Origin of the sequence: Streptomyces sp. NPDC127119, from assembly GCF_042677425.1 — a bacterium.
Lineage (GTDB): Bacteria > Actinomycetota > Actinomycetes > Streptomycetales > Streptomycetaceae > Streptomyces.
Genome location: NZ_JBHXTO010000036.1, coordinates 1 through 57181, shown reverse-complemented (window position 1 = coordinate 57181; position 57181 = coordinate 1). Strand labels below are relative to the sequence as shown.

Here is a 57181-nt window from a genome sequence, read left to right as displayed (position 1 = left end):
CCTTGACGGTATTCCGTGCCGCTGTGTCGGCCGTTGAGCGGGCGGCGTACTGCGGTCCAGCGGGCCAACCGGCCAGTTCGCTCTGCATGTCGCGGCGCTGAGTATCGCGGAACCACCGCATTCCGCTGACACGCATGGCCTCGCCCGTGGCAAAGGTGACCGGAGCGCGGGCCAGGAGAGTCTCGTTCGAATCGGGTTGCCAGACGCTCATATCGGTGTGAATTCCCCTTCGCGGCAAGTCCGGGTCGGAGTGTACTAACGTGCCGCACTGTCGTACCACATTGAATACCCGGCTGTTCGAGGTTGATATTCCGAACTAGTCACCGGCCACATGTCCGTATATTTTGGGTGCGACCTTGATGCCGGCGTCTACGGCCATGGCGCCGACGCTGAACGGGTCGATCTTCACGCCGGGGATGAGGTTTGCCCCCTTGGATCCGATCAATTGTCCTTGGTGGTAACCCGCGACGGAGACGCCTCCCATACGCGACATCAAACCGCTGCTCCTGTGCGCGACTTCGTAGACGTGTTCGGACGTACCCCCGATCTTCACCAGGCCAGGCTTGCCGAGTCCCCCGACAATGCCCACGGAGTCCTCACCGAAGGACAGCAGTACTCGGGTGTTGCCCACTATTTTGGTCGATTGAAATCCCGCCCCGAGCTTGCCCACCACGTTCCCTGCTTTCATTGCTCCGACCACCTTGATCCCCTTGCCGAACATTCCGATGCCCGGCAGCAGACCCACCGCGTCGAGTCCGAGCTGCGCCCAGCTCACGTCTGCGCCGGACGCCTTGGCGACACTGTGCGCAGCCAGGGTGAGTCCGGCGCCGATGAGCGCGGCCGTGCCGAAGATGGCCGCGAGGGGCGGGAACGGAAGCGTGACGATGGCCAGCATGCCGAGCACCGCGGTGATGTCACCAAGCACATCACCGATCGCCTTGATCAGGTCGGCGTGCTCCTTGAGCCATTCGCCGGTGGCGTCCCAGCTGTCCGAGATTCCTTGGCCCAGCTTGTCCCAGAAGCCAGGCTCGTCCGGGGCGATGTCGCCCGCCTTGTCGAGTTCCTTGCTGATGGCGCCGGCGGCCCGCTTGTAGCGGTCCTCCAGGTCGTGGACCTTGCCCGTGACCTCGTCGACCGCGCCGGAGGCCTTGCCCAGTTCCTCGCTGCCCTTGCCGTCGCTCTTCGCGTCGGCCTTCTGCTGGGCCGTCTCGCGTGCTTCCAGCTTCTCGCCGGCCGACTTCTCCAGGCGGTTCGCCTCGTCCTGGAAGTCCTGGAGTTCGTTCGCCCACCGGTGCAGGGCGCGCGAGGCCTTGTCGAAGGAGTCGTGGCTCTTGCTGATGAGCGGGGTGACGTCCTGGCCGACGTACTCGGTGAAGGCGACCGCGGTCTTGCCCTTCCAGGCACCCGCCTCGATCCGCTCCAGCTCCCGCAGAGTCGTGCTCAGATCACTTGCCAGGCCCCCGAGCTTCTTCGCGAGGTCCCGGGTGTCGTCGACGTCTCCCGGCGTCGGATCCCAGCCTATGTGGGGGAAGGCGGGTCGCTTGCCGGCCACGTCTACTTGTCCTTCTTCTTCGTCTTGAGGGACTCGGCGAGGTCGTGGTCGAGCTTGCCGAACTCCTCGCCGATCTTGTTGATCATCTTCACGGCACCCTGCGTGTGCTTGCCGAGCTGCTTGATGCCGTAGCCCCAGTCGTCGGCGAACTCGTGTACGTCCTCGATGAGTCCGCCCTCGCCGACCGAGGAGCCGTCGGCCCCGCGGAGCGTGCGGCGCGCGCTGTCCATCCGGTCGCTGATCGTCGAGAAGGTCTTCTTCAGATCCTCGAAGACGGTGTCCTCAAGGCGCAGGTCACTCATGGGTACTCATAGCCAGTCGTAGCCACTCATGTGGGGGATGGGGGGAAAGGAGGGGCAGTCAGCGGTTCACCGACTGGATTTCCTCCACCGTGATGTTCTGCGTGGCCTCGATCGTGCCGTCGGGCATGCCGACCGCGCCCGCCTGGCCCGTGCCCGTCCAGCTGATCTCCCAGGTGAGGGCTGCCTTGAGGGGGAGTGTTTCGCCGCCGGAGGAGCGGCGGTAGATGATGCCGCAGGGCGGCGTCTCCCCGGCCTTGCCCTTGGCGTACGGCTCGCCGATCTTGCCGTCGACTATCGGGCAGCCGCCGTCGGCCGGGATCGTCGTCGCGTCCGCCGCACCCGGGCTCAGCGTCAGCGACTTCGGCTTCGCCGTCGTGGTCGCCTGGATGTTGAAGCCGGGGACGTTGATCGCGGCTGTCGCCTGGACCTCGTCGAACACGGCCTCGTCCAGCCACGCCCACGTCGGCAGGTTCACCTTGGTGATCGCCTCGGGGGCCAGCGTCACCTTGGTGCCGGGCAGTTCCATGTGCTGGTACGCGAGTGCCGCCAGCATCTCCGGAGTGATGGCCTGCTCGTACTGCGGCGGCGGGGCCTCGCCGTTGTCGACCCAGAAGGGGAGGTCGCTGCACGCGGTGCGCTTGAGGTAGTCCGGCTCGTTCGGGTTCTCAACTCCCGCCCAGAACATCCCCTCGCCGTCCTTGTCGACGTTGTAGTCCTTGTAGCCGGGGGTGTCGGTCCAGCCGTAGTCGTCCTCGTAGTGGCGTTGCATCTCACCGATGGCCGAGCCAGCGGTTCCTGTGATGTCGGGGTCGTTCTGCCACTTGTCGATGTCGCCGGACATCTTCTTCTTGAAGTCCTCGGCGCCCATGTAGGGGGCGTACCAGCAGGGCGGGGGCGTCCAGTTGACGTCGGCGGACGCGACGTTTCCGGCGCCGCCGCTCTTGGTGACGGCTCCGGAGTACTGGACGCTGGCGGCGGCGTAGATGCTTTTGCCGTCGCCGCCGCCCTCCTGTTCGGTGTTGGCGCCGGTGCCATCGCCCGTCCCGTCCCCCGCGTGAGCCGGTGCCGAGAGGAAAAAGGTGCCGAGGGTCAGCGTCAGGGCAACAGTGCTGATGAGGGGCGTACGCGATGCTGCGTTCACTGGCACTTCGCCGCCTTCTCCTCAACGAACACCTTGGATGCCTGCCACAGGCTGTCGCTGGTAGGAAACTGCACCATGATGATCCTGAAGTGGCTGAAGTCCTCGGGCGATGGTTCGGTCTTTAGGACCTTCCCCGTTTTAACCTCTTTGCCGTAGAACTTGCTCGCATCCGAGCAGAATGCGACCTCCACGGACTTGCCGTTTGCGCTGGACCGGGTGGATACGTCGTAGTAACGCCGGGTGCCGGTGGACGTCCGTCCGCCGTCGAGCCTGTCGTCGATCTGGACCTGCGCGTAGTGGAGTCCGTCACCGGTGGAATACGTGGTCACGGCAGCTTCCTTGGCTGTGCGTTTGTCCACACCCCGGAAGATCGCGCGGATGTAGTTCGCGGCATCATCCATAGCCGCCGCCTCGTTCTTAGCCTTCGGCTTCTCCCAGTCGAAGACCAGGTTCATGTCCTTGGGCAGGGACACGTCCACCCCGTCGGGGCTGTCCTCGGCCGCCCCCGCCGGCTCCGCCGACTTCGTAGGCTTCTTCGATTCCTGGTCGGCGCCCGCGATCTTGTCGTTGTCGCTGGACTTGTCGTCCCCGCCGCCGCACGCCGTGAGCAGCAGGGCTGCGGTCGCGGCGAGCGCGGCAGCAACGGGCAAAGATCGGCGCTTCACAGTGAACCCCCGTGAGATTTGGACACATTCAAGAGCCATGACGGTATCCGTGGGGTGCGCGCTTTCGCTACCGCGAACTTCCCTGCGCGGACGGTCGGACCTGGAGGAATCGGGGCAAGCCGATGGCGCAAGTGACCCGATCGTGTCTGAGTGCACAGCGGACCCGGACGTTCCCCCGGGTATGCCTTGGGCCCCGGACACTGGCGTGCGTCCGGGGCCCGAGGCCGCCTCAGTTCTGTTGCGCCGCGCCGCGCTCCGGCGTCCGGCAACGCGGGCACCCGCACGGTGGGTACGCCGATGTCTGCGGCAGTGGCGGGGGCAGCGGGCCGGAGCTTCCGCCGGTCCGGATCTCGACCCTGCTCCGCTCCCCGGTCACGGCGCCGCGCGCGTCGACCGTGTAGACCCGCAGGGTGAGGCGGGTGCCTGGGCGGCGGCGGGGTTGCGTGAGTTCCAGTACGTCCGTCATGGGCGGGTACTGGTCCGCGCACTCCGGGCACGCGTAGACGTTGAAGCCGGGACCCGTCGCCGCGTGCACCTCGTGGACCAGTACCGGCTGGGCGGTCACCCGGTGGCAGCGGGCGCACATCCGCACCGCGGGGCGCGTCATCGGGCGGCCACCGGGACGCCGTGAATACCGTGTTCCGCCGCGTGGCGGCTGCGGACCGAGCCGAAACGGGGCGGGGGGACCGGGATGAACCGGAGCGGCGGGAGTGACCCCAGGCGGTGACGGCCGCTCGGGCGCGGGGTGCACAGGTTCAGCACCCGGGCGAGGAGGCGGAGAGTAAGGTCCAGCACGTTGACGCTCCTTCGAAGCGTTGGCCATAGCCCCGGGACGGTTGGCGCCGTCGCCGGGGTATTTCGTGCCGTGAGCCTACATTGCTGCGCATGTCAGTGCATAGCAGTCTGCAGCTTTATGACCATCACTGCAGCTCAGTGCTGTTTTACGGTGGTAGGTATGGCAGGAGAAACAGGCGATTCACCGATCGACCCCAACAAGATCGCGTACGTCTATATGCAGGTGGCGGACCACATCGCCGCCCAGATCGCGTCCGGGGAGCTGCAGCCGGGAGCGCGGCTGGCCGGGGAGCGGGACCTGGGTGCGGAGTACGGGGTGGCCTACCTGACGGCCCGCCGAGCTGTCCGCGAACTCCGCGAACGCGGCCTCGTCCTCACCCTCCCCGCCAAGGGCACCTTCGTCGCGTACCCCGAGACGACAGGCGACGGCCAGGAGCCGTAAGGGAGCCGTAGGAGTTCGCGTTCACCGCACGGGGGAACAAAACAGGCATGCCATGCTGCCTCGCCGCCCCGCACGCCCTCCTTCGAACCCTCCTCCACTCCGCGGCCCGTCCCCCCGACGCCGTGTCCGCCGTCGATCTGGAACTGGTGACCCTCACCGAGGACCGGGCCGTCATCACCTGGTACACCGGTGTGGAGTCGGAGGGCGAGGTCGTCTACGGCACCCATCCCGCCCATCTGAACCGGACCGCCTCCGAGGGCCGTGACACCGCACACCACTACGTGGAGCTGACGGACCTCGAACCCGGCCAGACGTACTACTACCAGGCCCGTTCCCGCGGCTCCGCGGCCACGCCCACCCCACTGCACCTGGTGAGCGGCAACGCCGTCGGAACCTCCCTCCACGGCTTCGGCACCCATGCGGGCCCGTACTCCTTCACCACGCCCCAACCCCCGCCCGGCCGCCACCTGTTGTCGATCGCCCTCTGCAACGACCTCCATCTCGGCGAGACCACGGCCGGACTGGTGACGGGCATGCCGTTGATGCGCGGCATCTCCCAGCGGTTCGGCCTCGGCCCGTACCCGGAGATCATGGGCAGGGCGCTGGTGGAGGAGGCGCACCGGCGCGGCGCCCGCCATCTGCTGGCCGCGGGGGACATATCCGCAGGCGGCGCGCCGCGGGATCTGTCGGAGGCCCGGCGGCTGCTGGACGGATTCGGCACGCACGGGCAGGACTACTTCGTCGTACGCGGAAACCACGACCGGCGCGGTCGGCAGGGTCTGCAAGAAGGGCGCGGGGACAGCTTTCTGGACTCCTTCCCCGTTGACGGCGGGCCCGACGGGGAGGCCGCGTACTTCTCCCGCGACCTCGGCGGCCTGCGCGTCCTCGGGCTGGACACGTACGAGAAGAGAGGGAACGGGGCCGGTTCGGGCGGGCTCTCCGACGAGCAACTCGCCTGGTTCCGGGCCGATGTGCGGGCGCACAAGGACCAGCCCACGGTGGTCTTCGGGCACCACCCGCTGACCGTACGCAACTCGCCGTTCCCCGTGACCAGCGGCCAACGCCTCAACCGCCGCCAGGCCCGCGCGATCCTCGACACGTACGCCGCCGCCCCCGGCGTCTTCCTCCATCACGCGGGCCACACCCACCGCAACAAGCGCACGGTCCTCCCGCAGGCGCGGCACGTCACCTTGCAGGAGGTGGGCGCGGTGAAGGAGTACCCCGGAGGCTTCTGCCTGCTGCGGATCCACACGGGCGGCTACGCCCTCAACTACTACAAGGCGAGCAGCGCCCCGGCACGCGAATGGAGCGAACGCAGCCGCCGCGTGGCAGCGGGCCTGTGGCCGCAGTACGCACTCGGCCGCTCGGTCCGCGACCGCAACAGCGTCACGGCCCGAGACCTGTCGGGCATCACGCCGGCGGCGACGAGGATCTCCGCCGCGCAGGGCTGAAGTCGGACACCAGCTGAGCCCTGGGCTGCCCGTACGTCGAAAGAGACCCTGCGTCCGGAACGGCCCCGAAGGCGCCGCCGCCCCGGTCACCGCCGCCGAGGACGACTTGTGCGGTGTGCCCATCGCGGTACTGCTGCTCGCGGCCGTGGGGATGTCGACGTGCACGCGACCTCGTAGGCTCTCCCCGGGTTGCGAACGTCAGATCGCGTTGTGGCCCTCGCAGCCTTCTTGACCGTCATGCCCGACCGGGGGAGTACAGCCGACATGGCCCGCTACATGGAAACGCTCACCATCGAGCGCGGTGGTTTTCGGATCAAGGTGCCGGAGTCGTGGTGGGAGTTCGACGTGCGGCCCGAGTCGCGGGGCGACTCGATCCGGCGCATGGTCGACGAACGCGTGCGGCAGCAGCCGGAGGTGCGCAAGTACAAGGACACGTACACCGCCTTCCTGCAGAAGGCCGCGGCGGACGCCTGGAAGTCGGGCGCGCTGTACTGCGGCTGCATGGCCGAGAGCTTCGGCGGTGACGTCCCGATCACCGGGTCGATCACGGTCTCCCTCGTCGGCGGCCGTACGAAGGACGGTGAGCCCCTCTCCACCGACCCGCAGGTCATGGCGGCCCAGCTCGCCGTGCGCGAGGCCAAGAAGGAGGGCGACGCGTGGCGCAAGGTGACCACGGTCGACATCCCGGACGTCGGCCCGGCCGCGCGGACGTACGGCATCGAGGACATCCCCGTACCCGATGACGCCCTCAAGCGCACCATCCGCGCCGTGCTGATGCAAACGTTCATCCCCGTCCCGGGCCAGGAGGGCAAGGTCGCGCTCGTCGCCGGGAGCAGCCAGGTGCTCGACCTCGCCGACTCCTTCTTCGACATCTTCGACGCGATCACGTCGACGTTCCGCTTCGCGGAGTAGGGCGACCTCCGGCCGGCCTCGTGACCTTTTCACCGAACGCCCGTACCAAGTAACTTCACTTGTGCGTACGTGTGGTTGACGGGGTTGGCGTGACGGGGGTTGCGGCGTGGCGGGGTATCGGCCGACGGACTGGCATGTGCTGGATCTGGACAAGGATCCGACGCCTGGGGATCCGGTCCGGGTGAAGTCCCTTGCCAAGATCCTGCATGACTTCGCAGACGACGTGCAGGACGCTCTGCGGCTCGTCAAAGGCATGGCGGACGAGGATGCCGTCCTGGCGATGGTGGGCAAGACGGCCGATGTGTTCCGGGATGAGTTTTCCGGGGTGCCGAAGAATCTCAAGAAGCTGAAGAAGTCGTACGACCTGGCGGGGGATGCGCTGGCGGCGTACTGGCCCGAGTTGGAGCGGGCGCAGACGCTGGCCGACAAGGCGCTCGTCAAGGGGCGGGAGGCGCAGGCCGATCTCTCGTCTGCCAAGTCCAAGTTGTCGTCGGCTGATTCGTGGGTGACGCGGGCGAACAAGGAAGCCGACAAGTACAAGGATGATCCCGGTTCGGCGGGTAAGGACGTGCCGAAGCCGGATGAGGCGAAGGTGCGGGCCGCCACCCGGGATGCCCAGAGTGCCAAGGACGCCCACACCGCCGCCCAATCTGACGTGACTTCCGCGCAGAGTGCGTTGGACGCGGCGAAGAAGATGGCCGCGGATGCCCGTCAGATGCGTGAGGACGCGGCGGGGGAGGCGAAGCGCAAGCTGGACGATGCTTCGGACGCGGGGATTCAGAACCGTAAGTGGTACGAAGAAGTCGGGGACTGGTTCGTCGACAACTGGGACACCATCGTCGCCGTCTGCAAGGTCGTCGTGGCGGTTCTGGGCATTATCGCCATGATTATCGGTGGGCCGATCCTGGGGGCGATCGTGCTGATCGCCGCGCTGATCGTGCTTGCCGACACCCTCAATAAATATATGAAGGGGCAGGCATCTCTCTGGGATGTCGCCTTCGCCGCCCTTGACTGCATACCCGGGATGAAGGGGCTGACCACCCTCGGCGGACTCGCCAAGGGGCTCAAGGGGCTCGGGAAAATAGGCCTCAAGGGCATGGCTCAAGGGCTGCGTGGGCTCGGTAAAAGCGCCCGTTCGATGCTCGGAAGATCAAAAGATTCCTTCGCACGGTTCAAGACCAAGGTTCGCAATGGCCTGAGCGACCCCATTGACATGGCTACGGGAGTGATGTTCCTCCCGCAGACCGATGTCGAACTGCCCGGCGCCCTGCCGCTCGTCTTTCAGCGGCGGGTTCAGTCCGACTACCGCGCGGGATGGTGGTTCGGGCCGTCGTGGTCCTCGACCATGGACGAACACCTTGAGATCGATGAGCTGGGCGTCATCTTCGTCTGTGCGGACGGCCAGTTGTTGTCCTATCCGCATCCGGAGGGGCCGGAAGTCCCGGTGCTTCCGGAAGCGGGACCGCGCTGGCCGCTCGCCCGCCTGGAGAACGGCGGATACGAGGTGAGCGACCCGCTGACCGGAATCACGTCGATCTTCGACAGGCCGGCCGCCGACGGATGCTCCCAACTGCGCAGGACGAGCGACCGCAACGGGCAGACCCTGCATTTCGAGTACGACGATCACGGTCTGCCGACCGGCATCAGGTCATCCGGCGGCTACCACCTGAAACTGACCACGGAAGACGGTCGTATCACCGTCCTCACGCTCGCAGGGGGTGCGGAGGACGGATCGGACGCACTCGTCAAACGCTTTGGTTATGTGGACGGGAACCTCACTGAGATTCACGGATCCACAGGGCTGCAATTGCGTTTCGAGTACGACGACAGGCTGCGCATCGTCTCGTGGATCGACTCGAACGACAGTCACTACAGGTATGTCTATGACGAGGAGGATCGCTGTATCGCGGAAGGCGGTGAGGCAGGTGACTTCACTCTTTCTCTCGAATACGGCGGAACGGATCCCGCGTTCCCCGGAATGCATGTCACCACGGCGGTCACACCCGAAGGACAGGTCTCCAAGCACGTCATCAACGGTGCCTACCAGGTCGTCGCGGAGATCGATCCCAACGGCGCGGTGACGCGAACCGAGTACGACCGGTACCACCATGTGACCGCTCGGACGGACGCGTTGGGGAACACCTTGCGGATCGACAACGACGAGTACGGTCTGCCCGTGCGAGTCGTGCGTCCCGACGGCTACGAGACCTCTGTCGAGTACAACGAGCTGAATCTCCCGGTCACGCTTTTCCAGGAGGACGGAACGGTCGTCAGGCACACCTATGACGAGCGGGGCAACCACCTGTCGGTGACGGACGAGTCGGGCGCCGCGACAACCTTCGCGTACGACGATTCCGGTTTCCTGACATCAGCGACGGACTCCGCGGGGAACACTCTCCGCGTTCGGAACAGTCCGGCCGGACTTCCGCTGGAAACGGTGGACCCCGCAGGCGGGATCACGCGTTACCGGTACGACGCCTTCGGGCGCATGAGCACGGTGCTCGACCCTGTCGGCGCCGAGACCATGCTCTGGTGGTCGGTGGAGGGGCAGCTCCTGCGCAGGGTGGGACCGACGGGCGCCGAGGAGACATGGACGTACGACGGTGAGGGGAACTGTCTCAGCCACACCGACGAGGAAGGCCGTGTCTCCCACCACGAGTACACCCACTTCGACATGGTGTCCGCAGAGACCCGACCGGACGGATCGCGGTACGAGTTCGAGCACAACGCGGCGCTGCAACTGACGAAGGTGGTCAACCCCCAGGGTCTCGTGTGGCGCTACGAGTACGACCCGGCCGGACAGGTGACGGCCGAGGTCGACTTCGACGGGCGCCGTGTGGAGTACGAACACGACCTGACGGGCCGGCTCTCGGCGCGCGTCAACGCCGTCGGCCAGCGGGTCACCTACGCGTACGACGCGCTCGACTGGCTCACCGCGAAGGACGTCGACGGGCAGACGACCCACTACGAGCACGACGTGATGGGCCGGCTGCTGCGCATGACCGGACCTTCCAGCGAAACGGAGTACCGACGGGACGAACTCGGTCGCATGATCTCCGAGTCCGTCGACGGGCGGGTCCTGTCGCGCACGTACGACCGGACGGGCCGCCCAGCCCGGCGCGTCACACCGGTCGGCGCCGCGACTACCTTCGCGTACGACGCCTCGGGACAGCTGTCGCGCATGGACTGCGCGGGGCGCGCTCTCGTCTTCGCCCACGACACCGCGGGACGTGAGACCTCAAGGACGTTCCCGGACGCAGGGCTGACACTCACCCGCCTCTGGGACCCCGCGGGCCGCATCGCGGAGCAGGCGGTGACCACAGCCGCAGGAACGTTGCTGCGTCGGGCCTACCACTACCGGGTCGACGGCCATCTCACCGGTGTCGACGTCCAACTCGACGGCATGGAAGACCAGTCGGGCGGCCACCGTCGGTTCCAGCTCGACGGCGCCGGCCGGGTGACCGGCGTACAGGCCCGTGGCTGGAACGAGAACTACGCCTACGACGCCTCCGGCAACCAGACGCGGGCCGCATGGCCGCAGGGGCACCCCGGCGCGGAGGCGCAGGGCGAGCGGGCCTACGAGGGCAACAGACTCGTCCGGGCCGGCGCGGTGCACTACGTCTACGACGCCGCCGGGCGGATCGTCGTACGCCGCAAGGTCAGGATCTCCCGCAAGGCGGACGTCTGGCACTACACCTGGGACGCGGAGGACCGCCTCACCTCCGTGACGACCCCCGACGGCACCGTGTGGCGCTACCGCTACGACCCGTTCGGCCGGCGCACGGCCAAGCAGCGGCTGTCCCCGGACGGCACGACGGTGGCTGAGGAGATCCGCTTCACCTGGGACGGTGCGACCTTGGTGGAACAAGTCGCGACCGGACCCGACCTGCCCGGTCCGATAGCGACAACATGGGACTACGACGGTCTTCATCCCGTGGGCCAGACCGATCGGCGAATCGATTCTCTGAGTCAGAACGAGATCGACTCCCGGTTCTTCTCGATCGTCACCGATCTCGTCGGAACTCCGACCGAACTGATCGGTGAGCAGGGGGAAGTCGCCTGGCGGGCACGAGCCACGCTCTGGGGGACCACGGCCTGGAACCGCGATGCCACGGCGTACACGCCGCTGCGCTTCCCCGGCCAGTACTTCGACCCCGAGACGGGACTGCACTACAACCACCAGCGTCACTACGACCCGGAGACCGCGCGCTATGTCAGCCCCGACCCCCTGGGGCTCGAACCGGCTCCCAACCCCTTCGCCTACGTGGCCAATCCGCTGCAGGGGTACGACCCGCTGGGGCTGGCCCCGCGCTACGCCAACCGGCCCGACCGCTACGGCTGGGGCGGCAGCGTCAGATACGGACGCACGGACCACCTCGGACGCCCCACGGGAATTTCCGCGAGCGTCCGCCGCGAAATGGTGATCCAGCAGGGCTCGGAGGCGGGAAGCATGTGGACCAAGGGATGGCGAGGGCAGGGAACTCTCTTCAACGAAGCGCGAGGACACCTGCTGGCCAACACCCTCGGAGGTGCGGGAAAGGGGCCGAACGCGCCTCACAATCTCGTGACCCTGACGCAGAATCCCACGAACCACCCCCATATGTACGAGATGTTCGAGAAGCCCGTGGCCGACGCCGCCCGCAGGGGCGAAATAGTTCAGTACAACGTGACGCCGATCTACGGGGGAACGAATCCGATCCCGATCCGGTTGGAATTCTCCGCCTTCGGCAACAGAGGGTTCTCGCTCAGCGGTTTCCTCGACAACCCCGCTTCCGGAGTGCGCACGGCGTGATATTCCGGCGCCCTGAGGTGAAGTCACCCGCACTCTCGCGCGTTGGTTACGCTGCCATGAGTGGACCCGAGGAGGAATATGACCCGCACGACGCCGGAACGGCCCCTGGACATCGAGGCAGTCATCCCCGAGCTGTCCGGCTACCGCGGCACCGGGACACGGCTGCACCCCCGCCCGGGGGTTCCCGTCCGGGAGGGAAGTTCGGTCGGCGGGCCCCTTCTGTGGCCCGCCGACGAGCCGTGGCCCACCTGCACGGTGCCGCACAAGCGGCGTTTCGGCGATCGTGTCAGTGATGTGCGCCTGCGCCGGAAGATCCTCGCCGAGGCGTGGAGCCGGAAGCCGGCCCCCGGACAGCCGGCCGGGCCCACCGAGGAAGAACTGCAGATCCTCGACACCCTGCGCCGTGGCCGGCACGCCCCGTGGCTCGGCGACACCGATCCCATTCCCCTGATGCCGGTCGCCCAGCTGTACGCCCGTGATGTTCCGGGACTCGGGCTTCCGGGGGACGCGGACCTGCTCCAGGTCCTCTGGTGTCCGTTCAACGCACACGGCGAGGACCGGAACGTGGACGTCCACCTGTTCCGGCGCAAGGCCGCGGACGTCACGGAAGTACTGGCCGAGCAGCCCGAACCGGAGGTCGTGGGCCGCGACGACTACGTGCCCGATCCCTGCGTGTTCCATCCCGAACAGGTGATTGAGCACCAGTACGGCGGACTTCTGCCGTTTCCTGTTCGGGCGCAGCTCGACGAATGGCAGGACTGGGAGGACGAGGACGCTGTCAGTTATCAGTTCGACCTGTCGATTCCACCCGGATGGAAAGTCGGCGGTTTCGCTTCGTGGCATGTCACCGGCCCGCAGGAAGTCGTCTGCGAGTGCGGGCAGGAGATGGATCTCCTTCTCACCGTGAGCAGCCGGGAATGGGACAGGGGAACTCGTAGCTGGGTGCCTCTGGAGGACCAGGACGTCGTCGACACAGAGGCGAACACCCCCACTTCGCTTGTGGTGGGGCGAGGCGGGTCTCTCCTTGTCTTCGTATGCCCATCGGACTCGGCCCACCCGCACCGGACCGTTCTCCAGTAGGGAGACGGCCGATGGACTCGGACGAAATGGTTGATCTGAGTGTGGAATTGAGTCGGCTGTCCGACCTTCAGCAGCTCACCGGGCAGGCCGTCGAGTCGGTTCTCGTCGGCTGTGGCTGGGTGGGGAAGCGCAGGAATCCGGCGAAGGGCTGGGCGACCACCTTGAGCCGTGATGACGCCGCCGCGTGGATTCAGGGTGACGGGCCGTCCGTGGAAGTGGAGTTCACGCTCTGGTACCGCGAGGTCGACGAGGAGCGGCTTGACCTCGATGCGTACATGGACGAGTTGTACGACGCCGCTGTCGCCGAACTGTCGCCCGCCGTGGAGCGGCTGCTTTCCGGAGCACTCGGGCCCCGTCTCGCAGCCTCCGACGAGGATCTGACCGGCGGCGCGGACTTCATCGAGCACTCTGCGTGGAGGGTCGCGGACAAGGTCGTGCTGGCCGGAGTGAAGCAGGACGACACGGACACCCCGGTGCAACTGGTCGTCGTGCTGAGCGAATACGGCACGGACGAGGGAGCCGACGACGAGGGCGAATGGCTTTGAGGCCATTGCCGCACCTGCCGCACCTGCCGCGAGTGCTGCTGCCGTGACTGTCACCGATGAGTGGATCAGTGGATGGGCCGGGCGCATGGACGCGCTGTGCTCGACCTTCATGGAGCGGTTCGCGTCCGAGTTCGGCTACCCGCCGGACGAGAACCGCGTGACCCGCGCCGCGAGTCCCGCCACCGTGGAGGACCTACCCGATGATCTGGTCACCTTCTACCGTCGCGTGGAGCAGGTCAGCTTTCCGGACGTGGGCGCGGGCTTCTTCGTACACCCGGAAGGGCGGACCGTGGCCGGGATGCGTGGCGGCCTTCCGACGCGGATCGCCGGCTCTCGGGAGGACTCCGTCGTCGTCTTCGGGTCCGACGGCGGAGGGGCGTTGTTCGCGCTGAGTGCCACCGACGGGTCGACCGTGTACCGGCTGCCCCCTTCGAGGGTCGAGGGAGACGTCTACACGGCAGGAGCTGTCCCGCCCGAGGTCGTCGCCTCGGATCTGGCGGGCTTTCTGTCGCTTCTCGAACGCGAACTGGCGGCCATGATCTAGGTCCTGCCCGCGGTGTCCTGGTCGTCACCCCGCTCCCGCGCAGCCTCCTCCTCCAGCAACCCCCTCAGCGGCGGCGAGAGTTCCGGCACGGGTGTGCCCGTCGACTGGGCGGCGGTGAGGGATTGTACGTACTCCAGGGCTGCACCCCGCAGGCGTTGGCGTTCGCGGCCCCGGTTCGCTCCTGCCAGCCAGGTCGTCAGTGCGAGTGTGGTGGCGAGGGCGGCGGCCAGGTAGCCGGCGGGGTTCGTCTCCGAGTACGCCCAGGCCGCGCCGCCGATCGCCGCGAGCAGCAGGAGGCAGCCCGTCTCGTCGTGCCAGCCGCCCTGGTCCGCCATCGCCTCGTACGCCGTGACCGCCGCGGGCTTCGTGGGCACCGGAGGGGTGTCCGGCACCGAGACCGGCGGTGTCACCCTTTCGGCTGGTTGGGCGGACGGCGCCTCCGTGGGCAACGGCTCCACCTCCCCGTACACCGGAATCGGTACCGTCTCCCGGTCCCCGTTCAGCGGGCGGCCCACCAGCCAGCGTGGGACGTGTGTCACCGGGACGCCGTGTGCTCGCGCCAGGCCCAGGACGTGGCGGTAGCCCGTCAGTCTCGGGTGCAGCAGTTCGCGCTTCCAGCGGCGTCGTACGTAGGTCAGGCATGCCACGGCCGTCACGAGCAGGGGGCCCGCCGGGGCGTACGCCAGCTCCGGGCGGCCGTCGAAGGCCGGTACCGCCGAGCCGATGAACGGCCATACGACAGCCGCTACCAGGGCCAGCGCGCCCAGCCACATCAGAGGGCCGTGTTCCGCTGCGGCCACCGTGCGCCGGTGGTGCTCCAGCAGGGCCGCCGTGGCCGCGTCGTCCGTGTAGTCGAAGTCGATGCCGGGGCGGGTGCCGACGTCGCGTACGGAGGCGAGGAGCCTGGGGTCCGTGGACAGGGCCGCACCACTCACGGGCAGAAGTCCCGTCACCGCACACCAACTCCCCGTCACCGGCGGCCGTCCGCCGTCCGTCCATGCCGCCAACCCATGGCTGAAGATCGTCCCACGGCCCCCGTACGCCTCCCGTGAGCATGTCGTGCAGGGACGATGGACACAGCGTGACCGGGGCCCGGCGGGGCGGGGGCGGATGATTCGCTGGTGCACAGCGGCGGTCCGGGCCGCGACCCCGTGCGCGGCACCTTCCGTGACCTGGAACCGAACCCCCTGCATTGCGCGTGGATAACGTCGTGGTGTGTGAGGTTCGCGGTCGTGGTCGTGCCTTGAGGGCCTTATGTGCTGCTGATACGGTGCGGTGACTTGACACTCGTTCCGGCCATGGCTATTCGGCAGCGTTTCGACGGTTATCCGACCAGGTCGGGCGGTACGCCCGGTGCGGGCCCAGTGCTCGAAGTGCGTCAAGTGTGCCAAGTGTCCTGAATGACGAAAACCTTCTTGGGCGTACGGGGAGCGGTTGCGTGAAGATCCAAGAGCGTACGGGGGCGGGCAACAACCGTTCCTCCGCGCCGGTTCAGCCGACGATGGGGGAGCGCCTTCCCTCGCCGCCTCGCGAGCGCAAACCGGCACTGGCCGCGCTCGCGGTGCTGCTGATCCTCGTGGGTGCGCTCGGGGCGACCATGCTCGTACTGCGCGCCGGTGACCGTATCGAGGTCATCAAGGTGACCGGTGACGTCCAGGCCGGTGAGTCCGTCGGGAACAGGGTCGAATCGGTGCTGGTCGCCGGAGACTCCGGGGTCAACTACATCGAGTGGAACCAGCTGAAGACCCTCAAGAAGCTCAAGGCCAAGTCCACGATCTACGCGGGCACCCTCGTCATCGGCCAGATGTTCGGCACCGAGGCCAGCGTCCCGGACGGCAAGGCCGTCGTCGGTCTCTCCCTCAAGGAGGGGCAGTACCCGGAGGGCATCGAGGTCGGTGACCTCGTGGCCGCCTACCAGGTCGGCAACAACGCCTCCTCGAACTCCGGCTCGGACGACAAGACGGGGACCGGGGCCACCGGTTCCACGGGCTCCGCCGACGCCCCGATCGTCGAGGACGCCCGCGTCACCAAGGTGCCGAGCGGCAGCGGCGACAGCACCATCAGCAGCACCAACCAGCGCGTCACCGTGACCGTCGACGAGAGCGACGCCGCCGCGCTGACCCGCGCCGCCGCGGCGAACGCGGTCGCCCTCGTCAAGGTTCCCGGCAACTAGCGGCGGAGAGTCACACACACCATGGCCCTCATCGCCCTCGCCGCGGACAAAGGCTCCCCCGGCGTCACCACGACCGCCGTCGCCCTCGCGGCGGTCTGGCCGCGCCGCGTGCTGCTCGCCGAGACCGACCCGGCCGGCGGCGACCTCGTGTACCGCAGTGCCGCGGCGCACGGCGGACCGCTGAACCCCAACACCGGCATGCTGTCCATAGCCGCCACGGCCCGCCGCGGCCTCGTACCGGACCAGATCTGGGACCACGTACAGCCGTTGAGCGGTGGGCTCGACGTCCTCGTCGGGCTCGCGCACGCCGAGCAGGCGGCCGGGCTCGCCGGTCTGTGGCCCACCCTCGGCCGCGCCTTCGCGCAGCTCGCCGACTCCGAGCACACGCCCGCCGACGTCATCGCGGACTGCGGACGGATCAGCGGGGAGTCCCCGGCCGTCGAGATGTTCGCGCAGGCCGCACTCGTCCTGCTGGTGTCGCGCACCGAACCGGAGGCCATCGCGCGCGTCCGCGACCGGGCCGCCGCGCTCACCACCAAGCTGCACGGCGGACCGCGTGGCGCGGGAGCGCTCGGCACGCCCCTCATCGGCGTCGTGCTGATCACCGACCCGGGCGACTCCGCGAAGATCGTCCGCCAGGTCGACGACATGCTGATGGCCTCGCAGACCGGCGCCCGCGTGGTCGGCACGATCGCCGCGGACCCCACGGGCGCCGACCAGTTGGCCGGCCGCAGGCGCGGACGGCTCGACAAGTCGCTGCTCATCCGCTCGGCGCGCAAGGTGACCTCGGACCTCTACCAGCAGTTCGGCGCGGCCTGGTCCGTACCGACGGCAGGCGGGCCCGGCGGTCCTGGTGGCCCCGGTGGCCCGGGCGGTCGGCCGACCGCCGGAGCCGGCCGATGACCGTGGCTGACACGCACAGGGCGACGGGGGACGGCCGATGACCGCTGTCGACCATCAGCTCGTCAAGCGGTTCCGGCAGGACGCCGGTGACCGGATCGCCGAGCAGCGCCGCCTCGACCAGGTCTCCGGCGTCACGCCGATGTCCAACGAGGACGAGCGGCAGTACGCCCGCGCGGTCATCGCCCAGATCCTGGAGGACTACGCCCGTACGGAGATCAACTCCGGGCGTACGCCGCTGGACGCCGAGACGGAGGAGCAGTACGCGGCCGCCGTGCACGCCGCGCTCTTCGGGGTCGGCCGCCTGCAGCCCCTGCTGGACAACCCCGACGTCGAGAACATCGACATCAACGGGTACGACCAGGTCTTCGTCGGCTACGCCAACGGCGAGGAGGTCAGGGCCGATCCGGTCGCCGAGACCGACGAGGAACTGATCGAGCTGATCCAGATCCTCGGCGCGTACTCGGGTCTGTCCTCCCGGCCCTTCGACTCCGCGAACCCGCAGCTCGACCTGCGGCTGCCGGACGGTTCGCGACTGTCCGCCGTCATGGACGTCACCCGCAGACCCGCGCTGTCCATCCGCCGTGCCCGCATGGGCAAGGTCTTCATGTCGGACCTCGTCGGCAACGGCACGCTCACCCCCGAGGTCGGGCACTTCCTGGCCTGCGCGGTCCGGGCCCGCAAGAACATCATGATCGCGGGCGCCACCAACGCCGGAAAGACGACGCTCCTGCGCGCGCTCGCCAACGAGATCCCCCCGCAGGAACGCCTCATCACCGTCGAACGCGCCCTGGAACTGGGCCTCGACACCTTCGCCGATCTGCACCCGAACGTCGTCGCGTTCGAGGAGCGGCTGCCCAACTCCGAGGGCCAGGGCATGATCTCCATGGCCGAACTGGTCCGGCGGTCACTGCGTATGAACCCCTCGCGCGTCATCGTCGGCGAGGTCCTCGGCGACGAGATCGTGACCATGCTGAACGCGATGTCGCAGGGCAACGACGGTTCGCTGTCCACGATCCACGCCAACAGCTCCCACGAGGTGTTCAACCGCATCTCCACGTACGCGCTCCAGGCCACCGAACGCCTGCCCATCGAGGCCAGCCAGATGCTCGTCGCGGGCGCCGTGAACTTCGTCGTCTTCGTCCAGCGGCGCAACAACTTCGAGTCGGGCGGCCGGCTCCAGCGCGTGGTCACCTCCATCCGCGAGGTCAACGGCGTCGACGGCCGCGTCCTGTCCAGCGAGGTGTTCGCCGAGACACCGGACGGCCGGGTCCTGCCGCACGCGCCGATCTCCTGCCTCGAAGACCTGATCCAGTACGGCTATCGCCTGCCCGGCGGGAACTGGGGGTGACCTGATCATGCAAGAACCGACCATGACACCGGCCATGACCACGGGGCGGCCGGGCATGACGCTGGCCGCTCTCGACTCGCTCGGCTCCATGGGCGGGCTGTTCTCCACGACGGTCCTGTACGCGCTCGCGTGCGGGATCGCGGTGGGCGGCGGCCTCGCCCTGCTCGCCGCCGCGGTCCGCGGCCTGCCCGCCAAGCCCGAGCACGAGAAGCAGAAGGCGAGCGAACGGGCCTCCGAACTCGTACGGTTCGCCGGCCGGCGCGGTTCGATCGCCGCCATCGCCGGCATCGTCGTCCTGCTCCTCACCCGCTGGGCCGTCGCCGGCATCGCGACCGCCGTCCTCGTCTTCTTCTGGGACAAGCTCTTCGGCGGCGCCTCCGAGGAGAAGGCCGCCATGAAGCGCGTGGAGGCCCTCGCCTCCTGGACCGAGTCGCTGCGCGACACCATCGCGGGCGCCGTCGGCCTCGAACAGGCCATCCCCGCCTCCGCCCGCGCCTCCGCGCCCGTCCTGCGCCCGCACCTCGACGCCCTCGTCGACCGGCTGCGCTCCCGTACGCCGCTGCCCGAAGCCCTGCAGCAGCTCGCCGACGAGATCGACGACGCGTCCGCCGACATCATCGTGGCCGCGCTCATCCTCAACGCGCGGCTGCGCGGCCCGGGTCTGCGCCAGGTTCTCGGCGCGCTCGCCAAGTCGGCGCGCGAAGAGGTCGACATGCGCCAGCGCGTGATGGCCCAGCGCGCCTCGACCCGCCGCTCGGTGCAGATCGTCGTGGCCGTGTCGATCGCCTTCGTGCTCGGCCTGTCCATCTTCAACCGCGAGTTCGTCGAGCCGTACGGAACGGCCGTCGGCCAGCTCGTACTCGCGTGTGTCTGCGGTCTGTTCGCGCTCGGTTTCTGGTGGCTGCGCAAGCTGTCGACCATCGAGACGCCCGAGCGGTTCCTGGTGCGGGACGAGTCGGCGGTCCAGTTCGTCCGCCCCCGTACCGCTCCGGGGTCCCCGGCACCGGCCCACGCACCGTCCCCGCAGCAGTCGCTGCCGCTGTCGTCGCCGGAGGAGGGGGTACGCCGATGAACTCGACCCTGACCCTGCCCGTCCTGGTCGGTGCCGTCCTGGGCCTGGGCATCTACGTCCTGGTCCGGGCCCTGATGCCCGCCAAGCGCAGCGCGGTCGCCCAGGTCGCCCGCATCGACGCGATGAGGGCACGGGGAGCGGCGTACGAGTCCGCGCACCGCACCTCGGACGCCGACGGCGGACGGCTCGGCAGCGTACGGGCCCGGGTCGGGCAGCGCGTCGCCGAGCTGTACCTGCAGCAGGGCTGGGAACAGCGCTCGCTGCGGGCCGACCTGGCGGTGCTCGACCGCAGCTGGGAGAACTTCCTCGCGACGAAGGTGCTGCTGGGAGCCGCGGGGGTGTTCTTCGGGCCGCTCATGTTCGCGGTGGTCTGGACGCTCGGCTTCGGCCGCAGCCCCGCCATCCCGGTCTGGCTGGCCCTGCTCTTCGCCGTCGTCTTCTTCTTCCTGCCGGACCTCGAAGTGCGGCGGGACGCGGCCGAGAAGCGGCGCGACCTGAGGCGCGTGATCGGCGCGTACCTCGACCTGGTGTCCATGAGCCTGGCGGGCGGCCGGGGTCTGCCCGAGGCGCTCATGGCGGCGGCCGAGGTCTCCGACGGCTGGGCCACGCAGCGCATCCGCAACGCGCTCGCCGACGCCCGGATCACCGGCATCAGCCAGTGGCAGGCCCTCGGGTCGCTGGGGGAGGAGATCGGCGTCGAGGAGCTGAAGGACCTGTCGGCCTCCCTGGCGCTGGTCGCGGACGACGGCGCGAAGGTGCGCGAGTCGCTCGCCTCGCGCGCCGAGACGATGCGGCACCGCGAACTCGCCGAGATCGAGGGCAGCGCGGGCGAGAAGTCGCAGTCGATGCTCGTGGCGCAGCTGCTGCTCTGCGCCGGTTTCCTGGTCTTCCTGATCTTCCCGGCGGCGATGCGCGTGTTCCAGGTCTGAGCCCGGCAACCGCTTCCGCGACAACTGCATCCGTGAACTGCCCCGCACTGTCTTGAACTGTTTCGAGAGGACAACTCACCATGAACGGACGGAACTACAGCACCGGGATCCCGGGGGTGGACTTCCTGATCACCTTCCTCCAGGGCCGGGTGCAGCGCGCCCGCTCCGGCGAACTCGACCGCGGTGCGTCCGCGGTGGAGTGGGTCATCATCTCGGCGGTCGTCGTGGCGATCGTCGGTGTGGTCGCCGCGATCATCAACGCCGCGCTCAGCGACGGCGCCAACAAGGTCGGCGACTGCATCAAGGGCGCGGACGCGGGCAGCACCTGCTGATCGGGCCGGCCCTGGGGAAAAGGGCCGGCTCCGCGGCTTCCGCAGCCGCTTTCTCCCTCTCACGTACACGGGGTTGCTGGTGAGCGCACGACGCCTGGTCCGCTGGGTACGCCGCCGGGTGGAGGCCGCCTCCGCCCGGGGCGACTCCGGCATGACCGCGATCGAGTTCGTGCTGCTCACGCCGGTCCTCTTCTTCATGATCTTCGCGACCGTGCAGTTCGCGCTGTACTTCTTCGCCGACCACGTGGCGCAGGCGGCGGCCCAGGCCGGTGCGCGCAAGGCCCGTGCCACGGCGGACGAGTCACCGGGCGCGTGGCGCGGCGAGGCGCGGGACGTCGTGGACAGCTACATCGCGCAGCTCGGACCGCAGCTGGTGCTCGGACCGGACGTGAAGACGCTTCAGCCGGACCCGGACTCGGTCGGGGTGGAGATCACGGCGAAGGTGCCGTCGGTGTTCCCCGGGCTGGATCTGACCGTGCACGCGCAGTCGGTGGGGCCGGTGGAGCGGTTCGTCGAGGATGACGGGAACTAGATGCGCGCAGTGGTGAGGCGACTGCTTTCGCGCGGCGCCGACCTCGGTGACCGGGGGCTGTCCACCGTGGAGGTGGTGATCCTCGCTCCGGTGATGATCCTCTTCATCCTGGTGCTGGTGGCCTTCGGGCAACTGGTGGACGGGCGCGGGGCACTGGACGGGGCGGCCAGGGACGCGGCCCGCTCCGGTTCGCTCCAGCGCGACCAGGGTTCCGCGATGGCGGAGGCGCAGAAGGCCGCGGACGCCGATCTGGCGGACGTCTGCGCCGGTCCGGTGACAGTGACCAAGACCAGCGCCGGTTTCGAGGACGCGGACCTCTTCACGGTGGAGGTCAGCTGCGAGGTGCGGGGGCTGGCGATGCTGGGCCTGGACGTGCCGACCCGCCTCGATGCGTCGTTCACCTCGCCGCTGGATCCCTTCAAGAGGAAGGCGTGACCGTGCGCGTGAAGGACACCTTGGGCGCGTGGGCGGCGGCGCGGCGCGAGCGCCTCGACGACCGGGGGTCGGGGGCCGGCGCGGTGATCATCTTCGCGCTCGTGTTCCTGTCCCTGTCGGCGTTCGTCATCGACGGCGGCCTGTCCATCTCCAAGCGCGAACGGGCCGCCGACATCGCGGAACAGGCCGCCCGTTACGCGGCCCAGGACGTCGACCTCGACGCGCTGTACGAGAACCAGGGCGGCGGCGCCCCGATCCTCTTCGAGAACTGCGGCGCCCGCGTGAAGGCCTTCGCCCAGGAGATGGGCATGACGGGCGCCGACATAGCCGCCACGAACTGCGTCGCCGCGAACGCCGACCAGGTGGAGGTCGAGGTCCAGCTCACCTACTCACCGGTCTTCACCGGCATGTTCTACGGGGGCGACGTGACGGTCCGGGGGCGGGCCGTGGCGGAGAACGAGGTGGGGTGACCCGACGGAGGGTGCCCGCCGGGCCGGCGGGCGTCGCCCCGAGGGCGGCTACTCGCCGCCGTCCTTCTTCCCGCCCCTGCCGCCCTTGTCGTCGGACTTCACACCCTCGGAGACCTGCTTCGCCAGGTCGTCGTCGAGCTTCTTGAACTCGCGCACGATCGCCTCGGACATCTGGGCCAGGGCGTCGAGCTGCTGGTTGATGTCCTCGCGGCCGTCCTCCCAGTTGGACTCGAAGTCCTCCAGCTTGTCGTAGACGCCGCCGTCGCCGATGTCGTCCTTGTAGGACTCGAAGAGCTTCTTGGTGTGGTTCATCCGCGTCTTGATGTCACGCAGCCGGGTGCCGTAGTCCTCCAGCTCACTGAGCGGCAGCGCGAGGTCGGGCTTTCCCATGAGCGATCCCCCTGTCGTGTCCGTGCCTCGGCTGTCGTGTCCGTGCCTCGGCGACATGCGTCTGTGCACCGTCTGACGCCTGCGCACGATCTGACGCCTGTGCACGAGGTGATGCCCGTGCACGATCCGACTATACGAAGCGGAGGCGCACCGGCTCCGGGGGATTGTGTGGGGATCGTGAGGGGTGCACCCGTGGCAGGTGCGAAGCCGTACCGATTCGGGTGGTGTCGGGCAGCCGGCCGACCGGGCGAATCGGGCTTAGGTCGCAGATGGTGGCGAACCCGTCGGGGTGGAGGCTCGCCCCCTCTCCTTACCCTTCGACAGGCTCAATGCGATCTAAGTAGGCTCAGCACACCCCCGTTCTCCCTCCCTTCCCACACGACATCAGGACACCCGCCATGGCGCGACGTACCACTTCCAACCCGCCGGGAAGCTCGCCGGGTCCGAGGAATCGGACGCCGCAGCCCCTGCCCCGGCGCAGCCGCACGGTGGGGGACTTCGTCAAGGCGTTCCTCGCCTTCGTCGCCCTGCTCGTGCTGCTCGTCGGCGTGCCCGGCGCGCTCGCCGTCCAGATCGGCTGGCCGCTGCCCTCGGGGGCGCCGACGACGGAGTGGCTCCAGCAGGAGATCACCGTCGACACGTTCATCAACGTGCTGACCGTGGTCGTCTGGCTGGCGTGGGCCCAGTTCACGGCCTGCGTGCTCGTCGAGATGAAGGCCGCGCTGTCCGGTGTCGGACTGCCCAACCGCGTGCCCGGGGCCGGCCCGAGCCAGCTCCTCGCACGCCAGCTCGTCGCCGCGCTGCTGCTGGTCGGCGCCGCCGCCGCGAGCTTCACACCGGGTCTTTCGCAGCTGGGCCAGCAGTTGGAGGGCAACCAGCGGCCCGCCGTCGCCGCGGCGGCCCAGCAGACCCCGGGCGGGCTGCTGGCACAGCAGCAGGCGCAGACCGCCGCGAGCGCCGCCGCACTGGCCGAGCAGGCCGCCGACGCCGCCGCGCACGCGGAGGGCGGGGGCGCCCGCGCGTCCGAGGACGCCACGAAGTTCTACCGGATCCAGCCGCCCGAGGGCCGCCACCACGACTCCCTCTGGGAGGTCGCGGAGCGCCACCTCGGTGACGGACGCCGGTACAAGGAGATCTACCAGCTCAACAAGGACCGTGCGCAGCCCGACGGTTCGAAGCTCTCCGAGGCCAGCCTCATCCGGCCCGGCTGGATCATGGAGATGCCCGGTGACGCCCGCGGCGGCGAACTGGTCGAGATGCCCGACGAGGCCCCGAAGGTCTCGCCGGACGTCCAGCGGCAGATCTCCGACTACGCCAGGACGGGTGGCGCGCAGGAGCAGGGCGGGCAGGGTGCGGGACAGGAGGGGGCGGGCCGGCAGGGCGGCGGGTCCGGTGCGCAGGACCGCGACACCGCGCACATCAGCCTTCCCGAGCAGCGTCCCGGTCAGGGGGCCGCGCAGGGCGGGCAGGAGCATGCCGCACCCGCCGCCGGTGAGGGCAGCGGGTTCGGGCTGCCGCAGGCCCTCCTCGGCGCGCCCCTTCTCGCCGCGGGTCTCCTCGGCGCCCTCGGCCGGCGCCGCCGCCAGGCGCTGTGGCAGTCCGCGCTCGGTGCCGTCGGCGGGCGCCGCGGCATGGAGCCGCCCACGCCCACCGGTGCCGCCGCCGACGCGCAGGACGCGCTGCTGGTGGGGGCCGACCCCGAGGGCGTACGCCTGCTGGACCGGTCGTTGCGCGGGCTCGCCGCCTCGCTGGCGGGGGAGTCCCGTCCGCTGCCGACCGTGTACGCGGCCTGGATGGGCGGCAACGGCGATCTGCACCTCCAGCTCGCCCAGCCGGCCGGTCGGCCGCCCGCGCCGTGGCAGCTCGGGCAGGACCAGACGTTCTGGATGCTGGCCCGCGCCGACGCCGAGCGGTACGAGGAGGTGGACACGGCTGCCCCGTACCCCGGGCTCGTCAGCCTCGGCTCGATGGACGACTCGCGGCTCCTGCTCAACCTGGAGTCGGTGCCCGGCATCGTCTCGCTGAGCGGCCGCGAGCAGGACCGTGCGGGCGTCTTCGCCTCCGTGGCAGCCGAGCTGGCGACCAACGGCTGGTCCGACCGCATGACCATCACCCTCGTCGGCTTCGGCGAGGACCTGACGCCGCTCGCCCCCAACCGGCTCCGCCACCTCGACGACATCGAGGCGCTCGTGGAGACCATGGAGGCCGAGACGCGGCAGCGGCGCGGCGCACTGGGTGCGGCCGGTCACGACTCGGTGCTCACCGGGCGTACGGGCCCTGCCCAGCACACCCGTTGGGCCCCACACCTCGTGCTGCTCGCCGCCGAACCGTCCGCCGAGGACGCCGTCAAGCTCGCCGAACTCGCCGCCGACGCCAGCCGGCTGGGCATCGGCTACCTCGTCGGCACCCGGTCGGGCGACCTGCCCGGCGCCGCCTGGGAGATGGAGATCACCAGCGAGGGCAAGCTCCTCGCACCGCTCCTCGGCCTCGAACTCGACGCGCAGCTCCTGCCGGTGTCCCAGCAGCGGGCCGTCGTCGAGCTGTTCACCGACGCCGACCCCGAGCGCGACGACGACCGCCCGGCCACCGCGCCGCCGTTCCTCGTCGACATCAGCGAGCAGGGGCGTCCCGCGGTGTACGCGCGGCTCGTCGGACCGTACGAGATCATCGGGCTCGACACACCGGACGGTGAGCGCAGCCCGCTGCTCCACGAGGCGCTGGCGCTGCTGCTCCTGCACCGCGAGGGCGTGCACCCGCGGGTGCTGTCCTCCGCGCTCTGGCCGCGCGGGGTCACCGACGACGTTCGGGACGCGCTCGTCGAGCGGCTGCGCGCCTGGCTCGGCGCCGACCCCGACGGCACTCCGCGGCTCGCCGCCGACGCGACCGGGCGGCTCAAGCTCGCCAAGTCCGTGGTGTCCGACCTGGACGTCCTGCGCTCGCTCTACCACGAGGCCACCCAGGGCCGGGGCGCCGGCAGCCGTGCGGTGCGCGGCCGGCTGCTCACCGACGCGCTGGTGCTCGTACGGGGTCCGCTGCTGGCCGAGCGGCCCGAGGGGCGGTACGGCTGGCTCACCCACGAGATCATCGACGCCCAACTGCCGCTGCTGGTCGCGGACATCGGCCTCGCCCTCTCCGCGTTCCACCTGGAGAAGGACCGCGCCGAGAAGGCGATCGAGGCGCTGGACGCGGCGCTGGGCTCCGCGCCCGGCGACGAGCGGCTGTGGCACGAGCTGCTGCGGGCCACGCACGCGACCGGCGACAGCGACCGGCTGAAGCGGCGCGCGGCGGACCTCGTCGCCCGCAGCGGCGCGCGCGGGCTGCCGCCGCGGACCGAGGCACTCCTCGACGAACTGCTGCCGACCTGGCGCAGCGGCGTCGCCGCCGCGGGATGAACGGCCTCGCGCCGGTCGACCTGTTGGTGATCGTCGGCGCCGTCCTGTGGGGCGGCGCCGCCGGTCTGTTCGTGCCCCGCCCCGCGTACCGCTTCTCCGTCGACCCCGACGAGCCGTGGGCGGACCGGTGTCCCGAGGGGCATCCCGTCGCCGGACGGTTCGGCGGCTGGGTCGGCCTCGCCCGCTGCCGGGAGTGCGGCGGGCGCGCCTACGGTCCCGGCACCCTCCCCGTCGCCCTCGCCACCGCGCTCGTGTGCGGTGCCCTCGCCGCGGCCACCGGCACCCGGCCCGAGCTGGCCGTCTGGCTGCTGCTCGCGCCCCTCGGCGTACTCCTCGCCGTCGTGGACTTCCGCGTCCAGCGCCTGCCGGACGCACTGACGCTGCCCCTCGCGGGCGCCGCCCTGGTCCTGCTCGGGGGCGCCTGGGCCGCCCCCGAGCACGCGGGCTACTGGCCGACCGCGCTGTACGGCTCCCTCGCCCTCGGCGGCGGCTACTTCGTCCTCTTCCTCATCAGCCCCGACGGCATGGGCTTCGGCGATGTGAAACTCGCCCTCGGCCTCGGTGCCGTCCTCGGCTGGTACGGCTGGGGGACGGTGCTGCTCGGCACGTTCGCGGGGTTCCTGTTCGGCGGCCTGTACGGGATGGGGCTGGTCGTCGCCCGCCGGGCCGGACGCAGGACGTCCATCCCCTTCGGCCCCTTCCTGATCGCGGGCGCTTTCATGGGCCTGCTCATCGGGGCCTTCGCCGCCTGATCCGGGCCCCTCCCGGGTGTACACCGCCTGACGTCGGATGATCGTTCGGGCTGGCGTACGCTGGATCAGTCCGTCCACCCGTCTCCCACCACCACCCTTATGTCGAAGCGCTTCGCGCCTTTCCTGATTCCCCTATGAAAGGGACCGCTCCGGTGACCGAGAAGGCCGACCTCCAGTCCGTCCTCGACCGTGCCGCCGAGGGTGGGCGGATCACCCCGGAAGAGGCGCTCGACCTCTACCGCGACGCCCCGCTGCACGCGCTCGGCTCCGCCGCCGACGCCGTACGCCGCCGCCGGTACGCCGGTACGGAGCACATCGCGACGTACATCATCGAGCGGAACATCAACTACACGAACGTCTGCGTCACGGCGTGCAAGTTCTGCGCGTTCTACGCCCCGCCGAAGGCCAAGGACAAGGGCTGGACGCGCGACCTCGACGACATCCTGCGCCGCTGCGCGGAGACCGTCGAGCTGGGCGGCACGCAGATCATGTTCCAGGGCGGGCACCACCCGGACTTCGGTGTCGAGTACTACGAGGAGCACTTCTCCGCGATCAAGGCCGCGTACCCGCAGCTCGTCATCCACAGCCTGGGGGCGAGCGAGGTCGAGCACATGGCCCGCATCTCCAAGGTCAGCGCCGAGGAGGCGATCCGGCGCATTCACGCCGCCGGGCTCGACTCCTTCGCCGGCGCCGGTGCCGAACTGCTGCCCGCGCGGCCCCGCAAGGCCATCGCCCCGCTCAAGGAGAGCGGCGAGCGCTGGCTGGAGATCATGGAGATCGCGCACAACCTGGGCGTGGAGTCCACGTCCACCATGCTCATGGGCACCGGCGAGACCAACGCCGAGCGCATCGAGCACCTGCGGATGATCCGTGACGTACAGGACCGGACGGGCGGCTTCCGCGCCTTCATCCCGTACACGTACCAGCCCGAGAACAACCACCTCAAGGGCCGTACGCAGGCCACGCTCTTCGAGTACCTGCGGATCATCGCCATCGCGCGGCTGTTCATGGACAACGTGGCCCACATCCAGGGTTCCTGGCTCACCACCGGCAAGGAGGTCGGCCAGCTGTCGCTGCACTACGGCGCGGACGACCTCGGCTCGATCATGCTGGAGGAGAACGTCGTCTCCTCCGCCGGTGCCAAGCACCGCTCCAACCGCATGGAGATCATCGACCTGATCCGCAAGGCGGGACGGGTGCCGGCGCAGCGGGCGACGACGTACGAGCACCTCGTCGTCCACGACGACCCGGCGAACGACCCCGTCGACGACCGGGTCCAGTCGCACATCTCGTCGACCGCGATCGAGGGCGGGACCGCCCACCCCGAGCTGAAGCTGCTCGCCTCCAACTAGGCCTGTGGCGGAGGGGGTTCGGGCCGGTGGCGCTGACCATTCACGCGGCGGACGAACTGCGGCACAGCTGGGACGACTCCGGCCCCGGCTCCGTTGAGCGCGGGGCCGTTGCGGTGGACGGGGACCGGGTCGCCGCGACGGGCGTCCTGGCGGAGCTGCGGGAGCGGTATCCGGATGCCCGGGTGCGGGTGTGGCCCGGGGTGCTCGGGCCCGGCCTGATGCATCGGGGACCGATCCCGGACGCACCGACGCCTCGCGAACGCGTTCACGCCCTGCTGAAGTCGGGGGCGGTGGCCGTGCTGGCCGAGTACGCGGACACGGCCGGGTTGCGGGCTGCTGCGGCGCGCACTGACGTGGTCGTGCTGACCGATGCCGTGCCGCGCGTGATCCGGCCGACGGGCCGGGCCGATCTCGCCGTGTTCGGCGAGGACGGCGTGTGCGTGGCTACGGTGTGCGCGGGGCGGCTTGTGCATCGTCGCCGTTAGCACGGCTGCTGCACTCGGCTCCGCCGGGCCGGTGGGTTTTCGGGTGCGGGTGCGTCGTGGCCGGTCGCGCAGTTCCCCGCGCCCCTAAAAGCACAAAGACTGCGCCGTTCCCCGCGCCCCTGACGGCGAAAGGCCGAAGACTGCGCCGTTCCCCGCGCCCCTAGGCGGTCTCTGCCGGCGGGGTGAAGAAGTTGATGAGGTTGCCGTCCGGGTCTCGGAGCAGGAGTGAGCGGTTGCCCCAGGGCATCGTCGTGGGCTCCGTCACGAAGTCGGTGACGTACTCGGTCAGGTTCTTGTGGACGGCGTCCACGTCGTCGACCAGGAACTCGGTGATCACGCTGTGGTTCTCCGCCGGGCGGGCCGAGCCCGGGGCGAACAGCGGAACCGTGCGGGTGCTCGCGATGGCGAGGGTGGCGTTCGGGGTGCCGAGTTCGGCGAAGTCGTCGTTGGCCCAGGCCGCTGTCAGCCCCGTGACCCGCTCGTAGAACGTGACGAGCCGGGCGACATCGCCGGTGATGATGCGGATCGAGACGAAGTTCATGGGGTCTCCTCGGGTGCGCTGCCCGGCTGCCGGGTTCGGCTGCCGTGTCCCGCAGGCTAGGACAGATAGAGGACAGTTCCGGTCCGGTATCGGCGTTAGGCTGCGAACATGCCCAAACCCGCCGGCCGCGTACTGACCCTCCTGGAGCTGCTGCAGTCCGGCGGCACCCGGACCGTGGCCGAACTGGCCGAGCGGCTCGGCGTCGACGGACGGACCGTGCGGCGGTACGTGGGTCAGCTGATCGACCTCGACGTGCCGGTGGAGTCGGTGCGCGGCCGGTACGGCGGCTACCGGCTGGGCCCCGGATACCGTCTCCCGCCGCTCATGCTCAGCGACGACGAGGCGCTGGCCGTGCTGCTCGGCCTGGTCGCCGGCCGGCGGACCGGGCTGGTGACGGCGGGGCACACGGCGAGCGAGACGGCGTCGGCGAAGATCCGCCGGGTGCTGCCCAAGCAGGTGGCCCGCCGGCTCGACGTACTCCTGGACTCGCTGGCCTTCACGGATCAGCCCGGTGGGTTCGACACCCCGGACGCCGACGTCCTGCTCACCCTCGCCGACGCGGTGAGCCACTGCCGGCCGGTCGCGATGAGATACACCGGCGGCGACGGCCGGCGCAGCGAACGCACGCTGCACGCCTACGGGATCGTCGCCCACGCGGGCCGCTGGTACGTCACCGGGCAGGACGCGGGGAGCGGTGAGGACCGTACGTTCCGGCTCGACCGCATCGCGGACGCGCGGACGCTGCCCGGGTCGTTCGAACCACCCGAGGGACTCGACCCGGCCCAGCGGGTGGTGACGGGCTTCGCGACGGCCGAGTACCGCTACGAGGTGGCCCTGCGGATCCAGGGCACGGTCGAGCAGATCCGTGCCCGCCTTCCCGCGAGCGTCGCCACCCTGGAGGGGGCCGACGAGGGCTGGCTGCGCGTCCGGCTCCGGGCGGAGCACCTCGACTGGCTGCCCCCGGTCCTGGCCTCCCTCGACCGCCCGTTCGTCGTCGAGACCCCCGAAGAACTACGCACCCTGACCACCGCGTTCGCCACCCGCCTGACGTCCTACGCCAACCACCCCTGACCCAAGGGGCGCAGTCCTGAAGGGGCGCGGGGAACGGCGCAGTCTTTGTGCTTTCGCCGTCAGGGGCGCGGGGAACGGCGCACATCGGTTGTCTTTCAGGGGCGCGGGGAACTGCGCGACCAGCCACAGCGAACCCGCACCCGAAGAACCACGCCCAGCCACCCCAGCCGCCCCAAAAACCCCAGGTTCACCCCGAGAACGCCTCGGCGAACGCCCCCGCCTCCTGCTCCACCCCGCTGCAATTCGTCGCCGCGTCGTCCGAGGAGGCGTCGTCCCCTTCACACCGCTGGTCCCGGAACGCCGACCACATCGACACCCACGCAACCCCCTTCTCCTCCGCGAACGCCCGCACCTCCGCCGCGTCCGCCAGGGAGAACGTCTCGTTGTCCACGTCGTTCACCCCCAGCATCGACGTCAGGGCGAGCCCCTTCCACGCCCCGGAGTCCGACAGCCCGAAGACCTTCTCCAACTGGTCGTGGGCCGCCTGCGCCGACGTCTTCGCGTAGTCGCCCATGTCCTCGTCGTACGAACTGCCGTAGTTCATGGTCATGATGTTGACCGTGGAGACCACGACGCCGTTGTCGTTGGCGGACTCCAGCAGCGCCACGCTGTCGTCGTCGAGCCCGGACGGCATGACGGGCAGCGTGAAGGTCACCGACAGGTCCGCGCGCTCCTTCTGCAGCAGCGCGATCGCCTCGGAGCGCAGCGCCACCGCGTCGGAGTCGGCCAACTGCGTCCCCTCGACGTCGAAGTCCGCCTCCGTCGCCCCGGCCGCGTCGAGCGCCTTCCCGTACGCGGCGGCCAGCGCCGACGCGCTGTCACAGGTCGAGGCCAGCTCCTTCCCGGACGCCCCGCCGAAGGAGACCCGCACGGCCGAGCCCGACTCCGTCAGCGCCGAGATACGGGATTTCACCGCCGAGTCGCCGATCGCGGTCGTCCCGTTCCAGGAAGGCGTACAGGCGCTGCCGTCCGCGATGACGAAGGCGAGGTTGTACGCCGAGGGGGAGCCGGCCGAGTCGTTGTCGGAGGCGGTGGTGGCGCTGACGTACGGGGCGTAGGCGGTGTCCGAGGTGTCGCCGGACGCGCTCTTGGAGGGTGACGCGCCGCTCTGCGGGCGGCTCGTGGAATCCGGGCCGGAGGAGTCGTCCGTCCCCGAGGAACACCCCGCGGTGGCCAGGGCGATGACACAGGCGAGCCCGGCAGCCGGCTTCAGGAAAGTCCTCATCGCGCGTGCTCCCACTCTCGTGATTCTCGTCTCAGGATGGAAACAAACCGCGTTTCCGAAGTGAAAATGTCTCACGGACGGCCCCGCTCCACGAAGGCGGCATATTCAGGGGAACCGCACGGAAACCGCCCGGCAAACAGGGCTAACCGGACATGTATATGGGGACATTGGGCATCTTCTCGGCGTTCGCCGCCCTGTCCGGCGAACAAGGATTCTCTCAGGGAAAAGACAGACTCGGTCGTTTCTCATGGCCGTCTCACAACAGAATCAGAGTTTCGGACACATAAAGGCTCCCTAATATCCGGGGAATGCATTCCGAGCCTGCCATCGAATCCCGCGCCGCCGTGCGCGGCCGCCGCCGCAAACGCGGCAACGGGCCTGAGGACGGTCCCGTGTTCGTGGACAACTCCGGTCGCAGGGCCAGGCTTCTGCGCCGGATCGGCACCCTCCTCGGTGTCGTCTGTATCGGGTACGCGGTCGTGCTCGGTATGGCGTTCATGGGGTGGGGCCCCTCGCTCACCCCGTCCTCGCTGCTGCCCTTCGGGGACGGCGGTCCGAACGGCAGCCAGAACTCCGGACCCGGCGGCGGGCTCCAGCCGCAGGGCGGTACCGGCAGCCCGCCCGCGCGGCCCACCGGCGCCCCGCCCTCGGGCGTCGCGACCGGCGCGGCACCCGCCGCCGCCCCGACGGCGTCCGTCTCCGCCCCGTCCGCGTCCGCCTCCGCGGCCGGCAACTGACCGGAACGGACCCACACCCATGGCTACTACGACGCCCTCGCGCGGCCGCAGGCGGGCCCCCTCCCGGATGACGCGGGCCGCGGGCAAGGCAGCGGCGCTGCAGAAACCGCGTGTCATCCTCGCCCTGCTGCTCCTGCTCGCGCTCACCAGCGTGATGCTGCTGGACGGCTATCTGCGCTCGGAGGTCGGCGGCGACGAGCGCGTACGCAGCGACGCCAGCTCCAGCAAGGTCCCGGACGACGTCATCGACGGCGGGCCGATCCTCTCCTTCAGGAACGGTGAGGCACGGTCCACGTCCGTCCCGGAGAAGACCATCGCGCTCACCTTCGACGACGGCCCCAATCCCACGTGGACGCCCCAGATCCTGAAGATCCTGGAGGAGAACGACGTCCCGGGTACGTTCTTCCTGGTCGGCTCGATGGTCTCGCGCTACCCGTCGATCGTGAACGACCTGGTGGACCAGGGCAACGAGGTCGGTATCCACACCTTCACGCACGTCGATCTCTCGTACCAGAGCAACGCCCGGATCGAGCGGGAGATGGACCAGACGCAGCTCGCCCTGGCGGGTGCGGCGGGCATCACGACGACGCTGTTCCGTGCCCCGTACTCCTCGGAGACGGACGCCATCGACAACTACAGCTGGCCCGTCTACAAGAAGCTCGGCGCCGAGGGCTACACCAGCGTCTTCGTCGACACCGACAGCGACGACTGGAAGCGGCCCGGCGTCTCGAAGATCATCAAGTGGGCCACTCCGGCGGAGAACAAGGGTGCCTCGGTGCTCTTCCACGACGCGGGCGGCGAGCGTTCGCAGACGGTGAAGGCGCTCGGCACGTACATCAAGAAGATGAAGGCGAAGGGTTACTCCTTCACCACCATCAGCGGTGCCGCCCAGCAGGCGGACGCCGCGGAGCAGCAGTCGGATGCCGCGGAGCAGCAGGCGAACGGCGGGCAGCCGGGCAGTGGCGCGGCGCCCGGCGGCCAGCAGGGTCAGGGACAGCAGGGCCAGGGGGCCCAGGGCGGCAACGCGCTCCAGGCCGCCCACCGCACCGCCACCGGCACCACCCTCTACGAGGGCAAGGCGCTCGTCGCCGCGGTCGCGGTCGCCGAGTGGACCGTACCGGGGCTCGCGACCGGGCTCGCGATCGTGGGCGTCGCCGTCATGGGCCGCTTCGGGATGATGCTGATCCTCGCCCGCAGGCACTACCGCAGACGCAACAGACGCCGGTTCAGCTGGGGGGAGCCCGTCACCCGGCCGGTCAGCGTGATCGTGCCCGCGTACAACGAGAAGGAGTGCATCGCCAACACCCTGAGGTCGCTGGCGCAGAGCACCCATCCGATCGAGATCATCGTGGTGGACGACGGTTCCACGGACGGCACCAAGGAGATCGCCGAGGCGCTCGGCATGCCGAACGTGCGCGTCGTCCGCCAGGAGAACGCGGGCAAACCGGCCGCCCTCAACAACGGCGTGCGGCACGCCAGTCACGACATCGTCGTGATGATGGACGGCGACACCGTCTTCGAGGCGGACACCGTACGGCAGCTGGTCCAGCCCTTCGCCGACCCCGGTGTCGGCGCGGTCGCGGGCAACGCCAAGGTCGGCAACCGCAACACGATCATCGGCGCCTGGCAGCACATCGAGTACGTGATGGGCTTCAACCTCGACCGCCGTATGTACGACCTGCTGCGCTGCATGCCCACCATCCCGGGCGCGATCGGCGCGTTCCGCCGGGAGGCCGTGCTCGCGGTCGGCGGGATGAGCGAGGACACCCTCGCCGAGGACACCGACATCACCATCGCCATGCACCGGGAGGGCTGGCGGGTCGTCTACCAGGAGCACGCCAAGGCCTGGACCGAGGCACCCGGCTCCCTCAAGCAGCTGTGGTCCCAGCGCTACCGCTGGTCGTACGGGACCATGCAGGCGCTGTGGAAGCACCGCAAGTCCCTGACCGACAAGGGCCCCTCGGGCCGCTTCGGCCGGGTCGGGATGCCACTGGTGGTGATCTTCCAGATCGTCACGCCCGTCTTCGCCCCGCTGATCGACGTGTTCACCGTCTACTCGATGATCTTCATCGACTTCAAGGCGTCGCTGCTCGCCTGGCTGGCCGTCCTCGGCGTGCAGCTCGTCTGCGCGGCGTACGCGTTCCGGCTCGACAAGGAGAAGTACCGGTATCTGCTGATGATGCCGCTGCAGCAGCTCGCGTACCGGCAGATGATGTACCTCGTCCTGATCCACTCCTGCATCACGGCCCTCACGGGCGGCCGGCTGCGCTGGCAGAAGCTGAAGCGCACCGGAGAGGTCGGCACACCGGCGGGGGTGGGCTGATGGGCTCGCACCGCCGGGGCGGCCCCCCGGCCGCCGGGTCCGCCGCGGTCGCGGACACGGCCCGCCTGCCGCGGGTGGCACCGGAGCCCTTGCCGCAGTCCCCGCCGGAAGCCCGGTCGGAGGCCCCGCCCGAGGCGCCTACCGGGAAGGGGCGTGATCGGTACTTCGACACCCTCCGGGCCGTCGCCCTCGTCCGTGTCGTGACCTACCACACCTTCGGCTGGGCATGGGCGGGCATGGTCCTGCCCTCCATGGGGATCATGTTCGCGCTCGCCGGCACCCTGATGGCGAAGTCCCTGGAGCGGCCCGCCCTCAAGGTGATCAGGAGCCGGATCCGCCGGCTCCTGCCGCCCTTCTGGTTCTGGGGCTCCTTCGTCGTGGTCGCGATGCTGATCCACGGCTGGATGCCGGGCTGGCAGATCGTCTACTGGGTCGTGCCGCTGGGCGACCCGCCGGGCAACGCGTGGGGCGAGCAGGCCTGGGAGATCCTCTGGTACCTGCGGACGTACCTCTGGTTCGTCCTGCTGTCGCCCCTGCTGCTGAAGGTCTTCCGGCTGGCCCCGGTCGCCGTCCTGGTCCTCTCGCTCGCCCCGATCGTGGTCCTCCAGTTCCTCTGGGAGCCGCCGGACGACCGCTTCGGCGTCGGACTCCTCGACCTGGCCACGTACCTGTTCTGCTGGATCCTCGGTTTCGCGCACCGCGACGGCGTCCTGGAACGGCTCAAACCGTTCGCCGTCGTAGTCCTGTCGCTCGCCGCGATCGGGTACGGCGGCTGGTACGCCTTCACGCACCAGGCCGAAACCGGCTCGTACGACCTCGACGACATCCCGTACGCCCAGGCGTTCTGGTCGGCCGGGTTCGTGACCCTGCTGATGTACGCGAAGGCGCGCCTCGGGATCGACTTCGCGTGGCTGGCCCGCTTCGGACGCCTCGACCGGATCGTGCGGATCTTCAACGCCCGCGCGGTCACGATCTACCTCTGGCACGAGCTGGCGCTGATCCTCGCCATCCCGCTGATCGACCAGTTCTGGAACGTCCCGGCCTTCGAGACGTATCTGCCGCTGGAGAGCCAGTGGTTCATGTTCGGCATCGGCTGGATCCTCATCGGCGTGTTCGTCCTGCTGTGCGGATGGGTGGAGGACGTGGCGGCGAAGTCGAAGCCGCGACTGCTGCCCTGAGCCGGGTTCACGGGATGCGTACTGCCACAATGGGTCCGTGACCCGCGCATCCCTGAACAAACAGCCGCACGAAGTCGCCTCGATGTTCGACGACGTCGCGGAACGCTACGACCTGACGAACGACGTGCTGTCGCTGGGCCAGGACCGGGTGTGGCGCAAGGAGGTCGCGAAGGCGGTCGACGCGCGGCCCGCGCAGAAGATCCTGGACCTCGCGGCGGGCACCGCCACCTCCTCCCTGCCCTTCGCGCGCACGGGCGCGTACGTCGTGCCCTGCGACTTCTCCCTCGGGATGCTCAGGGTCGGCAAGAAGAACCACCCCTGGCTGCCGCTCACGGCGGGCGACGCGACGAAGCTGCCGTTCAAGGACGACACCTTCGACGCGGTGACGATCTCCTTCGGCCTGCGGAACGTGCAGGACACGGACACCGCGCTGCGGGAGCTGTACCGGGTGACGAAGCCCGGCGGACGTGTGGTGATCTGCGAGTTCTCGCACCCGACCTGGGCGCCGTTCCGCACGGTCTACACCGAGTACCTGATGCGCGCGCTGCCGCCGGTGGCCCGCGCGGTCTCCTCGAACCCCGAGGCGTACGTCTATCTCGCCGAGTCGATCCGTGAATGGCCCGACCAGCCCGCCCTCGCCGAGCGGCTGATCAAGGCCGGCTGGTCGAAGGTGGCCTGGCGCAACCTCTCGGGCGGCATCGTCGCGCTGCACCGCGGTTTCAAGCAGGACTAGGGCCTGTCTGACAGTTCCTGTCCGGCGCAGGCGGTTCCGGGCGGCTGCCCGGCGCTCACCCGAGGAGTGCGAAGGGGTCGTGCGGAGGGTCGAGTTCGCGCTGCAGGCCGCCCGACGGCGGCTGGGGCAGTCGCGGCTCACGCACCCCCGCGCCCCCGCCGCCCTCACCCTCGCCGAGGTCGAACCACACCGTCACGACCGCCCCGCGCGGCACCTCGGAACCGGGCAGCGGGTACTGGCGTACGACGTAGTCGACGACCGTCAGGTCGAAGTCGGGCCGGTCGGGCGCGGCGAGGAGCACCCCACGCGCCTCGGCCGTCTCGCGCGCGTCCACGGCCATCAGACCGACGAGCCGCGGTACGCGCACTTCGGGTGTCTTGCGTGGTATGCGCACAGACGTCACCCCCAGCGGTACCGGCAGGGTAAGCCCTTGCCGGGCCCCGCCGGAAGGCGTCGGCGGGCGGGCCGCCGGTGGCCCGGGCCCCTCAGAGAGCCAGCCGGTAGCAGTGCCCGAACTGCTTCGACGTCGGCGTGGTGAACGTTTCCGCCAGCTCCATGCCCAGACGTCTGGTCACGGCGATCGAGCGTTCGTTGCGGGAGTTCACCATGGCCACCACGCTCGTGACGCCCGTCGCGCGCACCCGCTCCAGCGTGGCCTGCGCCGCCGCGGTCACGTACCCCTTGCCCCAGTACTCCCGGCCGAGCCGCCAGCCGATCTCGATCTCGCCCTTGGGCCCCCACTCGTGGGGCCACGGCTGGGCGCCGGTGAAGCCCATGACCCGGCCCTCCTCGTCGAGCATGGTCCAGAAGCAGAAACCGTGCTCGGCGTCGTGCCGGCGCTGGCGGGCGGTCAACTCCTCGTAGACGGACAGTTCGGCGGATTTCCCTCCGTGGAACTCCATCACGTCCGGGTGGTCGAAGGCCCGGTGCCAGGCGAAGGCGTCCTCGTCGGTGGGGACGCGCAGGTGTACCACGGGGAGAGCTCGGTTCACGGGGCAGCCCTTCAGCCAGGTGATCAGTACCGCTGCATAGACTGCCCATGTCCCGTGCCCGTCAGCACGCGGATTTCGAGACTTCGCGCTACGAGATTTTCGAGCCTTCGAGCCTTGGGGAGACCCCGCCGTGACCGAGTCCCAGTCCCAGCCCCTCTCCGAACACGCCGCGCCCCTGTCCGAACACTCCGCCGATGTGATCGTCGTCGGGGCGGGGCCGGCCGGTTCCACCACGGCGTACTACCTGGCCAAGGCCGGGCTTGACGTCCTGCTCCTCGAAAAGACGGCGTTCCCGCGGGAGAAGGTGTGCGGCGACGGACTGACGCCCCGCGCCACCAAACAGCTCGTCTCCATGGGTATCGACATCTCGGAAGAGGCGGGCTGGCTCCGGAACAAGGGGCTCCGCATCATCGGCGGCGGCGTCCGCCTCCAGCTGGACTGGCCGGAACTCGCCTCCTACCCGGACTACGGACTCGTCCGCAAACGCGACGACTTCGACGAGCAGCTGGCCCGCCAGGCGCAGAAGGCCGGCGCGCGCCTGTACGAGCGCTGCAACGTCGGCGCCCCGATCGTCGACGACCGCACGGGCCACATCACGGGCGTCCACGCCAAGCTCGGCGACGCCGACTCCAAGGAGAAGCGCGAAGTCACCTTCCACGCGCCCCTGGTCGTCGCCGCCGACGGCAACTCGACCCGGCTGTCCCTGGCGATGGGCCTGCACCGCCGCGAGGACCGCCCGATGGGCGTCGCCGTGCGTACGTACTTCACGTCCCCGCGCCACGAGGACGACTACCTGGAGTCGTGGCTGGAGCTGTGGGACCGCCGCGGGCCGGGCGAGGACCGGCTGCTGCCGGGCTACGGCTGGATCTTCGGCATGGGCGACGGCACCTCCAACGTCGGCCTGGGCGTCCTCAACACCTCGGCCGCCTTCAAGGAACTGGACTGGCGCGAGGTCCTCAAGGCGTGGTGCGCCTCCATGCCGGCGGACTGGGGCTACACCCCGGAGAACATGACGATCCCGATCCGCGGGGCCGCCCTGCCGATGGCCTTCAACCGCCAGCCCCACTACACGAAGGGCCTGCTGCTCGTCGGCGACGCGGGCGGCATGGTGAACCCCTTCAACGGCGAGGGCATCGCCTACGCCATGGAGTCGGGGCAGATCGCCGCGGACGTCATCGTCCAGGCGCAGGCCCGCGCGACGCCCGCCCAGCGCGAACTCGCTCTCCAGCGCTACCCGAAGGTCCTCAAGGACACCTACGGCGGCTACTACACGCTCGGCCGCGCCTTCGTGAAGCTCATCGGCAACCCGAAGGTCATGAAGATCGCCGCCGAGCGCGGTCTGACGCATCCCGTGCTGATGAAGTTCACGCTGAAGATGCTCGCCAACCTGACGGACCCGACGGGCGGCGACGCGATGGACCGCATCATCAACGGCCTGACGAAGGTGGCCCCGAGGGCCTGACGGGACGCGGGGCCCGCCAGGGCCCCGTTCCCGTGCCTGTACGCACGCCTGCTTCCCCTGTACGCGCGCATGCTTGTGGGCCGTTTCCCCCGCCGGGGAAACGGCCCACAAAAGCATTCAGGACGTGACGTCCGAAGGCGTGTGACCGAAGGTCAGAGCACCCGGACCGCACCGCTCGCCGGGTAGCCCGACAGATCCTGGATGACGACGCCCTTCGACGGGTTCGCCGCGTCCAGGTACTGGCCGCCGCCGATGTAGACGCCCACGTGGTACGCCGAGCCCGCGCCACCCCAGTACAGGATGTCGCCGACCTGGACGTTGGACAGCGAGACCGGGGTACCGGCCACGGACTGGTCCTGGGAGACGCGCGGCAGGTCGACACCGACCTGCTTGAACGCCGCCTGGACCAGGCTGGAGCAGTCCCACGCGTCGGGACCGGAGGCGCCCATGACGTAGGCGTCGCCGACCTGAGCCTTCAGGAAGCCGATGACCGTCGCGACGCTGCCGCTGGCGGGAGCCGCGACGTTGCTGCTGGCGGCCGTGGAGGCCGTCGTGAGGGTCGTGCGGCCCGCGGAGCGGGTGGCGCGCTCGGCGGCCTCCTTGCGGGCCGTCTCGGCCTTCTCCTTGGCCTCGGCCTTCTTCTTCGCGTCCGCGAGGTCCGACTTGGCCTGCTTCGCGGCCTTTTGGGCAGCGGCGTCACGCTCGGCACGCAGCTGGTAGTCGGCCGCGGCCTGCTGGGTGACCTCCGCGGACTCGGCGACCTGAGCGGTCATGTCTGCCGTGAGGGTGGGCAGCTCGATGGTCTGGGTCACCGGCTCGGCCGCGTTGGCCGTTCCGGCGGCACCGGCCACTGCCAGGGTGCCGAGGACGCCACCGGCAACTCCGGCGCGCATCGCGAGCGCCGAACTGCTGCGAGGCCGGGGTTTCCGGTGGCTTCGTATGTGAGCGGTGTGGGACATAGGGACAACCGGTATCAGGGGCTCCTCCATACCTTCAAGAAACGTGTGGTGCGCCACAATTGTTCAACGGTCCCGCGAATCGGGGTCGTGACGTCCTTTATTGACGCCGTAACGGGCATTGTGGACAGTGCCCGACGCGCCTGTGATCACGGTCTTTTCGCGTTACGTCCGAATTGCCCGCGACCTACCACTCGTTGAGCCGGTTGGCCAAGCCCGGTTGTTTCCGGCCTGTTACCGATGTGACGCACGTCACGGAACGGTAGCCCCGGCGGGCGCGTTGCGCGTGCGGATCGTGGGGAGACTCGGCGCCGATCCGGAGGGTGGTCCCGGATCGGGTCGACGCCGCCCTCCGCTCGTGAACGGATGCACGCGCCCGCGCCGTCCACAACGGACGTCCCAACTCCCCCCGACGTGTGAACGAGTTCCTCTATCAAGCGACCCGGTCCAACACCAATTTGCCTTGGATCCGGCTGGCTTGATAGTGCGCCAAGGCCCGGACCAGCGACGACGAGCGGGAATGTCACCTCTGGTGATCACTCGGACGCTTCTCGTACGAAGATCGGCACTCATCCGACTTCATGATCCTTCGCCGGGTGGTGGAGATCACAAAGGCGTTGTCGTACCCCGTGTCGCAGATCACAGACCGGCAGGCATAGGATGCGGGGCAGTTGGGCTTGTGACCTGCTTCACATGTGCGCGATCTTCGTGTGAGCCGCACGGGGTTCCGCACATCTCACGACCGTCGTGAGGTTCGTGGAGCAGGGGCGACGCCTGATGCAACCGCCAGCAGTCAATGCCGACTGAGAGGAGCGAGGAGCGGTGAACGCGTATGCGCCCATCCTCGTACTGGGAGCCCTCGGGGCAGGCTTTGCGATCTTCTCCGTGGTCATGGCCACGCTTATCGGTCCAAAGCGATACAACCGGGCCAAGCTTGAGGCCTACGAGTGCGGGATCGAGCCGACCCCCACGCCGGCGGGCGGCGGGCGGTTCCCCATCAAGTACTACCTGACGGCGATGCTCTTCATCATTTTCGATATCGAGATCGTCTTCCTCTATCCCTGGGCCGTCACCTTCGACGCGCTCGGGGTCTTCGGGCTCGTGGAGATGCTGCTCTTCGTGCTCACCGTCTTCGTCGCCTACGCGTACGTGTGGCGGCGCGGCGGCCTGGAATGGGACTGAACCCGTATGGGACCGACACCCGTAAGGGCCCCGCATGGGACTGACCCCCGCAAGGGACTGAGCCCCGTATAGGGGACAGAGGAGCCATTGAGCATGGGACTCGAAGAAAAGCTGCCGAGCGGCTTCCTGCTGACCACCGTCGAGCAGGCCGCGGGGTGGGTGCGCAAGTCGTCCGTCTTTCCCGCCACCTTCGGCCTCGCCTGCTGCGCCATCGAGATGATGACGACAGGGGCGGGCCGCTACGACCTGGCGCGCTTCGGCATGGAGGTCTTCCGCGGCTCGCCGCGGCAGGCCGACCTGATGATCGTCGCCGGGCGTGTCAGCCAGAAGATGGCACCGGTTCTGAGGCAGGTCTACGACCAGATGCCGAACCCCAAGTGGGTGATCTCCATGGGGGTCTGCGCCTCTTCGGGCGGCATGTTCAACAACTACGCGATCGTGCAGGGCGTCGATCACATCGTCCCCGTCGACATCTACCTCCCGGGCTGCCCGCCGCGGCCCGAGATGCTGATGGACGCGATCCTCAAGCTCCACCAGAAGATCCAGTCCTCGAAGCTCGGCGTGAACGCCGAGGAAGCGGCCCGTGAGGCGGAGGAAGCGGCGCTCAAGGCGCTCCCCACCATCGAGATGAAGGGGCTGCTGCGGTGAGCGACGCGAACGGCAACGGCACGAACGGCGCCGATCCGGAGAAGGACCTCGGCGCCTCCAACCTCCCGGGCCAACGCGGCGACGGCGGTGAGGAGATCCGCGTCCAGCGCGGCATGTTCGGCGCGAACAACGGCGGCGACACCTCCGGATACGGCGGCCTGGTCCGCTCGATCCGCCTCCCCGGCCCGGCCGGCCGCCCGTACGGCGGCTGGTTCGACGAGGTCGCCGACGAATTGGAAGGCGCCCTGGAGGAACAGGGACTGGTCCCGGAGAACGCGATCGAGAAGACGATCGTCGACCGCGACGAGCTCACCTTCCACATCGAGCGCGAGCACCTGCTCCAGGTCGCCAGGACCCTGCGCGACGACCCGGCCCTGCGCTTCGAGCTCTGCACCGGGGTGAGCGGGGTGCACTACCCGGCCGACAAGGGCCGCGAGCTGCACGCCGTCTACCACCTGCGCTCGCTCACCCACAACCGGCTGATCCGCCTCGAAGTCAGTGCCCCCGACAGCGACCCGCGCATCCCGTCCCTGGTCTCGGTCTATCCGACCAACGACTGGCACGAGCGCGAGACGTACGACTTCTTCGGCATCGTCTTCGAAGGTCACCCGGCGCTGACGCGGATCATGATGCCGGACGACTGGCAGGGCTTCCCGCAGCGCAAGGACTATCCCCTCGGCGGTATCGCCGTCGAGTACAAGGGCGCCCAGATCCCGGCTCCGGACCAGCGGAGGTCGTACTCATGAGCACGCAGTCAACGAGCGCGCAGTCGGCGGACGCGCAGTCGGCATCGGCGCGGGAGACCACCGAGGGAACCGTCTACACGGTCACCGGTGGCGACTGGGACGAGGTCGTCGAGACCGCGGCCAGGGCCGACGACGAGCGCATCGTCGTCAACATGGGCCCCCAGCACCCGTCCACCCACGGCGTGCTCCGGCTCATCCTGGAGATCGAGGGCGAGACGGTCACCGAGGCCCGCTGCGGCATCGGCTACCTGCACACCGGCATCGAGAAGAACCTCGAATACCGGACGTGGACCCAGGGCACCACCTTCGTGACGCGCATGGACTACCTGACGTCCTTCTTCAACGAGACCGCGTACTGTCTCGCCGTCGAGAAGCTCCTCGGCATCGAGGACCAGATCCCGGACCGCGCGACGATCATCCGGGTGCTCCTGATGGAGCTCAACCGGCTCTCCTCGCACCTGGTGTGCATCGCCACCGGCGGCATGGAACTGGGCGCCACCACGATCATGATCTACGGCTTCCGCGATCGTGAACTCATTCTCGACATCTACGAACTCATCACCGGCCTGCGCATGAACCACGCGTTCATCCGCCCCGGCGGCCTCGCCCAGGACCTGCCCCCGGGCGCGGTGGACCACATCCGCGAGTTCGTGAAGAAGATGCAGAAGAACCTTCCCGAGTACGACAAGCTCGCCACCGGGAACCCCATCTTCAAGGCCCGTATGCAGGACGTCGGCCACCTGGACCTGACCGGCTGCATGGCCCTCGGCGCCACAGGACCGATCCTGCGGTCCGCAGGCCTCCCGCACGACCTGCGCAAGGCCCAGCCGTACTGCGGCTACGAGACGTACGACTTCGACGTCCCGACCACGGACACCGCCGACGCGTACGGGCGCTTCCTCATCCGGCTGGAAGAGATGCGCCAGTCGCTCGCGATCGTCGAGCAGTGCCTGGACCGGCTGGAGCCCGGTCCGGTCATGGTCACCGACAAGAAGATCGCCTGGCCCGCCCAGCTCGCGCTCGGCCCCGACGGCCTCGGCAACTCGCTCGACCACATCAAGAAGATCATGGGCACCTCCATGGAGGCCCTGATCCACCACTTCAAGCTGGTGACCGAGGGCTTCCGCGTCCCGCCGGGACAGGCGTACGCGGCCGTCGAGTCACCCAAGGGGGAACTCGGGGTGCACGTCGTGTCCGACGGAGGCACCCGCCCCTACCGGGTCCACTACCGGGACCCGTCCTTCACCAACCTGCAGGCCATGGCGGCGATGTGCGAGGGCGGCCAGATCGCCGACGTCATCGTGGCCGTCGCCTCCATCGACCCCGTGATGGGAGGCGTCGACCGGTGACCACCATTCCTTCCGGGCCGGGCGTACAGCCACAGGGCACACAGCCGCAGGGTGTCAGCCTGGGCATGCCCCAACTGCCCGCGCCCGACTATCCGGCCGACGTCCGGACCCGGCTCGAAGCGGACGCGCGCGAGGTCATCGCCCGCTACCCGGACTCCCGGTCCGCCCTCCTTCCGCTGCTGCACCTCGTGCAGTCGGAGGAAGGCCATGTCACGCGCACGGGGCAACGGTTCTGCGCGGAGATGCTCGGCCTCACCACGGCCGAGGTGACCGCGGTCGCGACCTTCTACTCCATGTACCGCCGCAAGCCGAGCGGCGACTACCAGGTGGGCGTCTGCACCAACACGCTGTGCGCGGTCATGGGCGGCGACGCGATCTTCGAAGCCCTCCAGGAGCACCTGGGCGTCGGCAACGGCGAGACCACCGGCGACGGCAAGGTCACCCTGGAGCACATCGAGTGCAACGCGGCCTGCGACTTCGCGCCGGTCGTGATGGTCAACTGGGAGTTCTTCGACAACCAGACCGTGGCCAGCGCGAAGGGCCTCGTCGACGACCTGCGCGCGGGCACCGAGGTCGAGCCGACCCGCGGCGCCCCCCTGTGCACCTTCAAGGACACCGCCCGCATCCTGGCGGGCTTCCCCGACGAGCGCCCCGGCGCGGTCGAGGCGAGCGGCGGCGCGGGCCCCGCCTCGCTGGTGGGTCTGCGGCTGGCCAAGGGGGAGACGGGTCCCGCGCGCGTGGTGCATCCGCGCGGGTCCAAGGCCGCCGGATCGTCCACGGCCCCCGGCTCCTCCCGTGACGGGGCTCCGGCCGACCCGTCACCGGCCGACCCGTCGCCGTCGGGCCAGCCCTCGTCCAAGCACCTCAGTTCGCACGACGCACCGCAGGACACGTCGGCCTCCGACCCGGACCACCCGGCCGGGCCCGCCGCCGAGGAGGGGGAGTGATGACCTTGTCCACTCAGTACGGGGGCACCTCCCGGCCGGAGACCGGAGCGGACCCCGAGAAGGTGCTCGCACCGGTGCTGTCGGCCTTCTGGGACGAGGACAAGTCCTGGACGCTGGACACCTACCGGCGGCACGACGGGTACGAGGGCCTGCGCAAGGCGCTCGCCATGTCACCGGACGACCTCATCGCGTACGTGAAGGAATCCGGACTGCGCGGTCGCGGCGGCGCGGGATTCCCGACGGGAATGAAGTGGCAGTTCATTCCCCAGGGCGACGGAAAGCCTCACTATCTGGTTGTCAACGCCGACGAATCGGAGCCCGGGACCTGCAAGGACATCCCGCTCCTCTTCGCGAACCCGCACAGCCTCATCGAGGGCATCGTGATCGCCTGTTACGCGATCCGGTCTTCGCACGCGTTCATCTATCTGCGGGGTGAAGTCGTCCCCGTACTGCGGCGGTTGCACGAGGCCGTACGCGAGGCGCACGAGGCGGGCTACCTAGGGGAGAACATCCTGGGCAGCGGACTCGATCTCCAGCTCACCGTGCACGCGGGCGCGGGCGCGTACATCTGTGGTGAGGAGACCGCACTCCTCGACTCGCTCGAAGGCCGCCGTGGGCAGCCGCGACTCCGTCCCCCTTTCCCTGCGGTCGCGGGACTTTATGCCTGTCCCACTGTGGTGAACAACGTCGAGTCGATCGCGTCGGTTCCCGCGATTCTCCACAAGGGCAAAGAATGGTTCCGCTCGATGGGAAGCGAGAAGTCCCCGGGCTTCACGCTCTACTCGCTCAGCGGCCATGTCACCAGCCCCGGCCAGTACGAGGCCCCGCTCGGCGTCACCCTCCGTCAGCTCCTCGACATGAGCGGCGGCATCCGGGCCGGACACCGCCTCAAGTTCTGGACGCCGGGCGGCTCCTCGACCCCGATGTTCACCGACGAGCACCTCGACGTCCCCCTCGACTACGAGGGAGTGGGCGCCGCGGGTTCCATGCTCGGCACGAAAGCACTCCAGTGCTTCGACGAGACGACCTGTGTCGTACGGGCCGTCACCCGGTGGACCGAGTTCTACGCCCACGAGTCCTGCGGCAAGTGCACGCCCTGCCGCGAAGGGACTTACTGGCTCGTGCAGTTGCTGCGCGACATCGAGGCCGGCAAGGGCGTCATGTCCGACCTCGACAAGCTGAACGACATCGCCGACAACATCAACGGCAAGTCCTTCTGCGCCCTCGGCGACGGCGCCGCCTCACCGATCTTCTCCTCCCTCAAGTACTTCCGTGAGGAGTACGAGGAGCACATCACGGGTCGCGGCTGCCCCTTCGACCCCGCCAAATCGACGGTCTGGGCCGACAAGGACAAGCACACGGAGGTGAACGCATGACCGTGACCACGAGCGCTCCCTCCGGAGGCGGGGAAGCGGCGGTCCCGCCGGAGGACCTCGTCTCGCTGACCATCGACGGCGTCGAGATCAGCGTGCCCAAGGGCACCCTGGTCATCCGCGCCGCCGAACAGCTCGGCATCGAGATCCCCCGCTTCTGCGACCACCCCCTCCTCGACCCGGCCGGCGCCTGCCGCCAGTGCATCGTCGAGGTCGAGGGCCAGCGCAAGCCCATGGCGTCCTGCACGATCACCTGCACGGACGGCATGGTCGTCAAGACCCATCTCACCTCTCCTGTCGCCGAGAAGGCCCAGAAGGGTGTGATGGAGCTGCTGCTCATCAACCACCCGCTGGACTGCCCCGTCTGCGACAAGGGCGGCGAGTGCCCGCTGCAGAACCAGGCCATGTCGCACGGCGACTCCGAGTCCCGCTTCGAGGGCAAGAAGCGGACGTACGAGAAGCCCGTCCCGATCTCCACCCAGGTGCTGCTCGACCGCGAGCGGTGCGTGCTGTGCGCCCGCTGCACCCGGTTCTCCAACCAGGTCGCGGGCGACCCCATGATCGAACTGATCGAGCGGGGCGCGCTCCAGCAGGTCGGCACCGGCGAGGGCGACCCCTTCGAGTCGTACTTCTCCGGGAACACCATCCAGATCTGCCCCGTCGGGGCGCTCACCTCGGCGGCGTACCGATTCCGCTCGCGGCCCTTCGACCTCGTCTCCTCGCCCTCGGTGTGCGAGCACTGCTCCGGCGGCTGCGCGACCCGCACCGACCACCGGCGCGGCAAGGTCATGCGGCGCATCGCGGCCGACGACCCCGAGGTCAACGAGGAGTGGATCTGCGACAAGGGGCGGTTCGGCTTCCGGTACGCGCAGCAGCGGGACCGGCTGACGACACCCCTGGTGCGCGGCGCGTCCGGTGAGCTGGAGCCCGCCTCCTGGCCCGAGGCACTGGAGGCGGCGGCCCGGGGACTCCTGGCGGCCCGCTCCCGGTCCGGCGTCCTCACCGGCGGCCGGCTGACCGTCGAGGACTCCTACGCGTACAGCAAGTTCGCGCGCGTGGCCCTCGACACGAACGACATCGACTTCCGCGCGCGCGTGCACAGCGCCGAGGAGGCCGACTTCCTGGCCGCCCGCGTCGCCGGCCGCGGCCGGGACCTCGACGGTACGGGCGTCACGTACACGGCCCTGGAGAAGGCGCCCGCGGTCCTGCTCGCCGGATTCGAGTCCGAGGAGGAGGCGCCCGGCGTCTTCCTGCGGCTCCGCAAGGCGTGGCGCGGACACGGTCAGCAGACCTTCTCACTGGCCACGCACGCCACCCGCGGCCTGGAGAAGGCGGGCGGCACCCTGCTGTCGGCCGCCCCCGGCACCGAGACCGCGTGGCTGGACGCGCTCGCCTCCGGCACCGGTCTGGAGGACGACGGGGCGAAGGCCGCCGAGGCACTGCGCCTGGCGGGCGCCGTGATCGTCGTCGGTGAACGGCTGGCCTCCGTGGCGGGCGGGCTCACCGCCGCCGTACGGGCCGCCGCCGCCACCGGCGCCCAGCTGGTGTGGATCCCGCGCAGGGCAGGCGAACGCGGCGCGATCGAGGCGGGGGCGATGCCCTCGCTGCTGCCCGGCGGACGCCCGGCCACCGACCCGCGCGCGCGGGACGAGGTCATCGGGGCCTGGAAGATCGGCGCGCTTCCGCACCGGCACGGCCGCGACACCGGACAGATCGTCGAGGCCGCCGCCACCGGCGAACTCTCCGCGCTCGTCGTGGCGGGCGTCGAGGTCGCCGACCTCCCCGACCCCACACGCGCGCGTGCGGCCCTGTCCGAAGTGGGCTTCCTGGTCTCCCTCGAACTGCGTCCCAGTGAGATCACCGAGCACGCGGACGTCGTGTTCCCGGTCGCCGCGGTCGCCGAGAAGGCGGGCACCTTCCTCAACTGGGAGGGCCGGGCACGTCTCTTCGAGGCCGCTCTCAAGCCCGACCAGATGACCCGCCGGGTGGCGCCCACCGACGCGCGCGTCCTGCAGATGCTGGCCGACGCCATGGACGTCCACCTCGGACTGCCCGACCTGCGGACCGTGCGCGCGGAGCTGGACCGGCTCGGCGCCTGGGACGGGCCGCGGGCCACCGAACCGCTGGAGACCGCGGCGCAGTCGCCGCGGCCCGCCGCCGGTGAGGCCGTGCTGGCCGGACACCGGCTGCTGCTCGACCAGGGCCGCCTCCAGGAGGGCGACGAGGCGCTCGCCGGGACCCGGCACGAGGCCCACGCGCGCGTGTCGCCCGCCACGGCCGCCGAGGCGGGCGTCAAGGACGGCGACACGCTGGCCGTCACCGGGCCCTCGGGAGCGGTCGAACTCCCGCTGCGGATCACGCAGATGCCCGACCGGGTGGTCTGGCTCCCGCTGAACTCCGCCGGGGGAGGCGTCGCCTCGGACACGGGTGCGACCCCCGGCGCACTCGTCCGCATCGGACCGGCGACGCTCGCCGGCGAGGCCCCCAAGGAGGTGGAGGCATGACCCCGAACCTCACCGCGCCGGTCTACCTGGCCGCGGAGGACCTCTCCGTCTTCGGCCGGGACGTCTGGTGGCTCGTCGTCATCAAGGCGGTGTTCTGCTTCGCCTTCCTGATGCTCACCGTGCTCTTCTCCATCGTGTGGGAGCGCAAGGTCGTCGCCTGGATGCAGCTGCGCATCGGCCCCAACCGGCACGGCCCCTGGGGCATGCTCCAGTCGCTCGCCGACGGCATCAAGCTGATGCTCAAGGAAGACCTGATCGTCAAGCGCGCGGACAAGGTCGTCTACGTCCTCGCGCCGATCATCGCGGCGATCCCGGCCTTCATGGCGATCGCCGTGATCCCCTTCGGGCCGGCCGGCAACGAGATCTCGATCTTCGGCCAGCGCACCACGATGCAGCTCACCGACCTGCCGATCGCGATGCTCTACATCCTCGCGGTCGCCTCGGTGGGCATCTACGGCATCGTGCTCGCGGGCTGGTCCTCCGGGTCCACGTATCCGCTGCTCGGCGGCCTGCGCTCGTGCGCGCAGATGATCTCCTACGAGATCGCCATGGGCGCCGCGTTCGCGTCGGTGTTCCTGTACTCCGGCTCGATGTCCACCTCGGAGATCGTCGCCCAGCAGGAGGACCGCTGGTTCGTCGTCCTGCTGCCGGTGTCGTTCCTGATCTACATCGTGACGATGGTCGGCGAGACCAACCGCGCCCCCTTCGACATGCCGGAGTCCGAGGGCGACCTGGTCGGCGGCTTCAACACCGAGTACTCGTCCATCAAGTTCGCGCTGTTCATGCTCGCCGAGTACGTGAACATGGTGACCGTCTCGGCGGTCTCCGTGACGCTCTTCCTGGGCGGCTGGCGGGCCCCCTGGCCGATCAGCACCTTCTGGGAGGGCGCCAACCACGGCTGGTGGCCGATGCTGTGGTTCGTCATCAAGGTGCAGCTGCTGCTGTTCTTCTTCATCTGGCTGCGCGGCACGCTGCCCCGCGTCCGCTACGACCAGCTGATGAAGCTCGGCTGGAAGGTCCTGATCCCGGTCTCCGTGGTCTGGCTGATGCTCGTGGCGACCGTACGGACCCTGCGCAACGAGAACTACGACTTCGCCGACATCGCCCTGTACGTGGGCGGCGGCGTCCTCGTCCTGCTGCTGCTGTCGTTCGTCGCCGACATGTTCCGCGAACGCAAGGACGCCGAGGGCGCCCGGGAGGCGCTGGACGAAACCGCCGCCTTCGACCCGATGGCGGGCGGCTATCCCGTGCCGCCGCTGCCCGGACAGGAGTTGCCGCCGGTGCCCAGGCGCCGCCCGCGCCGGGAACGGGAGTTGATTGTCAGTGGTGGCGTGAATACTGACAGTGACGGATCTGATGGACCTCGTGACGGAAAGGAGGCGTCCGATGGCTGATGAGCAGAAGGAGACCAAACCCGGTTTCCAGAACCCCGTCGCAGGCTTCGGCGTGACCTTCAAGGCCATGTTCAAGAAGCGGCTGACCGAGCAGTATCCGGAGCAGCAGAAGACCACCGCACCGCGCTTCCACGGCCGGCACCAGCTCAACCGGCATCCGGACGGCCTGGAGAAGTGCGTCGGCTGCGAGCTGTGCGCCTGGGCGTGTCCCGCCGACGCCATCTACGTGGAGGGCGCGGACAACACCGAGGAGGAGCGCTACTCCCCGGGCGAGCGGTACGGACGCGTCTACCAGATCAACTACGCCCGCTGCATCCTGTGCGGCCTGTGCATCGAGGCGTGCCCCACGCGCGCGCTGACGATGACCAACGAGTTCGAGCTGGCCGACAGCAGCCGCGCCAACCTCATCTACACCAAGGAGCAGCTGCTCGCCGGTCTGGAGGAGGGCATGGTCGAGTCGCCGCACTCGATCTTCCCGGGCACGGACGAGCAGGACTACTACCGGGGGCTGGTGACGGAGGCCGCGCCGGGCACGGTGCCGCAGGTCGCCGTCTCCAAGGGCGAGGTCCCGCAGGAGAGCGGGTCCGCCTCCGGTCCGGACGAGCCGGCGTCGGAGCAGGTGATCGGCCGATGACCGGGCAACTGGCCGCGCACTCCGGCTCCCTGGCCGCCGACGCCACGACGTCGCTGGCGGCCTACTCGACCTCCACCGGCGAGGCCGTCCAGTTCTGGATCCTCGGTACGGTCGCCGTGATCGGCGCCCTGTGCACCGTCCTCATGAAGAAGTCCGTGCACAGCGCGCTCTGCCTCGCCGGAACCATGATCATCCTGGCGGTGTTCTACCTCGCCAACGGTGCCTACTTCCTGGGCATCGTGCAGGTCGTCGTCTACACCGGCGCGATCATGATGCTGTTCCTCTTCGTGGTCATGCTCGTCGGTGTCACCGCGGCGGACTCCCTGAAGGAGACCATCAAGGGCCAGCGCTGGCTGGCCCTCCTGTGCGGCCTCGGCTTCGGCGTCCTGCTGTGCGCGGGCATCGGCAACGCGTCGCTGAACGAGTTCGAGGGCCTGGCCCAGGCCAACGCCGGCGGCAACGTGGAGGGCCTGGCCGCCCTGATCTTCACGAAGTACGTCTTCGCCTTCGAGATCACCGGCGCCCTGCTCATCACGGCCGCCGTCGGCGCCATGGTGCTCACCCACCGCGAGCGCACCGAGCGGGCCAAGACCCAGCGCGAGCTGGCCGGGGAACGCGTACGGGCGAACAAGCAGCTTCCGCCGCTGCCCGCACCCGGCGTGTACGCCCGGCACAACGCGGTGGACATCGCCGGTCTCCTCCCGGACGGCACGCCGTCCGAACTGACCGTCATCAGCACGCTGCGCGAGCGCGGTCAGATCCGCGATGTGTCGGACCAGGCCATCAAGGACCTGAAGGCGCTCGAACAGCGTTCCGGGGAGCGGCTCGGCCGCGAAGGCCGTGAAGAGGAGGCCGCGAAGTGAACCCCGTCAACTACCTGTATCTCGCCGCCCTGTTGTTCACGATCGGCGCCTCGGGCGTCCTGATCAGGCGGAACGCGATCGTGGTGTTCATGTGCATCGAGCTGATGCTCAACGCCTGCAACCTCGCGTTCGTCGCCTTCTCCCGGATGCACGGCAATCTCGACGGCCAGATCATCGCCTTCTTCACGATGGTCGTCGCCGCCGCGGAGGTCGTGGTCGGGCTCGCGATCATCGTGTCGCTGTTCCGTTCCCGCCACTCGGCCTCGGTCGACGACGCCAGCCTGATGAAGCTGTAAGGGGTCGCTGAATCGTGGACAACCTGATTGCGCTGCTGGTGGCAGCGCCTCTGCTCGGAGCGGCCGTACTGCTGTGCGGCGGCAGGCGGCTCGATGCCGTCGGCCACTGGATCGGCACGGTCCTCGCGTCCGCCTCCTTCGTGATCGGCGCGATCCTCTTCGTCGACATGCTGGGCAAGGACGAGGAGCACCGGGCCCTCGCACAGCACCTGTTCAGCTGGATCCCCGTCGAGGGCTTCCAGGCGGACGTCGCCTTCCAGCTCGACCAGCTGTCGATGACGTTCGTGCTGCTGATCACCGGCGTCGGCTCGCTCATCCACGTGTACTCGATCGGGTACATGGAGCACGACGAGCGCCGCCGCCGCTTCTTCGGCTATCTGAACCTGTTCCTCGCGGCGATGCTGCTGCTCGTCCTCGCCGACAACTACCTGCTGCTGTACGTCGGCTGGGAGGGCGTGGGCCTCGCCTCGTACCTGCTCATCGGCTTCTGGCAGCACAAGCCCAGTGCCGCGACCGCCGCGAAGAAGGCCTTCCTGGTCAACCGCGTCGGTGACATGGGCCTGTCGATCGCCATCATGCTGATGTTCACCACCTTCGGGACCTTCGCCTTCGGGCCGGTCCTGGAGGCCACCGGAGAGACCGGCGAGGGCAAGCTCACCGCCATCGGGCTGATGCTGCTGCTCGCCGCGTGCGGCAAGTCCGCCCAGGTGCCGCTGCAGTCCTGGCTCGGCGACGCGATGGAGGGCCCGACCCCGGTCTCGGCCCTCATCCACGCCGCGACCATGGTGACCGCGGGTGTGTACCTGATCGTCCGCTCCGGGGAGATCTTCAACGCCGCGCCGGACGCCCAGCTCGTCACCACCGTCGTCGGAGCGGTCACGCTCCTCTTCGGTGCGATCGTCGGTTGCGCCAAGGACGACATCAAGAAGGCGCTCGCCGGTTCGACCATGTCGCAGATCGGCTACATGATCCTCGCGGCGGGCCTCGGCCCGATCGGGTACGTCTTCGCGATCATGCACCTGGTGACGCACGGCTTCTTCAAGGCCGGGCTCTTCCTTGGCGCCGGTTCGGTCATGCACGGCATGAACGACGAGGTCGACATGCGCAAGTACGGCGGCCTGCGCAAGCACATGCCGGTCACCTTCGTGACGTTCGGCCTCGGCTACCTCGCCATCATCGGCTTCCCGGGCCTGTCCGGCTTCTTCTCCAAGGACAAGATCATCGAGGCCGCCTTCGCCAAGGGCGGCACCGAGGGCTGGATCCTCGGAAGCGTGGCCCTGCTGGGCGCGGCCATCACCGCGTTCTACATGACGCGCGTGATGCTGATGACGTTCTTCGGTGAGAAGCGCTGGCAGCCCGACGAGCACGGCCACGAGCCGCACCCGCACGAGTCGCCGAGGTCCATGACGATCCCCATGATCGTGCTGGCCTTCGGATCGGTCTTCGCGGGCGGCTTCTTCGGCATCGGCGACCGCTTCCTGCACTGGCTGGAGCCCGTCACCGAGCACGCGCACGGACACCCGCCGATCGGCGCGACCACCGTCACCCTCTCCACGATGGTCGTGCTCGTCATCGGCGTCGGCCTCGCCTGGCTCCAGTACGGGCGCCGTCCCGTCCCGGTCGTCGCCCCGCGCGGCTCCCTGCTCACCCGGGCCGCCCGCCGCGACCTCCTCCAGGACGACTTCAACCACGTCGTCCTGGTGCGCGGCGGCGAGCACCTCACGCGCTCCCTGGTGTACGTCGACCACACCCTGGTCGACGGGGTCGTCAACGGCACGGCGGCCTCGATGGGCGGTCTGTCCGGACGGCTCCGCAAGCTGCAGAACGGCTACGCGCGCTCGTACGCCGTCTCGATGTTCGGCGGTGCGGCGATCCTCATCGCCGCGACCCTGCTGATGAGGGCGGTCTGATACCGATGTCCTTTCCTCTGCTGACAGCGACGGCGGCCCTCCCGGCGATCGGGGCGATCGCCACGGCCGCCGTGCCGGCCGCCCGCCGCACCGCGGCCAAATGGCTGGCGCTGCTCGTCTCGCTCGCCACCCTGGCCCTCGCCGTCGTCGTCCTGGTCCGCTTCGACCCCGACGGCGACCGCTACCAGCTCACCGAATCGCACTCCTGGATCAAGGACTTCGGGGTGCGGTACGAGCTGGGCGTGGACGGCATCGCGGTGGCGCTCATCGCGCTGACCGCCCTGCTCATCCCGTTCGTGATCCTCGCGGGCTGGCACGACGCCGACCCGCTGGAGACCCACAGCAGCCGGTGGCGGCCGACCCAGGGCTTCTTCGCCCTGATCCTCGCCGTCGAGGCGATGGTGATCATCTCCTTCGAGGCCACCGACGTCTTCCTCTTCTACATCTTCTTCGAAGCCATGCTCATCCCGATGTACTTCCTCATCGGCGGCTTCGGGGACCGGGCCCACGCGGGCTCGGACGAACACGCGGCGGCACAGCGTTCGTACGCCGCCGTGAAGTTCCTCCTCTACAACCTGGCCGGCGGCCTGATCATGCTGGCCGCCGTGATCGGCCTCTACGTGGTGGCGGGGAACTTCTCGCTCCAGGAGATCGCCGAGGCGCGGGCCAACGGCTCGCTGGACATGGCGACCAACACCGAACGATGGCTGTTCCTGGGCTTCTTCTTCGCCTTCGCGGTGAAGGCGCCCCTGTGGCCGCTCCACACCTGGCTGCCCAACGCCATGGGGGAGTCCACCGCCCCGGTCGCCGTACTGATCACCGCGGTGGTCGACAAGGTCGGCACCTTCGCGATGCTGCGCTTCTGCCTCCAGCTCTTCCCGGAGGCCTCGAAGTGGGCGACGCCCGCGATCCTCGTCCTCGCCCTGATCAGCATCATCTACGGGGCGCTGCTCGCGGTCGGCCAGCGGGACATCAAGCGCCTGGTGGCGTACGCGTCGATCTCCCACTTCGGGTTCATCATCATGGGCATCTTCGCGATGACCAGCCAGGGGCAGTCGGGCGCGACGCTCTACATGGTCAACCACGGGATCTCGACCGCCGCCCTGATGCTGGTCGCCGGGTTCCTGATCACACGGCGCGGCTCGCGTCTGATCGCCGACTACGGAGGGGTGCAGAAAGTCGCCCCGGTGCTCGCGGGCACCTTCCTGATCGGCAGCCTGGCGACGCTGTCGCTGCCGGGACTCGCGCCGTTCGTGAGTGAGTTCCTGGTCCTGATCGGCACGTTCGCGCGCTACCCGGTGATCGGGATCATCGCCACCTTCGGCATCGTCCTCGCCGCGCTCTACACACTCGTCCTGTACCAGCGCACGATGACGGGCCCGGTGAAGCCCGAGGTCTCGGCCATGCCCGACCTCAAGGTGCGGGAACTGGTGGTGGTCGCCCCGCTGATCGCCCTGCTGATCTTCCTGGGCGTCTACCCGAAGCCCCTCACCGACATCGTCAACCCGGCGGTCAAGCAGACCATGTCCGACGTACACAAGAAGGACCCCAAGCCCGAGGTGGAGGCCGCCAAGTGAGCGCTACAGCCGTCCACAGCCTGTGGACAACGGCGGCCGACCCGATCCAGAAGATCGACGCGCCGCACATCGAGTACGGGCAGCTGTCGCCCACCCTGATCGTCATCGGGGCGGCGGTCATCGGCATCCTCGTCGAGGCCTTCGTGCCCCGCAGGTCCCGTTACTACGTGCAGGTCTTCGTGTCCGTCGTCGCTCTCGCCGCCGCGTTCGCCGCGGTGGTCGCCCTCGCGGCGAGCGGATACGGCACCACGAAGGCCGGGATCGCCGCGATGGGCGCCGTCGCGGTCGACGGCCCCGCGCTCTTCCTGCAGGGCGTCATCCTGCTGGCCGGTGTACTGGGCGTGTTCACGTTCGCCGAACGGCGCCTCGATCCCGTGGCGCACGGCAACCGCGTCGACTCGTTCGCGGCGCAGGCCGCCTCCGTACCGGGCAGCGACAGCGAGAAGGCCGCGGTCAAGGCGGGATTCACCACCACCGAGGTGTTCCCGCTGCTGCTCTTCGCCATCGGCGGCATGCTCGTCTTCCCCGCGGCGAACGACCTGCTGACCCTCTTCATCGCGCTGGAAGTCTTCTCGCTGCCGCTGTACCTGCTGTGCGCCGTGGCCCGCCGCAAGCGGATCATGTCGCAGGAGGCCGCGGTCAAGTACTTCCTGCTCGGGGCCTTCGCCTCCGCGTTCACCCTCTTCGGCATCGCCCTGCTCTACGGCTACGCCGGCTCCGTGTCGTACGCGACCATCGCCCAGGTCGTCGACGGCACGGTCGAGACGGTGAACCCGGCCCTCGCCGACACCATGGGCAACGACGCGCTGCTGCTCATCGGCGCCGCGATGGTCGTCATGGGCCTGCTGTTCAAGGTCGGCGCGGTGCCGTTCCACATGTGGACCCCGGACGTCTACCAGGGCGCACCGACCCCGGTGACCGGCTTCATGGCCGCCGCGACCAAGGTGGCCGCCTTCGGCGCGCTGCTGCGCCTCCTGTACGTCGTCCTGCCGGGCCTGCGCTGGGACTGGCGGCCGGTGATGATGGGCGTCGCGGTCGTCACCATGCTGGGCGGCGCGATCGTCGCGATCACCCAGACCGACATCAAGCGGCTCCTCGCGTACTCGTCCATCGCGCACGCGGGATTCATCCTCGCGGGTGTCATCGCGATGACACCGGACGGTGTGTCGTCGGTGCTCTTCTACCTGGGCGCCTACTCGTTCGTGACGATCGGCGCGTTCGCGGTCGTCACCCTCGTCCGCGACGCGGGCGGCGAGGCCACGCACCTGTCCAAGTGGGCCGGCCTCGGACGCAGGTCACCGCTGGTGGCGGCCGTGTTCGCGGTCTATCTGCTGGCCTTCGCGGGCATCCCGCTGACCTCCGGGTTCGCGGGCAAGTTCGCCGTGTTCAAGGCGGCGGCCGAGGGCGGCGCGGGCGCGCTGGTCGTGGTCGGTGTGATCTCGTCGGCCATCGCGGCGTTCTTCTACATCCGCGTGATCGTGCTGATGTTCTTCAGCGAGCCGCGTCCGGAGGGACCCACGGTCGCCGTGCCGTCGCCCCTGACGATGACGGCCATCGCGGTGGGCGTGGCGGTCACGCTGGTGCTCGGTGTGGCGCCGCAGTACTTCCTGGATCTGGCGGGGCAGGCGGGCGTCTTCGTCCGCTGAGGCAGCCCGGTCCGTGGGGCCCCCGGTGACGCGGGAACCCGGGCCCCCCGCAATAACCGGGGCCGACCCGCGCGGCCCCCCCCCCCAAAAAAACAAACACCCCAAGTG

At 69.4% G+C, this 57181-nt stretch carries 53 protein-coding genes (1 of these 53 cut by a window edge); 40 read left to right on the top strand and 13 right to left on the bottom strand.

Going from position 1 to position 57181, the window contains the following annotated elements; genetic code table 11:
* The 6 genes from ACFVH5_RS18340 to ACFVH5_RS18315 form a co-directional block, all read right to left on the bottom strand.
* Positions 1 to 211 carry the 5' end (the start) of a hypothetical protein gene (locus ACFVH5_RS18340; RefSeq protein ID WP_385834703.1) on the bottom strand. It extends 707 nt beyond the left edge of the window, so 211 of the gene's 918 nt are visible here — the first part of the coding sequence; its start codon is at positions 209 to 211; its stop codon lies beyond the left edge, outside the window.
* 105 nt (positions 212 to 316) lie between these two features.
* On the bottom strand, positions 317 to 1552 hold the full coding sequence (locus tag ACFVH5_RS18335; RefSeq protein WP_385834702.1) for an enoyl-CoA hydratase/isomerase family protein: 1236 nt from the start codon (positions 1550 to 1552) through the stop codon (positions 317 to 319).
* A 2-nt stretch (positions 1553 to 1554) separates the two neighbouring features.
* Entirely contained in the window at positions 1555 to 1854 is a 300-nt protein-coding gene (locus ACFVH5_RS18330) for a hypothetical protein (RefSeq protein ID WP_384806085.1), read from the bottom strand.
* A 58-nt stretch (positions 1855 to 1912) separates the two neighbouring features.
* On the bottom strand, positions 1913 to 2995 hold the full coding sequence (locus ACFVH5_RS18325; RefSeq protein WP_385834701.1) for a hypothetical protein: 1083 nt from the start codon (positions 2993 to 2995) through the stop codon (positions 1913 to 1915).
* Entirely contained in the window at positions 2992 to 3660 is a 669-nt protein-coding gene (locus ACFVH5_RS18320; RefSeq protein WP_385834700.1) for a hypothetical protein, read from the bottom strand. The genes ACFVH5_RS18325 and ACFVH5_RS18320 overlap by 4 nt, the downstream gene beginning before the upstream one ends.
* Before the next feature lie 229 nt (positions 3661 to 3889).
* A complete protein-coding gene (locus ACFVH5_RS18315; RefSeq protein ID WP_385834699.1) occupies positions 3890 to 4267 on the bottom strand; it encodes a hypothetical protein in 378 nt (125 codons plus the stop codon).
* Between the two features lie 348 nt (positions 4268 to 4615).
* Here ACFVH5_RS18315 and ACFVH5_RS18310 point away from each other — a divergent pair, with 348 nt between their 5' ends.
* The 7 genes from ACFVH5_RS18310 (at position 4616) to ACFVH5_RS18280 (ending at position 14221) form a co-directional block, all read left to right on the top strand.
* Entirely contained in the window at positions 4616 to 4897 is a 282-nt protein-coding gene (locus tag ACFVH5_RS18310; protein WP_385834698.1) for a winged helix-turn-helix domain-containing protein, read from the top strand.
* A gap of 122 nt (positions 4898 to 5019) precedes the next feature.
* On the top strand, positions 5020 to 6348 hold the full coding sequence (locus tag ACFVH5_RS18305; protein WP_385834696.1) for a metallophosphoesterase: 1329 nt from the start codon (positions 5020 to 5022) through the stop codon (positions 6346 to 6348).
* A 264-nt stretch (positions 6349 to 6612) separates the two neighbouring features.
* The gene (locus ACFVH5_RS18300) at positions 6613 to 7260 is read left to right on the top strand and encodes a hypothetical protein (protein WP_384806073.1); all 648 of its coding nucleotides are present in this window, start codon (positions 6613 to 6615) and stop codon (positions 7258 to 7260) included.
* A gap of 181 nt (positions 7261 to 7441) precedes the next feature.
* Positions 7442 to 12052, top strand: coding sequence for an RHS repeat-associated core domain-containing protein (locus ACFVH5_RS18295; RefSeq protein ID WP_385834695.1), 4611 nt, complete (start codon positions 7442 to 7444; stop codon positions 12050 to 12052).
* A 78-nt stretch (positions 12053 to 12130) separates the two neighbouring features.
* The gene (locus ACFVH5_RS18290) at positions 12131 to 13132 is read left to right on the top strand and encodes a hypothetical protein (RefSeq protein ID WP_385834694.1); all 1002 of its coding nucleotides are present in this window, start codon (positions 12131 to 12133) and stop codon (positions 13130 to 13132) included.
* An 11-nt stretch (positions 13133 to 13143) separates the two neighbouring features.
* Positions 13144 to 13677, top strand: coding sequence for a hypothetical protein (locus ACFVH5_RS18285; RefSeq protein ID WP_385834693.1), 534 nt, complete (start codon positions 13144 to 13146; stop codon positions 13675 to 13677).
* 43 nt (positions 13678 to 13720) lie between these two features.
* Positions 13721 to 14221: a hypothetical protein gene (locus ACFVH5_RS18280; RefSeq protein WP_385834692.1), complete on the top strand. Its 501-nt coding sequence runs from the start codon at positions 13721 to 13723 to the stop codon at positions 14219 to 14221.
* Here ACFVH5_RS18280 and ACFVH5_RS18275 read toward each other — a convergent pair.
* Positions 14218 to 15174 (bottom strand): hypothetical protein, encoded by a 957-nt coding sequence (locus ACFVH5_RS18275; RefSeq protein WP_385834691.1) that lies wholly within the window; start codon positions 15172 to 15174, stop codon positions 14218 to 14220. The genes ACFVH5_RS18280 and ACFVH5_RS18275 overlap by 4 nt on opposite strands.
* A gap of 485 nt (positions 15175 to 15659) precedes the next feature.
* Between ACFVH5_RS18275 and ACFVH5_RS18270 the strand changes: the two genes are divergently transcribed.
* The 9 genes from ACFVH5_RS18270 to ACFVH5_RS18230 all read left to right on the top strand — a co-directional run bounded on the left by ACFVH5_RS18270 (position 15660) and on the right by ACFVH5_RS18230 (position 22415).
* Entirely contained in the window at positions 15660 to 16394 is a 735-nt protein-coding gene (locus tag ACFVH5_RS18270; RefSeq protein WP_385834690.1) for a hypothetical protein, read from the top strand.
* Positions 16395 to 16415: 21 nt separating this feature from the next.
* Positions 16416 to 17297, top strand: a complete 882-nt coding sequence (locus ACFVH5_RS18265) for a hypothetical protein (protein WP_385834689.1) — start codon at positions 16416 to 16418, stop codon at positions 17295 to 17297.
* Between the two features lie 37 nt (positions 17298 to 17334).
* The gene (locus ACFVH5_RS18260; protein ID WP_107020899.1) at positions 17335 to 18645 is read left to right on the top strand and encodes a CpaF family protein; all 1311 of its coding nucleotides are present in this window, start codon (positions 17335 to 17337) and stop codon (positions 18643 to 18645) included.
* A gap of 88 nt (positions 18646 to 18733) precedes the next feature.
* Positions 18734 to 19717 (top strand): type II secretion system F family protein, encoded by a 984-nt coding sequence (locus tag ACFVH5_RS18255; protein ID WP_385834720.1) that lies wholly within the window; start codon positions 18734 to 18736, stop codon positions 19715 to 19717.
* Entirely contained in the window at positions 19714 to 20646 is a 933-nt protein-coding gene (locus ACFVH5_RS18250) for a type II secretion system F family protein (protein ID WP_385834688.1), read from the top strand. Before ACFVH5_RS18255 ends, ACFVH5_RS18250 begins: the two co-directional genes overlap by 4 nt.
* A gap of 80 nt (positions 20647 to 20726) precedes the next feature.
* Positions 20727 to 20978: a hypothetical protein gene (locus tag ACFVH5_RS18245; RefSeq protein ID WP_055509289.1), complete on the top strand. Its 252-nt coding sequence runs from the start codon at positions 20727 to 20729 to the stop codon at positions 20976 to 20978.
* 151 nt (positions 20979 to 21129) lie between these two features.
* On the top strand, positions 21130 to 21510 hold the full coding sequence (locus tag ACFVH5_RS18240; protein WP_385834719.1) for a TadE family protein: 381 nt from the start codon (positions 21130 to 21132) through the stop codon (positions 21508 to 21510).
* The gene (locus ACFVH5_RS18235) at positions 21511 to 21945 is read left to right on the top strand and encodes a TadE/TadG family type IV pilus assembly protein (protein WP_385834687.1); all 435 of its coding nucleotides are present in this window, start codon (positions 21511 to 21513) and stop codon (positions 21943 to 21945) included.
* A complete protein-coding gene (locus ACFVH5_RS18230) occupies positions 21942 to 22415 on the top strand; it encodes a pilus assembly protein TadG-related protein (RefSeq protein ID WP_385834686.1) in 474 nt (157 codons plus the stop codon). Before ACFVH5_RS18235 ends, ACFVH5_RS18230 begins: the two co-directional genes overlap by 4 nt.
* Positions 22416 to 22463: 48 nt before the next feature.
* Here the strand turns inward: ACFVH5_RS18230 and ACFVH5_RS18225 are convergent, their stop codons facing one another.
* Entirely contained in the window at positions 22464 to 22805 is a 342-nt protein-coding gene (locus tag ACFVH5_RS18225; protein WP_385834685.1) for a hypothetical protein, read from the bottom strand.
* A 398-nt stretch (positions 22806 to 23203) separates the two neighbouring features.
* Between ACFVH5_RS18225 and ACFVH5_RS18220 the strand changes: the two genes are divergently transcribed.
* From ACFVH5_RS18220 to ACFVH5_RS18205, 4 genes are all read left to right on the top strand, one after another.
* The gene (locus ACFVH5_RS18220; protein WP_385834684.1) at positions 23204 to 26197 is read left to right on the top strand and encodes a BTAD domain-containing putative transcriptional regulator; all 2994 of its coding nucleotides are present in this window, start codon (positions 23204 to 23206) and stop codon (positions 26195 to 26197) included.
* The gene (locus ACFVH5_RS18215) at positions 26194 to 26949 is read left to right on the top strand and encodes a prepilin peptidase (protein ID WP_385834682.1); all 756 of its coding nucleotides are present in this window, start codon (positions 26194 to 26196) and stop codon (positions 26947 to 26949) included. Before ACFVH5_RS18220 ends, ACFVH5_RS18215 begins: the two co-directional genes overlap by 4 nt.
* 152 nt (positions 26950 to 27101) lie before the next feature.
* A complete protein-coding gene (mqnC, locus tag ACFVH5_RS18210; protein ID WP_384806238.1) occupies positions 27102 to 28301 on the top strand; it encodes a cyclic dehypoxanthinyl futalosine synthase in 1200 nt (399 codons plus the stop codon).
* Between the two features lie 26 nt (positions 28302 to 28327).
* Positions 28328 to 28786, top strand: a complete 459-nt coding sequence (locus ACFVH5_RS18205; RefSeq protein ID WP_385834681.1) for a hypothetical protein — start codon at positions 28328 to 28330, stop codon at positions 28784 to 28786.
* 160 nt (positions 28787 to 28946) lie between these two features.
* On the opposite strand, the gene ACFVH5_RS18200 is transcribed toward ACFVH5_RS18205, so the two are convergent.
* Positions 28947 to 29327: a VOC family protein gene (locus ACFVH5_RS18200; RefSeq protein WP_385834680.1), complete on the bottom strand. Its 381-nt coding sequence runs from the start codon at positions 29325 to 29327 to the stop codon at positions 28947 to 28949.
* Positions 29328 to 29435: 108 nt separating this feature from the next.
* Here ACFVH5_RS18200 and ACFVH5_RS18195 point away from each other — a divergent pair, with 108 nt between their 5' ends.
* Complete coding sequence (locus ACFVH5_RS18195; protein WP_385834679.1) at positions 29436 to 30398, top strand: helix-turn-helix transcriptional regulator; 963 nt, start codon at positions 29436 to 29438, stop codon at positions 30396 to 30398.
* 187 nt (positions 30399 to 30585) lie between these two features.
* Here ACFVH5_RS18195 and ACFVH5_RS18190 read toward each other — a convergent pair whose 3' ends face one another.
* Entirely contained in the window at positions 30586 to 31623 is a 1038-nt protein-coding gene (locus ACFVH5_RS18190; protein WP_385834677.1) for a chitinase, read from the bottom strand.
* Positions 31624 to 31931: 308 nt separating this feature from the next.
* Between ACFVH5_RS18190 and ACFVH5_RS18185 the strand changes: the two genes are divergently transcribed.
* From ACFVH5_RS18185 to ACFVH5_RS18170, 4 genes are read left to right on the top strand one after another with little or no spacing between them, the layout of a single operon-like run.
* A complete protein-coding gene (locus tag ACFVH5_RS18185; RefSeq protein WP_385834676.1) occupies positions 31932 to 32360 on the top strand; it encodes a hypothetical protein in 429 nt (142 codons plus the stop codon).
* A gap of 19 nt (positions 32361 to 32379) precedes the next feature.
* Positions 32380 to 34683 carry a bifunctional polysaccharide deacetylase/glycosyltransferase family 2 protein gene (locus ACFVH5_RS18180; protein WP_385834675.1) on the top strand — a complete coding sequence of 768 codons (2304 nt, stop codon included), beginning with the start codon at positions 32380 to 32382 and terminating at the stop codon, positions 34681 to 34683.
* A complete protein-coding gene (locus ACFVH5_RS18175) occupies positions 34683 to 35861 on the top strand; it encodes an acyltransferase (RefSeq protein ID WP_385834674.1) in 1179 nt (392 codons plus the stop codon). Before ACFVH5_RS18180 ends, ACFVH5_RS18175 begins: the two co-directional genes overlap by 1 nt.
* A 37-nt stretch (positions 35862 to 35898) precedes the next feature.
* The gene (locus ACFVH5_RS18170) at positions 35899 to 36594 is read left to right on the top strand and encodes a demethylmenaquinone methyltransferase (RefSeq protein ID WP_385834673.1); all 696 of its coding nucleotides are present in this window, start codon (positions 35899 to 35901) and stop codon (positions 36592 to 36594) included.
* A 55-nt stretch (positions 36595 to 36649) separates the two neighbouring features.
* Here the strand turns inward: ACFVH5_RS18170 and ACFVH5_RS18165 are convergent, their stop codons facing one another.
* A complete protein-coding gene (locus ACFVH5_RS18165; protein WP_366782180.1) occupies positions 36650 to 36988 on the bottom strand; it encodes a PASTA domain-containing protein in 339 nt (112 codons plus the stop codon).
* Between the two features lie 91 nt (positions 36989 to 37079).
* Positions 37080 to 37586 carry a GNAT family N-acetyltransferase gene (locus ACFVH5_RS18160; protein ID WP_384806031.1) on the bottom strand — a complete coding sequence of 169 codons (507 nt, stop codon included), beginning with the start codon at positions 37584 to 37586 and terminating at the stop codon, positions 37080 to 37082.
* Between the two features lie 130 nt (positions 37587 to 37716).
* Between ACFVH5_RS18160 and ACFVH5_RS18155 the strand changes: the two genes are divergently transcribed.
* Positions 37717 to 39048, top strand: a complete 1332-nt coding sequence (locus tag ACFVH5_RS18155; RefSeq protein ID WP_384806028.1) for a geranylgeranyl reductase family protein — start codon at positions 37717 to 37719, stop codon at positions 39046 to 39048.
* A gap of 152 nt (positions 39049 to 39200) precedes the next feature.
* On the opposite strand, the gene ACFVH5_RS18150 is transcribed toward ACFVH5_RS18155, so the two are convergent.
* On the bottom strand, positions 39201 to 40037 hold the full coding sequence (locus ACFVH5_RS18150) for a C40 family peptidase (RefSeq protein ID WP_384801009.1): 837 nt from the start codon (positions 40035 to 40037) through the stop codon (positions 39201 to 39203).
* A 789-nt stretch (positions 40038 to 40826) separates the two neighbouring features.
* On the opposite strand from ACFVH5_RS18150, the gene ACFVH5_RS18145 reads away from it, so the two are divergent.
* The 14 genes from ACFVH5_RS18145 to nuoN all read left to right on the top strand — a co-directional run bounded on the left by ACFVH5_RS18145 (position 40827) and on the right by nuoN (position 57073).
* The gene (locus ACFVH5_RS18145) at positions 40827 to 41186 is read left to right on the top strand and encodes an NADH-quinone oxidoreductase subunit A (protein ID WP_033319564.1); all 360 of its coding nucleotides are present in this window, start codon (positions 40827 to 40829) and stop codon (positions 41184 to 41186) included.
* Between the two features lie 93 nt (positions 41187 to 41279).
* Complete coding sequence (locus ACFVH5_RS18140) at positions 41280 to 41834, top strand: NADH-quinone oxidoreductase subunit B family protein (RefSeq protein WP_018528252.1); 555 nt, start codon at positions 41280 to 41282, stop codon at positions 41832 to 41834.
* Complete coding sequence (locus tag ACFVH5_RS18135) at positions 41831 to 42580, top strand: NADH-quinone oxidoreductase subunit C (protein WP_385834671.1); 750 nt, start codon at positions 41831 to 41833, stop codon at positions 42578 to 42580. Before ACFVH5_RS18140 ends, ACFVH5_RS18135 begins: the two co-directional genes overlap by 4 nt.
* The gene (locus ACFVH5_RS18130) at positions 42577 to 43929 is read left to right on the top strand and encodes an NADH-quinone oxidoreductase subunit D (RefSeq protein WP_384801015.1); all 1353 of its coding nucleotides are present in this window, start codon (positions 42577 to 42579) and stop codon (positions 43927 to 43929) included. The genes ACFVH5_RS18135 and ACFVH5_RS18130 overlap by 4 nt, the downstream gene beginning before the upstream one ends.
* A 65-nt stretch (positions 43930 to 43994) precedes the next feature.
* Positions 43995 to 44876 (top strand): NADH-quinone oxidoreductase subunit NuoE, encoded by an 882-nt coding sequence (nuoE, locus tag ACFVH5_RS18125; RefSeq protein WP_385834717.1) that lies wholly within the window; start codon positions 43995 to 43997, stop codon positions 44874 to 44876.
* A complete protein-coding gene (nuoF, locus tag ACFVH5_RS18120) occupies positions 44876 to 46252 on the top strand; it encodes an NADH-quinone oxidoreductase subunit NuoF (RefSeq protein WP_385834670.1) in 1377 nt (458 codons plus the stop codon). The genes nuoE and nuoF overlap by 1 nt, the downstream gene beginning before the upstream one ends.
* Positions 46249 to 48753: an NADH-quinone oxidoreductase subunit G gene (locus tag ACFVH5_RS18115; RefSeq protein ID WP_385834669.1), complete on the top strand. Its 2505-nt coding sequence runs from the start codon at positions 46249 to 46251 to the stop codon at positions 48751 to 48753. Before nuoF ends, ACFVH5_RS18115 begins: the two co-directional genes overlap by 4 nt.
* Positions 48750 to 50147 (top strand): NADH-quinone oxidoreductase subunit NuoH, encoded by a 1398-nt coding sequence (gene nuoH, locus ACFVH5_RS18110; RefSeq protein ID WP_385834668.1) that lies wholly within the window; start codon positions 48750 to 48752, stop codon positions 50145 to 50147. The genes ACFVH5_RS18115 and nuoH overlap by 4 nt, the downstream gene beginning before the upstream one ends.
* Complete coding sequence (gene nuoI / locus ACFVH5_RS18105; RefSeq protein WP_385834667.1) at positions 50140 to 50781, top strand: NADH-quinone oxidoreductase subunit NuoI; 642 nt, start codon at positions 50140 to 50142, stop codon at positions 50779 to 50781. Before nuoH ends, nuoI begins: the two co-directional genes overlap by 8 nt.
* A complete protein-coding gene (locus tag ACFVH5_RS18100; RefSeq protein ID WP_385834666.1) occupies positions 50778 to 51644 on the top strand; it encodes an NADH-quinone oxidoreductase subunit J in 867 nt (288 codons plus the stop codon). The genes nuoI and ACFVH5_RS18100 overlap by 4 nt, the downstream gene beginning before the upstream one ends.
* The gene (nuoK, locus tag ACFVH5_RS18095) at positions 51641 to 51940 is read left to right on the top strand and encodes an NADH-quinone oxidoreductase subunit NuoK (RefSeq protein WP_069171239.1); all 300 of its coding nucleotides are present in this window, start codon (positions 51641 to 51643) and stop codon (positions 51938 to 51940) included. The genes ACFVH5_RS18100 and nuoK overlap by 4 nt, the downstream gene beginning before the upstream one ends.
* Before the next feature lie 14 nt (positions 51941 to 51954).
* Positions 51955 to 53850: an NADH-quinone oxidoreductase subunit L gene (gene nuoL / locus ACFVH5_RS18090; protein WP_384801031.1), complete on the top strand. Its 1896-nt coding sequence runs from the start codon at positions 51955 to 51957 to the stop codon at positions 53848 to 53850.
* Between the two features lie 5 nt (positions 53851 to 53855).
* Positions 53856 to 55427 carry an NADH-quinone oxidoreductase subunit M gene (locus tag ACFVH5_RS18085; RefSeq protein WP_384801034.1) on the top strand — a complete coding sequence of 524 codons (1572 nt, stop codon included), beginning with the start codon at positions 53856 to 53858 and terminating at the stop codon, positions 55425 to 55427.
* On the top strand, positions 55424 to 57073 hold the full coding sequence (gene nuoN, locus ACFVH5_RS18080) for an NADH-quinone oxidoreductase subunit NuoN (protein ID WP_384801037.1): 1650 nt from the start codon (positions 55424 to 55426) through the stop codon (positions 57071 to 57073). Before ACFVH5_RS18085 ends, nuoN begins: the two co-directional genes overlap by 4 nt.
* The last annotated feature ends 108 nt before the right edge of the window (positions 57074 to 57181 follow it).

Bases quoted from the DNA above. Each gene is read 5' to 3' on its own strand.
- ACFVH5_RS18100 (WP_385834666.1), top strand. From the start codon at position 50,778: ATGACCGGGCAACTGGCCGCGCACTCCGGCTCCCTGGCCGCCGACGCC.
- nuoE (WP_385834717.1), top strand. From the start codon at position 43,995: ATGCCCCAACTGCCCGCGCCCGACTATCCGGCCGACGTCCGGACCCGG.
- ACFVH5_RS18185 (WP_385834676.1), top strand. From the start codon at position 31,932: ATGCATTCCGAGCCTGCCATCGAATCCCGCGCCGCCGTGCGCGGCCGC.
- nuoI (WP_385834667.1), top strand. From the start codon at position 50,140: ATGGCTGATGAGCAGAAGGAGACCAAACCCGGTTTCCAGAACCCCGTC.
- ACFVH5_RS18195 (WP_385834679.1), top strand. From the start codon at position 29,436: ATGCCCAAACCCGCCGGCCGCGTACTGACCCTCCTGGAGCTGCTGCAG.
- ACFVH5_RS18130 (WP_384801015.1), top strand. From the start codon at position 42,577: ATGAGCACGCAGTCAACGAGCGCGCAGTCGGCGGACGCGCAGTCGGCA.
- ACFVH5_RS18285 (WP_385834693.1), top strand. From the start codon at position 13,144: ATGGACTCGGACGAAATGGTTGATCTGAGTGTGGAATTGAGTCGGCTG.
- ACFVH5_RS18245 (WP_055509289.1), top strand. From the start codon at position 20,727: ATGAACGGACGGAACTACAGCACCGGGATCCCGGGGGTGGACTTCCTG.
- ACFVH5_RS18315 (WP_385834699.1), bottom strand. From the start codon at position 4,267: ATGACGCGCCCCGCGGTGCGGATGTGCGCCCGCTGCCACCGGGTGACC.
- ACFVH5_RS18255 (WP_385834720.1), top strand. From the start codon at position 18,734: ATGGGCGGGCTGTTCTCCACGACGGTCCTGTACGCGCTCGCGTGCGGG.
- ACFVH5_RS18115 (WP_385834669.1), top strand. From the start codon at position 46,249: ATGACCGTGACCACGAGCGCTCCCTCCGGAGGCGGGGAAGCGGCGGTC.
- ACFVH5_RS18260 (WP_107020899.1), top strand. From the start codon at position 17,335: ATGACCGCTGTCGACCATCAGCTCGTCAAGCGGTTCCGGCAGGACGCC.
- ACFVH5_RS18300 (WP_384806073.1), top strand. From the start codon at position 6,613: ATGGCCCGCTACATGGAAACGCTCACCATCGAGCGCGGTGGTTTTCGG.
- ACFVH5_RS18330 (WP_384806085.1), bottom strand. From the start codon at position 1,854: ATGAGTGACCTGCGCCTTGAGGACACCGTCTTCGAGGATCTGAAGAAG.
- ACFVH5_RS18215 (WP_385834682.1), top strand. From the start codon at position 26,194: ATGAACGGCCTCGCGCCGGTCGACCTGTTGGTGATCGTCGGCGCCGTC.
- ACFVH5_RS18140 (WP_018528252.1), top strand. From the start codon at position 41,280: ATGGGACTCGAAGAAAAGCTGCCGAGCGGCTTCCTGCTGACCACCGTC.
- nuoH (WP_385834668.1), top strand. From the start codon at position 48,750: ATGACCCCGAACCTCACCGCGCCGGTCTACCTGGCCGCGGAGGACCTC.
- ACFVH5_RS18200 (WP_385834680.1), bottom strand. From the start codon at position 29,327: ATGAACTTCGTCTCGATCCGCATCATCACCGGCGATGTCGCCCGGCTC.
- ACFVH5_RS18085 (WP_384801034.1), top strand. From the start codon at position 53,856: ATGTCCTTTCCTCTGCTGACAGCGACGGCGGCCCTCCCGGCGATCGGG.
- ACFVH5_RS18290 (WP_385834694.1), top strand. From the start codon at position 12,131: ATGACCCGCACGACGCCGGAACGGCCCCTGGACATCGAGGCAGTCATC.
- ACFVH5_RS18190 (WP_385834677.1), bottom strand. From the start codon at position 31,623: ATGAGGACTTTCCTGAAGCCGGCTGCCGGGCTCGCCTGTGTCATCGCC.
- ACFVH5_RS18265 (WP_385834689.1), top strand. From the start codon at position 16,416: ATGGCCCTCATCGCCCTCGCCGCGGACAAAGGCTCCCCCGGCGTCACC.
- ACFVH5_RS18175 (WP_385834674.1), top strand. From the start codon at position 34,683: ATGGGCTCGCACCGCCGGGGCGGCCCCCCGGCCGCCGGGTCCGCCGCG.
- ACFVH5_RS18180 (WP_385834675.1), top strand. From the start codon at position 32,380: ATGGCTACTACGACGCCCTCGCGCGGCCGCAGGCGGGCCCCCTCCCGG.
- ACFVH5_RS18240 (WP_385834719.1), top strand. From the start codon at position 21,130: ATGACCGCGATCGAGTTCGTGCTGCTCACGCCGGTCCTCTTCTTCATG.
- ACFVH5_RS18250 (WP_385834688.1), top strand. From the start codon at position 19,714: ATGAACTCGACCCTGACCCTGCCCGTCCTGGTCGGTGCCGTCCTGGGC.
- ACFVH5_RS18235 (WP_385834687.1), top strand. From the start codon at position 21,511: ATGCGCGCAGTGGTGAGGCGACTGCTTTCGCGCGGCGCCGACCTCGGT.
- ACFVH5_RS18150 (WP_384801009.1), bottom strand. From the start codon at position 40,037: ATGGAGGAGCCCCTGATACCGGTTGTCCCTATGTCCCACACCGCTCAC.
- ACFVH5_RS18310 (WP_385834698.1), top strand. From the start codon at position 4,616: ATGGCAGGAGAAACAGGCGATTCACCGATCGACCCCAACAAGATCGCG.
- ACFVH5_RS18220 (WP_385834684.1), top strand. From the start codon at position 23,204: ATGGCGCGACGTACCACTTCCAACCCGCCGGGAAGCTCGCCGGGTCCG.
- nuoF (WP_385834670.1), top strand. From the start codon at position 44,876: ATGACCTTGTCCACTCAGTACGGGGGCACCTCCCGGCCGGAGACCGGA.
- ACFVH5_RS18225 (WP_385834685.1), bottom strand. From the start codon at position 22,805: ATGGGAAAGCCCGACCTCGCGCTGCCGCTCAGTGAGCTGGAGGACTAC.